Origin of the sequence: Celerinatantimonas marina, assembly GCF_046054165.1 — a bacterium.
Classification (GTDB): Bacteria; Pseudomonadota; Gammaproteobacteria; order Enterobacterales; family Celerinatantimonadaceae; genus Celerinatantimonas.
In genome coordinates, this window is record NZ_JBFNXK010000011.1 from 1 (window position 1) to 57,671 (window position 57,671).

Annotated in this window: 56 protein-coding genes, 7 tRNA genes and 1 pseudogene; 40 read left to right on the top strand and 24 right to left on the bottom strand. The window is 44.2% G+C overall.

All coding sequences use genetic code 11. From position 1 onward, the window contains the following. Nucleotides 1–19 precede the first annotated feature (19 nt). A pseudogene (locus ABUE20_RS12460) lies at nt 20–273 on the top strand (hypothetical protein); the annotation flags it as partial. A 206-nt stretch (nt 274–479) separates the two neighbouring features. Here ABUE20_RS12460 and ABUE20_RS12465 read toward each other — a convergent pair. The 7 genes from ABUE20_RS12465 to ABUE20_RS12495 all read right to left on the bottom strand — a co-directional run bounded on the left by ABUE20_RS12465 (nt 480) and on the right by ABUE20_RS12495 (nt 6,347). After that, complete coding sequence (locus ABUE20_RS12465; protein WP_408620269.1) at nt 480–953, bottom strand: GNAT family N-acetyltransferase; 474 nt, start codon at nt 951–953, stop codon at nt 480–482. 417 nt (nt 954–1,370) lie between these two features. After that, nucleotides 1,371–1,682, bottom strand: a complete 312-nt coding sequence (locus tag ABUE20_RS12470; protein WP_408620270.1) for a hypothetical protein — start codon at nt 1,680–1,682, stop codon at nt 1,371–1,373. A 204-nt stretch (nt 1,683–1,886) separates the two neighbouring features. Further along, on the bottom strand, nt 1,887–2,894 hold the full coding sequence (locus tag ABUE20_RS12475; protein ID WP_408620271.1) for a DUF3800 domain-containing protein: 1,008 nt from the start codon (nt 2,892–2,894) through the stop codon (nt 1,887–1,889). Between the two features lie 115 nt (nt 2,895–3,009). Then, complete coding sequence (locus ABUE20_RS12480) at nt 3,010–3,399, bottom strand: DUF6678 family protein (protein WP_408620272.1); 390 nt, start codon at nt 3,397–3,399, stop codon at nt 3,010–3,012. 83 nt (nt 3,400–3,482) lie between these two features. Next, on the bottom strand, nt 3,483–3,812 hold the full coding sequence (locus ABUE20_RS12485) for a hypothetical protein (protein WP_408620273.1): 330 nt from the start codon (nt 3,810–3,812) through the stop codon (nt 3,483–3,485). A gap of 25 nt (nt 3,813–3,837) precedes the next feature. Beyond that, nucleotides 3,838–4,593 carry a hypothetical protein gene (locus tag ABUE20_RS12490; RefSeq protein WP_408620274.1) on the bottom strand — a complete coding sequence of 252 codons (756 nt, stop codon included), beginning with the start codon at nt 4,591–4,593 and terminating at the stop codon, nt 3,838–3,840. A gap of 597 nt (nt 4,594–5,190) precedes the next feature. After that, nucleotides 5,191–6,347 (bottom strand): IS3 family transposase gene (locus ABUE20_RS12495; RefSeq protein WP_408620275.1). Its coding sequence is split into 2 segments (ribosomal slippage): nt 5,191–6,099 and nt 6,102–6,347, totalling 1,155 coding nucleotides; the frame shifts between segments, so codons are not numbered across the junction. A gap of 139 nt (nt 6,348–6,486) precedes the next feature. On the opposite strand from ABUE20_RS12495, the gene ABUE20_RS12500 reads away from it, so the two are divergent. The 3 genes from ABUE20_RS12500 to ABUE20_RS12510 all read left to right on the top strand — a co-directional run bounded on the left by ABUE20_RS12500 (nt 6,487) and on the right by ABUE20_RS12510 (nt 11,085). Then, the gene (locus ABUE20_RS12500) at nt 6,487–6,852 is read left to right on the top strand and encodes a gamma-glutamylcyclotransferase family protein (protein WP_408620276.1); all 366 of its coding nucleotides are present in this window, start codon (nt 6,487–6,489) and stop codon (nt 6,850–6,852) included. A 664-nt stretch (nt 6,853–7,516) separates the two neighbouring features. After that, entirely contained in the window at nt 7,517–10,231 is a 2,715-nt protein-coding gene (gene adhE / locus ABUE20_RS12505; protein WP_408620277.1) for a bifunctional acetaldehyde-CoA/alcohol dehydrogenase, read from the top strand. 104 nt (nt 10,232–10,335) lie between these two features. Then, on the top strand, nt 10,336–11,085 hold the full coding sequence (locus ABUE20_RS12510; RefSeq protein WP_408620278.1) for a DUF3108 domain-containing protein: 750 nt from the start codon (nt 10,336–10,338) through the stop codon (nt 11,083–11,085). On the opposite strand, the gene ABUE20_RS12515 is transcribed toward ABUE20_RS12510, so the two are convergent. Continuing rightward, on the bottom strand, nt 11,075–11,677 hold the full coding sequence (locus ABUE20_RS12515; RefSeq protein ID WP_408620279.1) for a MarC family protein: 603 nt from the start codon (nt 11,675–11,677) through the stop codon (nt 11,075–11,077). The two genes, ABUE20_RS12510 and ABUE20_RS12515, sit on opposite strands and share 11 nt — an antisense overlap. Nucleotides 11,678–11,904: 227 nt before the next feature. Between ABUE20_RS12515 and ABUE20_RS12520 the strand changes: the two genes are divergently transcribed. Genes ABUE20_RS12520 through ABUE20_RS12535 form a run of 4 tightly spaced genes read left to right on the top strand, consistent with a single transcriptional unit; the run spans nt 11,905 to nt 15,779 of the window. Continuing rightward, nucleotides 11,905–12,732 (top strand): SDR family oxidoreductase, encoded by an 828-nt coding sequence (locus ABUE20_RS12520; RefSeq protein ID WP_408620280.1) that lies wholly within the window; start codon nt 11,905–11,907, stop codon nt 12,730–12,732. 2 nt (nt 12,733–12,734) lie between these two features. Next, entirely contained in the window at nt 12,735–13,628 is an 894-nt protein-coding gene (locus tag ABUE20_RS12525; RefSeq protein WP_408620281.1) for a TraB/GumN family protein, read from the top strand. Between the two features lie 52 nt (nt 13,629–13,680). Beyond that, entirely contained in the window at nt 13,681–14,259 is a 579-nt protein-coding gene (smrA, locus tag ABUE20_RS12530; protein WP_408620397.1) for a DNA endonuclease SmrA, read from the top strand. A 32-nt stretch (nt 14,260–14,291) separates the two neighbouring features. Next, nucleotides 14,292–15,779, top strand: a complete 1,488-nt coding sequence (locus ABUE20_RS12535) for a carboxypeptidase M32 (RefSeq protein WP_408620282.1) — start codon at nt 14,292–14,294, stop codon at nt 15,777–15,779. A 33-nt stretch (nt 15,780–15,812) separates the two neighbouring features. Here ABUE20_RS12535 and ABUE20_RS12540 read toward each other — a convergent pair whose 3' ends face one another. The 6 genes from ABUE20_RS12540 to ABUE20_RS12565 all read right to left on the bottom strand — a co-directional run bounded on the left by ABUE20_RS12540 (nt 15,813) and on the right by ABUE20_RS12565 (nt 21,215). Continuing rightward, complete coding sequence (locus ABUE20_RS12540) at nt 15,813–16,259, bottom strand: hypothetical protein (RefSeq protein ID WP_408620283.1); 447 nt, start codon at nt 16,257–16,259, stop codon at nt 15,813–15,815. Beyond that, nucleotides 16,256–16,825, bottom strand: coding sequence for a histidine phosphatase family protein (locus ABUE20_RS12545; RefSeq protein ID WP_408620284.1), 570 nt, complete (start codon nt 16,823–16,825; stop codon nt 16,256–16,258). Before ABUE20_RS12545 ends, ABUE20_RS12540 begins: the two co-directional genes overlap by 4 nt. Beyond that, nucleotides 16,807–17,571 (bottom strand): adenosylcobinamide-GDP ribazoletransferase, encoded by a 765-nt coding sequence (gene cobS, locus ABUE20_RS12550; RefSeq protein ID WP_408620285.1) that lies wholly within the window; start codon nt 17,569–17,571, stop codon nt 16,807–16,809. The genes ABUE20_RS12545 and cobS overlap by 19 nt, the downstream gene beginning before the upstream one ends. Further along, a complete protein-coding gene (cobT, locus tag ABUE20_RS12555; protein ID WP_408620286.1) occupies nt 17,564–18,598 on the bottom strand; it encodes a nicotinate-nucleotide--dimethylbenzimidazole phosphoribosyltransferase in 1,035 nt (344 codons plus the stop codon). Before cobT ends, cobS begins: the two co-directional genes overlap by 8 nt. A 180-nt stretch (nt 18,599–18,778) precedes the next feature. Then, a complete protein-coding gene (gene cls / locus ABUE20_RS12560; protein WP_408620287.1) occupies nt 18,779–20,260 on the bottom strand; it encodes a cardiolipin synthase in 1,482 nt (493 codons plus the stop codon). Between the two features lie 97 nt (nt 20,261–20,357). Beyond that, nucleotides 20,358–21,215 (bottom strand): aldo/keto reductase, encoded by an 858-nt coding sequence (locus ABUE20_RS12565; RefSeq protein ID WP_408620288.1) that lies wholly within the window; start codon nt 21,213–21,215, stop codon nt 20,358–20,360. A gap of 215 nt (nt 21,216–21,430) precedes the next feature. On the opposite strand from ABUE20_RS12565, the gene ABUE20_RS12570 reads away from it, so the two are divergent. Then, complete coding sequence (locus tag ABUE20_RS12570) at nt 21,431–21,895, top strand: YchJ family protein (RefSeq protein ID WP_408620289.1); 465 nt, start codon at nt 21,431–21,433, stop codon at nt 21,893–21,895. A gap of 18 nt (nt 21,896–21,913) precedes the next feature. Beyond that, nucleotides 21,914–22,750 (top strand): formyltetrahydrofolate deformylase, encoded by an 837-nt coding sequence (gene purU, locus ABUE20_RS12575; protein ID WP_408620290.1) that lies wholly within the window; start codon nt 21,914–21,916, stop codon nt 22,748–22,750. Nucleotides 22,751–22,780: 30 nt separating this feature from the next. Here the strand turns inward: purU and ABUE20_RS12580 are convergent, their stop codons facing one another. After that, the gene (locus tag ABUE20_RS12580) at nt 22,781–23,320 is read right to left on the bottom strand and encodes a VC2046/SO_2500 family protein (protein WP_408620291.1); all 540 of its coding nucleotides are present in this window, start codon (nt 23,318–23,320) and stop codon (nt 22,781–22,783) included. A 172-nt stretch (nt 23,321–23,492) separates the two neighbouring features. Here ABUE20_RS12580 and ABUE20_RS12585 point away from each other — a divergent pair. Further along, nucleotides 23,493–23,576, top strand: a tRNA-Tyr gene (locus ABUE20_RS12585). A 58-nt stretch (nt 23,577–23,634) separates the two neighbouring features. On the opposite strand, the gene ABUE20_RS12590 is transcribed toward ABUE20_RS12585, so the two are convergent. After that, nucleotides 23,635–24,582 (bottom strand): LysR family transcriptional regulator, encoded by a 948-nt coding sequence (locus tag ABUE20_RS12590; RefSeq protein WP_408620292.1) that lies wholly within the window; start codon nt 24,580–24,582, stop codon nt 23,635–23,637. A gap of 114 nt (nt 24,583–24,696) precedes the next feature. Here ABUE20_RS12590 and ABUE20_RS12595 point away from each other — a divergent pair, with 114 nt between their 5' ends. The 3 genes from ABUE20_RS12595 to ABUE20_RS12605 all read left to right on the top strand — a co-directional run bounded on the left by ABUE20_RS12595 (nt 24,697) and on the right by ABUE20_RS12605 (nt 27,288). Next, on the top strand, nt 24,697–25,530 hold the full coding sequence (locus ABUE20_RS12595) for a pirin family protein (RefSeq protein WP_408620293.1): 834 nt from the start codon (nt 24,697–24,699) through the stop codon (nt 25,528–25,530). Between the two features lie 47 nt (nt 25,531–25,577). Further along, a complete protein-coding gene (locus ABUE20_RS12600) occupies nt 25,578–26,561 on the top strand; it encodes a glutathione S-transferase family protein (RefSeq protein ID WP_408620294.1) in 984 nt (327 codons plus the stop codon). Between the two features lie 130 nt (nt 26,562–26,691). Continuing rightward, the gene (locus ABUE20_RS12605; RefSeq protein WP_408620295.1) at nt 26,692–27,288 is read left to right on the top strand and encodes a HutD/Ves family protein; all 597 of its coding nucleotides are present in this window, start codon (nt 26,692–26,694) and stop codon (nt 27,286–27,288) included. Nucleotides 27,289–27,409: 121 nt separating this feature from the next. Here ABUE20_RS12605 and ABUE20_RS12610 read toward each other — a convergent pair whose 3' ends face one another. The 5 genes from ABUE20_RS12610 to ABUE20_RS12630 all read right to left on the bottom strand — a co-directional run bounded on the left by ABUE20_RS12610 (nt 27,410) and on the right by ABUE20_RS12630 (nt 31,658). Next, complete coding sequence (locus ABUE20_RS12610; RefSeq protein ID WP_408620296.1) at nt 27,410–27,886, bottom strand: GNAT family N-acetyltransferase; 477 nt, start codon at nt 27,884–27,886, stop codon at nt 27,410–27,412. Nucleotides 27,887–27,962: 76 nt separating this feature from the next. Then, a complete protein-coding gene (locus ABUE20_RS12615) occupies nt 27,963–28,439 on the bottom strand; it encodes a methyltransferase family protein (protein WP_408620297.1) in 477 nt (158 codons plus the stop codon). A 238-nt stretch (nt 28,440–28,677) separates the two neighbouring features. After that, a complete protein-coding gene (locus ABUE20_RS12620; RefSeq protein ID WP_408620299.1) occupies nt 28,678–30,408 on the bottom strand; it encodes a bifunctional diguanylate cyclase/phosphodiesterase in 1,731 nt (576 codons plus the stop codon). A 176-nt stretch (nt 30,409–30,584) separates the two neighbouring features. Beyond that, nucleotides 30,585–30,971 (bottom strand): OsmC family protein, encoded by a 387-nt coding sequence (locus ABUE20_RS12625; RefSeq protein WP_408620300.1) that lies wholly within the window; start codon nt 30,969–30,971, stop codon nt 30,585–30,587. A 135-nt stretch (nt 30,972–31,106) separates the two neighbouring features. After that, nucleotides 31,107–31,658, bottom strand: a complete 552-nt coding sequence (locus tag ABUE20_RS12630; protein WP_408620301.1) for an HD domain-containing protein — start codon at nt 31,656–31,658, stop codon at nt 31,107–31,109. Between the two features lie 436 nt (nt 31,659–32,094). On the opposite strand from ABUE20_RS12630, the gene ABUE20_RS12635 reads away from it, so the two are divergent. From ABUE20_RS12635 to ABUE20_RS12660, 6 genes are all read left to right on the top strand, one after another. Beyond that, nucleotides 32,095–32,171: transfer RNA gene (locus ABUE20_RS12635), tRNA-Met, on the top strand. A 26-nt stretch (nt 32,172–32,197) separates the two neighbouring features. Further along, nucleotides 32,198–32,282: transfer RNA gene (locus ABUE20_RS12640), tRNA-Leu, on the top strand. Nucleotides 32,283–32,294: 12 nt separating this feature from the next. Next, nucleotides 32,295–32,369 (top strand) — tRNA-Gln (locus tag ABUE20_RS12645). A gap of 31 nt (nt 32,370–32,400) precedes the next feature. Further along, nucleotides 32,401–32,475, top strand: a tRNA-Gln gene (locus tag ABUE20_RS12650). A gap of 6 nt (nt 32,476–32,481) precedes the next feature. Continuing rightward, nucleotides 32,482–32,558 (top strand) — tRNA-Met (locus ABUE20_RS12655). 100 nt (nt 32,559–32,658) lie between these two features. Then, nucleotides 32,659–32,733: transfer RNA gene (locus ABUE20_RS12660), tRNA-Gln, on the top strand. Nucleotides 32,734–32,861: 128 nt separating this feature from the next. Here ABUE20_RS12660 and ABUE20_RS12665 read toward each other — a convergent pair. Further along, a complete protein-coding gene (locus tag ABUE20_RS12665) occupies nt 32,862–34,025 on the bottom strand; it encodes an FAD-dependent monooxygenase (RefSeq protein ID WP_408620302.1) in 1,164 nt (387 codons plus the stop codon). Between the two features lie 189 nt (nt 34,026–34,214). Here ABUE20_RS12665 and miaB point away from each other — a divergent pair, with 189 nt between their 5' ends. The 20 genes from miaB to sstT all read left to right on the top strand — a co-directional run bounded on the left by miaB (nt 34,215) and on the right by sstT (nt 55,119). Continuing rightward, a complete protein-coding gene (gene miaB / locus ABUE20_RS12670; protein ID WP_408620303.1) occupies nt 34,215–35,645 on the top strand; it encodes a tRNA (N6-isopentenyl adenosine(37)-C2)-methylthiotransferase MiaB in 1,431 nt (476 codons plus the stop codon). A 121-nt stretch (nt 35,646–35,766) separates the two neighbouring features. Next, the gene (locus ABUE20_RS12675; RefSeq protein ID WP_408620304.1) at nt 35,767–36,789 is read left to right on the top strand and encodes a PhoH family protein; all 1,023 of its coding nucleotides are present in this window, start codon (nt 35,767–35,769) and stop codon (nt 36,787–36,789) included. Continuing rightward, nucleotides 36,789–37,259: an rRNA maturation RNase YbeY gene (gene ybeY, locus ABUE20_RS12680; protein WP_408620305.1), complete on the top strand. Its 471-nt coding sequence runs from the start codon at nt 36,789–36,791 to the stop codon at nt 37,257–37,259. The genes ABUE20_RS12675 and ybeY overlap by 1 nt, the downstream gene beginning before the upstream one ends. A 9-nt stretch (nt 37,260–37,268) precedes the next feature. Further along, nucleotides 37,269–38,147 (top strand): CNNM family magnesium/cobalt transport protein CorC, encoded by an 879-nt coding sequence (gene corC / locus ABUE20_RS12685; protein WP_408620306.1) that lies wholly within the window; start codon nt 37,269–37,271, stop codon nt 38,145–38,147. Then, nucleotides 38,137–39,747 (top strand): apolipoprotein N-acyltransferase, encoded by a 1,611-nt coding sequence (gene lnt / locus ABUE20_RS12690; RefSeq protein WP_408620307.1) that lies wholly within the window; start codon nt 38,137–38,139, stop codon nt 39,745–39,747. Before corC ends, lnt begins: the two co-directional genes overlap by 11 nt. A gap of 135 nt (nt 39,748–39,882) precedes the next feature. Beyond that, a complete protein-coding gene (gene leuS, locus ABUE20_RS12695) occupies nt 39,883–42,465 on the top strand; it encodes a leucine--tRNA ligase (protein ID WP_408620308.1) in 2,583 nt (860 codons plus the stop codon). 12 nt (nt 42,466–42,477) lie between these two features. Further along, entirely contained in the window at nt 42,478–43,005 is a 528-nt protein-coding gene (locus ABUE20_RS12700; RefSeq protein ID WP_408620309.1) for an LPS-assembly lipoprotein LptE, read from the top strand. Beyond that, nucleotides 43,005–44,012, top strand: a complete 1,008-nt coding sequence (gene holA, locus ABUE20_RS12705) for a DNA polymerase III subunit delta (protein ID WP_408620310.1) — start codon at nt 43,005–43,007, stop codon at nt 44,010–44,012. Before ABUE20_RS12700 ends, holA begins: the two co-directional genes overlap by 1 nt. Beyond that, on the top strand, nt 44,005–44,670 hold the full coding sequence (nadD, locus tag ABUE20_RS12710) for a nicotinate-nucleotide adenylyltransferase (RefSeq protein ID WP_408620311.1): 666 nt from the start codon (nt 44,005–44,007) through the stop codon (nt 44,668–44,670). The genes holA and nadD overlap by 8 nt, the downstream gene beginning before the upstream one ends. A 41-nt stretch (nt 44,671–44,711) precedes the next feature. Continuing rightward, nucleotides 44,712–45,053, top strand: a complete 342-nt coding sequence (rsfS, locus tag ABUE20_RS12715; RefSeq protein ID WP_408620312.1) for a ribosome silencing factor — start codon at nt 44,712–44,714, stop codon at nt 45,051–45,053. After that, nucleotides 45,050–45,520: a 23S rRNA (pseudouridine(1915)-N(3))-methyltransferase RlmH gene (rlmH, locus tag ABUE20_RS12720; RefSeq protein WP_408620313.1), complete on the top strand. Its 471-nt coding sequence runs from the start codon at nt 45,050–45,052 to the stop codon at nt 45,518–45,520. The genes rsfS and rlmH overlap by 4 nt, the downstream gene beginning before the upstream one ends. Before the next feature lie 9 nt (nt 45,521–45,529). Then, nucleotides 45,530–47,404, top strand: a complete 1,875-nt coding sequence (mrdA, locus tag ABUE20_RS12725) for a penicillin-binding protein 2 (RefSeq protein ID WP_408620314.1) — start codon at nt 45,530–45,532, stop codon at nt 47,402–47,404. Beyond that, nucleotides 47,397–48,509 (top strand): rod shape-determining protein RodA, encoded by a 1,113-nt coding sequence (rodA, locus tag ABUE20_RS12730; protein ID WP_408620315.1) that lies wholly within the window; start codon nt 47,397–47,399, stop codon nt 48,507–48,509. The genes mrdA and rodA overlap by 8 nt, the downstream gene beginning before the upstream one ends. A 7-nt stretch (nt 48,510–48,516) precedes the next feature. Continuing rightward, nucleotides 48,517–49,500, top strand: coding sequence for a lytic murein transglycosylase B (gene mltB, locus ABUE20_RS12735; RefSeq protein WP_408620316.1), 984 nt, complete (start codon nt 48,517–48,519; stop codon nt 49,498–49,500). Next, nucleotides 49,484–50,335 carry a septal ring lytic transglycosylase RlpA family protein gene (locus tag ABUE20_RS12740; RefSeq protein ID WP_408620317.1) on the top strand — a complete coding sequence of 284 codons (852 nt, stop codon included), beginning with the start codon at nt 49,484–49,486 and terminating at the stop codon, nt 50,333–50,335. The genes mltB and ABUE20_RS12740 overlap by 17 nt, the downstream gene beginning before the upstream one ends. 64 nt (nt 50,336–50,399) lie before the next feature. Continuing rightward, on the top strand, nt 50,400–51,575 hold the full coding sequence (locus tag ABUE20_RS12745) for a serine hydrolase (RefSeq protein ID WP_408620398.1): 1,176 nt from the start codon (nt 50,400–50,402) through the stop codon (nt 51,573–51,575). Between the two features lie 96 nt (nt 51,576–51,671). Beyond that, nucleotides 51,672–51,938: a DUF493 family protein YbeD gene (gene ybeD, locus ABUE20_RS12750; RefSeq protein WP_408620399.1), complete on the top strand. Its 267-nt coding sequence runs from the start codon at nt 51,672–51,674 to the stop codon at nt 51,936–51,938. A gap of 3 nt (nt 51,939–51,941) precedes the next feature. After that, nucleotides 51,942–52,577, top strand: coding sequence for a lipoyl(octanoyl) transferase LipB (lipB, locus tag ABUE20_RS12755; RefSeq protein WP_408620318.1), 636 nt, complete (start codon nt 51,942–51,944; stop codon nt 52,575–52,577). Nucleotides 52,578–52,595: 18 nt separating this feature from the next. Next, nucleotides 52,596–53,561, top strand: coding sequence for a lipoyl synthase (gene lipA / locus ABUE20_RS12760; protein WP_408620319.1), 966 nt, complete (start codon nt 52,596–52,598; stop codon nt 53,559–53,561). A 304-nt stretch (nt 53,562–53,865) separates the two neighbouring features. Then, nucleotides 53,866–55,119 (top strand): serine/threonine transporter SstT, encoded by a 1,254-nt coding sequence (gene sstT / locus ABUE20_RS12765; protein ID WP_408620320.1) that lies wholly within the window; start codon nt 53,866–53,868, stop codon nt 55,117–55,119. A gap of 159 nt (nt 55,120–55,278) precedes the next feature. On the opposite strand, the gene ABUE20_RS12770 is transcribed toward sstT, so the two are convergent. Both ABUE20_RS12770 and proB read right to left on the bottom strand, forming a co-directional pair. Then, nucleotides 55,279–56,532, bottom strand: coding sequence for a glutamate-5-semialdehyde dehydrogenase (locus ABUE20_RS12770; protein WP_408620400.1), 1,254 nt, complete (start codon nt 56,530–56,532; stop codon nt 55,279–55,281). Then, nucleotides 56,529–57,662, bottom strand: a complete 1,134-nt coding sequence (gene proB / locus ABUE20_RS12775; RefSeq protein WP_408620321.1) for a glutamate 5-kinase — start codon at nt 57,660–57,662, stop codon at nt 56,529–56,531. Before proB ends, ABUE20_RS12770 begins: the two co-directional genes overlap by 4 nt. Nucleotides 57,663–57,671: the final 9 nt, after the last annotated feature.

Genomic DNA, 57,671 nt, shown 5'->3' on the forward strand with positions numbered 1-57,671 from the left:
TTTTGTCATAGAACACCTCTTGCTATGGCACGTACTTTACCATCTTAATTGGTGTCCGGGATCATTAAACCACTATAATGGCGTTGATGCACATGGCAAGGCTGTTCTTAAAAAACTGTCAAAAGAAACAAGTTATTAACGGTACTTGCTAACTTACCGCCCTGCTTAATTGGGATGGAGGCCTGCTCTGGTGCCCACTACTGGGCTAGAGAGCTTATTAAACTTGGTCATGATCCGAGAATAATGGCCCCTAAATTCGTCATTCCGTATCGAAATAGACAGACTACCCGCCTTATAAATACTGTTATAACAGGATCCTTTAACCTTACTTTTTCAAGGTCATTCAAATAATCGGGGGCGACAGCAGTTTTACCGGCAAAATAAATCAAAATTCAGAGTGAAAGTTTCGTCCATTTTGCTGTATCTAATTTCATAAAAGACTCATGAATACTGGCTTTATACGGTGGGTGGCCTATTACTTATTCTAGTAACTTCTCAATTTGAGATTGATTTAACCGAAATACTGAGATTTCATCTAATACTTGAGCTCCTGCATTCAAATAAAACTTAATTGCAGAGTCATTTGTTTTAAGTGCCCACCACTCAAACCGGGCACAATCTCTTTCTCTAGCTATTTGAGCCAGATACACGAGTGCTCTCTTGCCAACTCCCCTTCCTTGGTACATAGGTTCAACATATAAATCATCCAGATGCAAACCTCGCTTTCCTGTTGTAGTTGAAAATGTAAAGTAATAAACAGCAAATCCGCATGGTTTCTCATCTAGATAAAAAATAACGGCTTTTGCTACAGCATCTTTACCTAGTAGGTTCGTCTCTATATCCGATAGAGTAACAGAAATTGGGAAAGGAAATTTTTCACTAATAGCCAAATCGCTAATATATTTCAAGATCAGTTTCGAATCAGTATCTTGGGCCGGTACAAATTTCAACATTCAATTTTCTCTCTGAAAGATAACATCTATGGACACCCCGATTTTTGCAAGCAAAATAAAGATATAACAAGAACTGTTTTGCTGCCATCTATTCGGATTTTTAGTAAAGCTTTTCTAGTTTTAAGAAACAATAGACAAGCCACCCATCTTATAAACCCTGTTATAACAGGATCCTTGAGCCTTCCTTTTTCAAGGTAATTCAAATAAGCGGAAACGCCACAGTTTTACCAACAAAATGAATCAAAATGCAAAGTGAATGTTTCGGCCATTTTGCTTCCCCTAATTTCATAAGATCCGCATGAATACTGGCTTTATACGGTGGGTGGCCTATGACTTTATTCTTGCACCTTAACCAAAGCGTTTAAAAAAATTTTAACCACAACTGCGAAGCTTGACTGCGTCAATTGCATTGGTTTGTTATAACTTTTTCACTAAACTTTGTTCGAAAGCTATTGAAACATAATGCGTCATGCACATTATTCCGTTCTCAAATGCTTTAGTATTTAATGCAACCGAATCAGGTAGCTTTGGAATCAAATCGTTGGGGTCAAATGGTTTATCCATAAAGATTACACATTCAGGTGATTTACAGTTTTCCTCTCCTACCATAAGAATTGAAACGCCCTGATCTGATAACACCTCAAGAATGACCCGCATATCCCTGCACAACCAATCTTGCCACTTATCTTCGGAGAGCCATCTAAATATACAACTTGAGTTTTTGATCATAGAAGCTCACCTAGAGTTATAACGCCGCGCTCTGCGGAAATTTGTGAGCGCCAGCGAGTAAATTTTCCGTAGCAGCGCCTTGTTATATGCATGCTTGACCATGCATGAAGTAATTATTCTTCAGATATTCATCTTCACTGACACAACGATAGAAAAAACCACGACTTACTGCATCTGACTTATCAATTAATTTCTCTAACAAATTCAAGTTGCTAACTGCTGTTGGCTTAAATTATTTTTAATGATCTTTATTTGATCCTTGCCCGTATCTGAAAGAAAAGTAGAGTACTTTCCAAGTAATCCAGCCAAGACATCTGAAACCTGAACTTCTAACATTTCTTCAGAATTAACAAATGAGTAATTCTTGATAATTACTCCTTGATCTAGGAGGTCATATTTATTGAAAATAGCTTCAATCTCTTTTTCCTCATCAAAAAAATGTCTGGAGTTTTTGAATAGATATGTATTTCTTAAGTAATAGATAAAGAAATCGGAAATTAAAATGTAGTCTTTTTCATTCATAATGAAGAACAGTTCGGTTGAACCTTCAGCGCCTTCCATGAACTTATTCAGAAGATACTTTCTATCCTCACTTAAAGCTTCAGAGTTTTCCTTAACAAAACTAACTAAAAAGTTTGCAAACGCCCCAACCCTATCGCTTTTTATGTTTGGATACTCAAACTCTCTAAGCTTTTCTAAGAATAAAGACTCATTACTCACTATTACTTTGTATAGGTCACTTTTAACGAGCATGTGAGCCTGAATGAAAAACTGTCGCTCAACATGGTTAAGGTTTTCTATCACTGAATCTACGATATCAACAATTGACCAATATAAAACATTTAAACTGAAGTAGTGTATATAAAAATCATTATCAAGAAGCCATTGTAAAAGGGTGTTCAGCTTTTCGGATTTTAGAATGCTCTCAAACGAGCCCTTACCAATGTGTTTAAGCTTGATTTCCTTAGCTGATTTTTGTAAGCATATACTTTTCTTTAGTAACTCAAAATCCGCGCTGTGACACTCCCCTCTGTGAACAATTCCAGCCAATACGAAATTACATGATTTTTCAACATTCAACCCTTTAGAGGTCAAATGCAGCTTTCTAATATTGTTAGATTCATCATAATAAAAGGTAAACTCGTCATCGACACACTCTAGCTTCTCATACTCAATGAAAGGCTTTCTCATTTCATTCACGTCAAAGTGCATGAGGTCTCCATAATTCGTAACGCATATAACGCTTTTGTTGTGGGGCGGTGAACGTAGTGAGGAACAAGCGAAGTGTAACCGTTCCAGCCCCGTAGGGGCGAATACCAACTCTTTGTTATACGAATACAGGCTGAACATTTTGGTTCAAATATCCCCATACTCTAAAGCAGTTATTCTCCAAGGAATATGGAATATTATGTTTCTTAAATATATTTAATATTACGTCAGAGATATCTGTTTCTTTATCTAAAACTAGCTGACTTCGCCGCTCTCTTTTTTTAGGATCAAAGTCGATCCATTCGATAGCTACAGTTTCTCTAAGTAGTTGATCCCACCATACAGGGCTAAACCCATATAGTTGATCCGAAGTAATCATCTTATACCGAACATTCACACCTAGCTCATGTATCTCTTCGAACTCACCACATAGCTCACGCCATTTAGTTTTATTCATAACAGATACTAATTGGCGCTCATCGATGATTTTAAGCAATTTTTCGTTCATCAATTACTCGTATAACGCTTAGCTCACCGGAAAAATGGGAGCGCAGCGAGTATTTTTTCCGGTGCAGCTATTTGTTAGCTACATTAAACTCTGTAGCCTGTGTACTGTACTTGACCAATACTTTGTACATTGAAAAATAAATACATGCGCTCTTTGTATTCAGACATTTCTACTTTCAGAAATCCTTTCTGAGCTTTTATCAAACAATCTTCGATGTAGTCTCTAGTTTTATGAATATCTGGGGCTCTAACATCTTTGCGTATGTCATATCTATAAACATCGTCATTGGTGGTGATTTCCAAATCGACAATGTCAATTAGAGCATCTGCGTGTTCACTTTTTACTTGTTTTACTTGAACACTAAAGCCCACGATTGCGCTTCCACTTACTTTTAGTTGTTTCTTTCTTGGCATACTGCCTCCTTGTGTAGCTAACGTTTCAATCAGCCGACGTGTCAGCGGTCGGCTGCATTGACTTGTTAGGCTTTTCTTCGCTCTTATGTAAAGGCTGTTCACTAGACTCGTTGCGCCGACTGATAACCACTTCACGCTCCAGCCTTCTAAGTTTCTTGAAGAAGTCTCTGAGAAATACTGCCATTATGGGCACTATGGTCATTACAACCATCATTGGTAGTAACTTTGAAGATAGTCCTAAAATATTTTCTGAAAGAAAGTCGTCTTTATCCTTAATATATACAAATAAAGTAGTGACCACGGCCATCATCGCTGTCACAAGCCCAAGCATCATACTGGTATCTGAGCTATTCCCCCTATTTACACGGATATACTCAACCACCCGTTGGGCTTCGGGGCCTAATTTCTTAACTTCTTTTAAAGTAGAAAGTAATTCGCAAAACTCTACTTTCTGTTGTGATGAAAGAAAGGAGTTATCCATTACCTCCTTCATCAGCTCATTTGCCAATCCTGCCTTACTGTAAAGATCAGATTCATCTACTGAATATTTAATTGCCGTAGCGGAAAACAGTGCTTCAAGCATATGATCTGAAGGCATTACTTTTTCTGAAATCGCAGGGCGAATTGCATAAATTATTTCATTGTTAGCAGTCGCAACTTTCTGAAGATATTCTCGTCGCTCCCTTTTAGAAAATAAATAGCGTGTTATAAAGGTAACGAGCAAGCCGCTTAAAACTCCCCCACCAATACCTACAACCCATGGATTTGATAAGAACTCCATCACTTCTCCTTATGAAGCCTAACATTTGTATATCGCGCATGCTCAAAAACTACCTGCGCGTTTTTATCCCAAAATCTGACAACATCATATTTATCAATAGAGTATAGTCGTTTTGCCCAATATACCTAGGTTGCAAAATGCGCGCGCGCAATATCTACCCTAAACTTGCGCAATAACTCCCTTGCACTATTTACAACTATTTGATTTATATTATTTTTTATAATTTAGTCAGATAAAAAGTGCACAACATGAGCGACAAAACACGCATCGTTCTTGTATCGAGTGAATAATACTGTATATCCATCATCGACTTAGTGTTCCGGATGCTAACGTCAGTTTTATTCGTTGCGTGTCATCTGGCTCAGCGATATTTGTTACTGGGTCAGCCTATCAGGGATAAGCCCTATCAAATTGGTAACTACATCCACGCTACCGCACTGATTGCTGAAATCAGTTTAAATCTAAAATGATAGTTATTTCAGTTAAGTAATCGCTTCACCATAGCGAGAGCGGGGAATTTTGACAATGGCTTTTGCTGATATCTTTGTCATATTTGGCAAATTAACCATTGTCTTAAGACTATTGGATGAATCGCCACTAGTTCACTAGACGACTTTTAGCCTCATTAAAATACTGACGCTCATACTCTAACGGCGATAGCCCATTATTGGAACTATGTTGTCGTTTCGGGTTATAAAACATCTCAATATAATTAAATACATCCATCTTCGCATCGTCCCTTGTTGCATAGATTTTTCGCTTAATTCGTTCACGTTTCAGCAGTTGAAAGAAGCTCTCGGCTACTGCGTTATCATGGCAATTACCTCGACGGCTCATGCTACCTTCCAAGCCATGAGCACTTAGAAACTCATTCCAATCATGGCTCGTGTATTGGCTTCCCTGATCTGAGTGAACTAGGACATTTCCATCAGGTTTACGCCGCCAAACCGCCATCAATAAGGCGTCTAACGCAAGCTCTTTGGTTATACGACTGCCCATTGACCAACCAATAATTCGCCGTGAGAACAAGTCCATTACAGCGCCAAGATAGAGCCAACCTTCATGTGTTTTGATGTACGTAATATCCGTTACCCAAGCCTTGTTGGGCGCTAATGGATCGAATTGTCGCTCTAAACGATTTGGCGTAACAATGTGTTGCTCACCGCTAGGAGCTCTTGGTTTGCGATAGCCAACTTGCGCTCGCAGTCCTGCTCGCTGCATCAGACGATGTACACGATTGATACCGCATTGCTCGCCAAGATTACGCAGATCTCGATGGAGTTTACGGTATCCATAGACACCACCAGACTCAAACCAACATTGTTTGAGTTGGCCTGTAAGTCGTTCATTGTCACGTTGTCGCTTCGACTTTGCGCAGCTCCTCCACGCGTAATACCCGCTCGGATGAACATCAAACAACTGGCACAGTTGCCGCACAGAGTGGCTGTGGTGATGCTCTTGAATAAAGGCGTACCTTACTCGGGGTGGCTTGCGAAGTACGCCGCGGCTTTTTTTAACAGGTCACGTTCTTCAGTGACGCGCTTAAGCTCTTTTTGTAGTCGTCGAATTTCGGCGGACTCAGCAGATTGCTGAAGGTGTTCCTTGGAATCAGGACCATAGCGCTTAATCCAGGCGTATAGACTGTGTGTGGTAGTACCTAAACGCTGAGCTACGTCAGCAACAGAATGGCCGGCAACAGTGACTTGTTTAACGGCTTCGATTTTAAATTGTTCAGGGTAACGTTTATGGCTCATGGACACCTCTTTTTTTAGCTAGTTCATCTAACTAAAAGGTGTCTAGGAAATCAGTGGCGATTCACTATGCTTCAAGTTGGTTAGCTAATACAATGTCACTGATACAACTCCGATCCACATTAACCGGGATGATATAAACATGGAAATGCTATTCTCATACGGGACTCTTCAATTAGAAAATGTACAAAAAGAAACGTTTGGCCGACTTCTAACCGGTACAAAAGATGTTTTATTAGGATATGTGTTATCTGAAATCCGGATCAAAGATCAAGACGTGATCCAAAAAAGTGGCACCGATATCCATCCCATTCTTAAATACACAGGGATCAATTCAGATCAGGTCGAAGGCACGATTTTTCAAATCACAGAGGACGAACTACATCAGGCCGATACATACGAAGTCGATGAATACACTCGTATCAAAGGCAATTTTAAATCAGGTATATCGGCTTGGATTTATGCGGATGCGAGCCAATTTACAGACTCGGGCACTAAATCAAACTAACAACGTTTGATACCTGACGTTTAATATCTAATTCGTTTATTTTTCGCATTTTAATTTATTTTAATTAACGTGCTTTGAACACATGCGCCCATTAAAACTGCAGATAGGCAGCAATAAAGCCACATATAATTAAAACCCCGTCAATCAGGACCCAACCGCCAGCACGCAATAACTCCCCATCACCATATGCCATATTGCAGCACGAAACACTCGTTAACTGGTTCATCTCAGTCAATGTGATTGGGAGAAAGATGCAAGTTATCATCACATCCGAGATGATTTCGGATTAACCGCTATAATGTAAGCCATAGTAGCCTTGCCAAGGCGTTGCATTCGTCAATAAATATTGATGATTTTTTAAAATATTTATATTGAGTATCCGTAAAGTTGTGTTTTGGTTACCAATACATGTAATTTTGCTACAAAAATTGACAGGTTTTTATGAGACATATCGAAAAATCAAGATTTTTTCACATTAAAAACAGGAAATTAAGCGGTCAAAGATTTTCATTTGTAAGTAAACAACAACTGATCTAGATCAATTTTAGATATTCGGACTATTAATATACTTAGCCCCCGAAGGCTGCTTAGCAAGTTGTTGACGTTATTTTGCTTACAAATCTAGGTAACTTTCTAAACAGCTTTCTACTTTAAGGAGACATACATGACTGTCACAAATGTCGCTGAATTAGATGCATTAGTTGCTCGAGTTAAAAAAGCTCAGGCTATCTTTGCAACTTACAGCCAAGAACAAGTTGACAAAATCTTCCGTGCAGCTGCTTTAGCTGCTGCTGATGCTCGTATTCCTCTAGCGCAAATGGCCGCTGCAGAATCAGGCATGGGTATCATTGAAGATAAAGTGATTAAAAACCACTTTGCATCTGAATATATCTATAACAAATATAAAGATTACAAAACTTGCGGCATCCTCGAAGAAGACGACGAATTCGGCACCATGACTATTGCTGAACCAATCGGCTTGATTTGTGGGATTATTCCTACGACTAACCCAACATCTACTGCGATTTTCAAATCTTTGATCAGTTTGAAAACTCGTAACGGGATTATCTTCTCGCCACACCCACGCGCTAAAAAATCAACTAACTATGCAGCTAAATTAGTTTTAGATGCAGCGGTTGCTGCGGGCGCTCCAGAAGGGATTGTAGGTTGGATTGACGAACCATCAATCGAACTGTCTAACGCTCTGATGCATCATGATGATATTAATCTGATTCTTGCAACTGGTGGTCCTGGCATGGTGAAAGCAGCCTACTCTTCAGGTAAACCAGCGATTGGTGTAGGTGCAGGGAACACTCCTGTAGTTATCGACGAAACTGCCGATATTAAACGTGCTGTATCATCTATCCTGATGTCAAAAACTTTCGATAACGGTGTGGTTTGTGCCTCTGAACAAGCTATCGTTGTTGTCGATTCAGTTTACGACGCAGTTAAAGAACGTTTTTCTAACTACGGCGGCTACATTCTGTCTAAAGAAGATGCCGACAAAGTTCGTAAAGTTCTGCTGATTAACGGCGCTCTGAACGCTAAAATCGTAGGTCAACCTGCGGTTAAAATCGCTGAAATGGCTGGCGTAACCGTTCCTGCATGGACTAAAGTTTTAATCGGTGAAGGTTTACGTGTAACAGCTGATGATGAATTCGCTCACGAAAAATTATCACCAACTTTAGGGATGTTTAAAGCGACCAGCTTTGAAGATGCAGTTGAACAAGCTGTTGAAATGGTTAACTTAGGTGGTATTGGTCATACTTCAGCACTTTACACCGATCAGGATCTGAACAAAGACCGGATCTCTTACTTCGGTGATAAAATGAAAACTGCCCGTATTCTTATTAACACACCAACTTCACAAGGCGGTATCGGAGACCTGTATAACTTCGCATTGGCTCCTTCACTGACTTTAGGTTGTGGTTCTTGGGGTGGTAACTCAATCTCAGAAAACGTTGGTCCTAAACATTTGATCAACAAAAAAACTGTAGCAAAACGAGCTGAAAATATGTTGTGGCATAAACTTCCCCAATCTATCTACTTCCGTCGTGGCTGCTTACCAGAAGCGTTAACTGACTTGGAAGGTAAAAAACGGGCTTGCATCGTTACTGACCGCTTCTTATTCAACAACGGTTATGTTGATGAACTGATTGAAATCCTCAAAAAACAAAGTATGGAAGTTGAGGTATTCTATGAAGTTGAAGCAGACCCAACTTTAAGTATCGTGAAAAAAGGTGCAGACCTGTTGAACCAATTCAAACCAGACGCAATTATTGCTCTGGGTGGTGGTTCGCCAATGGATGCAGCGAAAATCATGTGGGTCATGTACGAACATCCAGAAGTTCATTTCGAAGATTTGGCGCTGCGCTTTATGGATATCCGTAAACGTATCTACAAATTCCCTAAAATGGGCGAAAAAGCAACTATGGTTGCGATTACAACCACATCCGGTACGGGTTCAGAAGTTACTCCATTCGCCGTTGTTACTGATGACGAAACTGGTAAAAAATACCCATTGGCTGACTATGCATTGACTCCAAACATGGCCATCATCGATGCAAACTTAGTCATGAATATGCCGAAATCATTAACTGCATTTGGTGGTTATGATGCGATTACCCATGCTATTGAAGCTTATGTTTCAGTCATGGCTAACGAATATTCTGACGGACAGGCGCTGCAAGCTCTGACTCTGTTAAAAGCATATCTGCCAAGTGCTTATAAAAACGGTGCGAAAGATCCAATTGCTCGTGAACGCGTCCACAACGGTGCAACTATCGCCGGGATTGCATTCGCTCAAGCATTCTTGGGTGCATGTCACTCAATGGCTCACAAACTGGGTGCTGAATTCCACATTGCTCACGGTTTAGCGAATGCCTTATTGCTGACTAACGTGATTCGTTATAACGCAACAAATATTCCAACTAAACAAGCTGCATTCTCTCAGTATGACCGTCCTAAAGCTCGGGCACGTTACGCTGAAATCGCTGAACACTTAGGTTTCCGCGAAGGCCGTACTCAGGACAAACTGGATGCATTGTTAGACTGGTTAGAAAAACTGAAAGTTGAATTGGATATCCCAACTTCAATCAAAGCTGCTGGTGTTGCTGAAGCTGATTTCATGGCGAAAGTTGACCACTTGGCTGTTGAAGCGTTCGATGACCAATGTACAGGTGCTAACCCACGTTATCCATTGATTAGTGAACTGAAACAGATTCTGATCGATTCATACTACGGCAACTATTATGTTGAAAAATATGAACGTGAAGAACCAGAAGGTGCACGTGCTGAAGCAGAAGCTGAAGAAAAAGCAGCGGATGACAAAAAAAGTTCAGCCAAAACAGCAAGCAAAAAAACAGCTGCTGCTAAATAATCAATCCTAACGGATCCATGATTAAGCCTCACTTCGGTGAGGCTTTTTTGTTTTCATCATTTAAATTTGGCATACTGCGCCTGAACTAACTGAGGAGCGATCATATGACACGGTTCAGAAAACTGGCGATACTATCGTGCTGCGCATTTATTTCTAACGTAACCTTAGCCGCTCAATCTTCATGGCAACCGATCCAACCTTTTGAGGCACACTACGATGCCTATTTTAAAGGGATTTCAGTAGGGAGCGGACTACGAATACTCAAGCGCACCGCAGCCAATACTTATCAAGCAAGCAGCCAAGCTAAAGTGTTGGGAGGCGCGGGGATGAGTTACGATGAAACCAGTCAGTTCCGTTATGATGGTGAACATATTATAAGTGAAGGCTTTAAGCGTACTAAGAAAGTCCTACTCGGTAGCCAAAAGATCGTTGGACACCCAGATCGCAATGGCGGACTTTTTGTAAGTGGTGACGATAAACGACAGCATGTCGAATCTGGCGCCTGGGGAAACACGCTCGATTCATCTGCATTTATGGTCCAATTCCAAACCGATGTAAAAAATGGCAAAACAACATTCCATTACCATTATGTGGAAGGGGATGAGATTAAGGACTATCAATTCAAAATTGACGGCCAAGAAACCATTACAGTCCCGGCAGGCACTTATCAAACCATCCGCCTCAAACGGATTAATAAAGGCAGCCGAGAAACATTTATGTGGCTAGCCCCCAAATTAGATTATCAGTTGGTAAAAATGCAGGTACTCCGCGATGGTAAACGTTGGAGCAGCATGGCACTGACCCAATTAAAACTGGATCAGCCCTCTACAGCAACCTCATCGACTAATGAATAAAAGCACTCACACCGGTCATGATCATCTGAGCCGCAATTGCGGATAACACCAGACCACTAATTTTGGTCATGACCGATATTCCCTGTTTGGTAATGAGTCGTTCCATCGTGGCACTCAAATACAAAATGACCCCCAGTAGCAACATGGCCAATATGATACCGGCTAAATCGGCCACCCGAGTGGTCATGTCTTTCGCATCAGCAGCCATCACAACCAGCGCACCTAACACTGCTGGCCCCACCACAACCGGTGTGGTCAATGGCACGACAATCACATCACTAGGTGTCACATCGGCACTGACTTTAGAGTTTCCATCCGCACCTGAAGCCAACTGAATGGCAGTTAACAGCAATATAATCCCGGTTCCAATTCGAAATGAGTGAATGTTAATTCCGAATAGCGAGAAAATGAAATCACCGCCGATATAAACAATCAAACACATTAAAATACTGGCAATAATCACTTTGATCGCTAATTTCCGACGGATTTCATCCTCCCAGCGCCGAGTAATCGCTATATAAGTCGATAACACGAAAAAAGGCGCACACATGAAGAAGAACTTCACGCAAATATTTAAAATATATATGACCATTCGGAGCACTCACCATTGAAATTGGCGTGCATTATAAGCTTGCTTTTTCCCTACCCCAATCAGAAATTTCTAATAGACTCGGATTACTTCTCTTCATCATTCATAACCTGAATTTATCTTAGAAAATAGACTTTCATCAACGATAGACAACACGGCATAGAGCCAATGAATCGGGGATGGTATAGTGATTCATCTTAAATCCTAATCCTTTATTATTTATGTCTAGCATGACTCATATATTAATTACCGGTTGTTCGAGTGGTATTGGTCTGCGATGTGCCCAATTACTGCTGCAACGAGGCTATCACGTCGTAGCAGCCTGCCGCCAACCCCATGATGTCGAGCGACTTCAACAGCAGGGAATCATGAGTGTACAGATGGACCTCAGCTCACAACATTCCATCGAATCAGGATTTCAGGCTGCAATGACTTATCTGGATGGACACATTGATGCTCTTTTCAACAATGCTGCTTATGGCCAAACGGGAGCCATTGAAGATCTTCCCACCGAAGCACTGCGGGCCCAATTTGAAACCAATCTTTTTGGCTGGCACCATTTAATCCGTTTGGTACTTCCCCACATGCTAGCCCAAAATCATGGCCGGATTATTCAGGACAGCTCGGTATTGGGATTAGTGGCACTTTGCTATCGCGGTGCCTATTGTGCTTCTAAATTCGCTTTAGAAGGCTATACCGATACCCTCCGTCTGGAACTGGCCTCTACACCTATTCGCATCTCGTTAATTGAACCCGGACCGATTAACAGTCAATTTCGGCATAATGCCAAAGTCATATTTGAACAGACCATTCAATGGCAACAATCCCGACACAAAGATAACTATCAGGCGACGTTACAACGACTGGGAAGCGAACAACCGCTCAATCGCCACACATTACAACCTGAAGCGGTTTACCGGTGTTTACTCCATGCATTGGAAAGTTCCCATCCGAAGCACCGATACTATGTCACACGCCCAACGAAATACGTTGCCCTACTTCGCCGGATTTTACCCAGCATCTGGCTTGATCGCATATTACTCAAAGGAGGAGCCTGAATTTGTTCCGTTTAGCTGATTTAACACGCCGGATACCTTGCTGGCTAACTGTATTCACTTTGTGCTTCCCGCTCAGTGCTCTGGCCCAACCTTCATTGTGGCTCGCTCAAAAAGATCAACAGCAGCTCTATTTATTCGGTTCTATCCATATCGGAAGTCCCCGTTTATATCCACTCCCCTCGTCGGTATTAGATGCTTTTAAACAAAGCGAACAGCTCTGGGTTGAGGTCGACACCCGCCATCTATCATCCGAAGATATGCAGCAGATCCGTCGTGATGTGACACTCCCGGAAGGTGAAACAATTGATGCCCATATAAGTGTTCAAACACTTAAAAAGCTCAAAAAACGTAGCCAACAACTCGGCTTATCTTATTCGGTACTAGAGCATTATCAACCGTGGTATATCAGCGTACTCATTACCCAAAAAGTCTATCAGCAACAAGGTTATAACAGCCAACTGGGCGTCGATCAGTATTTTCTGAAACAGGCGACTTTAAAAGATAAACCCATCCGCCAACTGGAAACGGCCCCCCAACAGTTTCAATCGTTGTCCTCGTTAAAGAGCGACTCAAATACGATGCTTAAACAAGTACTCATAGCGGGTCATACACTCACTCAATCACTATCTCAAACTGTCGATGCCTGGAGAAGTGGGGATCAAGTTAAACTTCGTCAATTATTAAGTGAGCAGGAATCAGAGTCTGACAAGCAGGTAGAACAAAAATTTAAACAAAATTTATTAATTAAAAGGAACCAAAACTGGTTACAAATACTCACATCCATTAAAAGCCACCAACCTCAATTTATCGTCGTCGGTGCGCTTCATCTTTCTGGACCGGAAGGGTTATTAAATTTATTAAAAGGATCGGGGTATCATATATCCCAGATCAAATAATTAAAAAAATGTAAAATCAAAAATCAGGTAATAACACTGTCTTCGGAGGTTTATTATGAATGATGACTTTAGTCTGTTTCGACAACAGCTCGATGATGTTGTTCCAATACAACAAGACGCTCATCCCCAAATAACTCAGCCCCATTCGCTAACGGAATCACAATTAGCACGCCGAGAAGCCGCTTGCAGAGAACCGGAGGAACAGAACCCGCTATCTTTATCCGAACCGAAATTAATATTACCAGATGACTTAATCGCTTATAAACGAGATGGAATTCAAGAAGGTGTATTTAAAAAATTACGCTTAGGAAAATATCCTATCGGAGATCGTTTAGACTTACACAAAATCCGGCTTGAACAAGCACGACGTGATATTCAGCGTTTTATTCTTTTTAGCCAGGATCGGGGCCATCAGTGTGTGCTGATTATTCATGGGAAAGGAGCCCGCTCTACCCCGCCAGCGCGAATGAAAAGTTATGTCAACCATTGGTTGCCTCAGTTGGATCAAGTGATGGCCATTCATTCCGCCTTACCGATGCATGGCGGCTATGGGGCCGTTTATGTGCTATTACGTAAAAGTTACGAAAAAAAATTAGAAAACCGGGAACGCCATGCTCGGCACCTTGGTTAAGAATCGTCTGCCATTGATAACAGGAGCATACTATGGCCTCTGAATGTCCTTTTTACCAAAAATTATGTGCTCATTTTCAAGGCATTTTTCACCTTCAGCATTTACAGGCGATGGCCGGCTGGGATCAGGCAACCATGATGCCAGCTCAAGGCAACGACGCCCGCAGTAATGCCCTATCTGAACTTGCCGTCATCATCCATCAACGCTATAACCAAACGGCACTGGGCGATTGGTTTACCCATGCCGAAAATGAAACACTGGATACCCATCAGCATCAGTCACTTCGAGAAATGCGCCGCCGCTGGCAACAAGCCACTATGCTCCCCGTCGATGTTGTCAGAGCCAAAAGTCTGGCCGGAAATCGTTGTGAACATGCCTGGCGAACACAACGGCAGGAAAACGACTGGCAGGGATTTGCCAAAAACTTTAAAGAAGTGGTCGCGATTTCCCGAGAAGAAGCCAAAATACGCTCGGCGGCGACTGGCATGTCCCCTTATGACACCTTAATTGATCAGTACGAACCGGAGATGAATCAACAACGTTTGGATCAAATTTTCGGCTCTCTGGAACAATGGCTCCCCAATCTGATCCAGGAAGTTCAGGAGGTCCAGCATAGTTGGCAGCGGTTACCAGCCGGAAATTACACATCAGCTGAGCAAAAGCAACTCGGCTTAGAAATGATGAAGTTACTGGAGTTTGACTTTGAGCATGGCCGACTGGATATCAGCGCCCATCCCTTTTGCGGAGGGGTGCCTGATGATGTCCGCATCACGACTCGCTATGAAACCGGCGACTTTACCCAGAGTTTGATGGGGATTGTTCATGAAACAGGCCATGCTCGCTATGAGCAGAATTTACCCGGCCCATGGCGAGGGCTTCCTATTGGCGAAGCCCGATCCATGGGGATCCACGAATCTCAAAGTTTATTCTTTGAAATGCAGCTCGGACATAGCGATGCATTTTTGCGGCTATTACAGCCTCGAATCAAACGCTTTTTAAACGTTGATCTCTCAGCAGAACAACTGCGGCAGCATTATCTTTATGTCAAACCCGGTCTAATCCGAATCGAAGCCGATGAAGTCACCTATCCGGCCCATATTTTGCTGCGATATCAGATAGAGCGAGACCTCATTAGCGGCCAGATTGAAGTCGACGATATTCCGGAACTCTGGGATCAACTGATGCAGAAATATTTAGGGTTATCTACTGCGGGAAATTATCGAGAAGGCTGTTTACAGGATATTCATTGGACCGATGGGAGTTTTGGATATTTTCCAAGTTATACGCTGGGAGCCATGTATGCAGCCCAATTTTATAGTGCGATGATGCAACAATCCCCAGCCATTGAAACTGCTCTGGAACAGGGCAATCTGGCGCCAATGTTTCAGTGGTTAAAAACCAGAGTCTGGCAATTAGGTTGCTTGCACACCACCGATAGACTCGTCAGCGATGCTACCGGAGAAATTCTGAATCCAGACTACTTTTATACCCATCTGAAAAAACGTTATTTAGGCCAGTAATCACAGATGAGACGATCGTCATGATCGTCTCATTTATGGATGTTCAAACTGTTGACTTGCTAACACCTGAGCCCACCAACGCGTCGTTTCAACGTAACAAGCCCGGTAACCATCTCCGGCCCCACTCCCGCCGGCCGCAGCCATGGTTTCTTGCCAGCGACAAAAACGTTCCCGAAACTGATGAAAACTCCGTTTAGCGACTTCAAAACTCTTCAGTGCATGGATATTCGGAGTGGACATTCCATCTAATTGACTGGCTTGCTGAGCCGTTTGCTGTTCAGCCAACTCAGCTTTATGCCCCACATCAGAGAGTACTTTTTGCAAGCAGTTGGCTAACTCAGAGCGCGCAGAAACCTGCGACCAACACTGATCAATCGCATTCGGCTGTGATGCTAGATGAGCCTGCTTTTGAGTGCTACATCCAGCCAACAACATTCCCAATCCAGCTCCCAAACAAATGTTTTTGATCCATTGATTCATATCGATTCCTGAATAATCCGCTGATTAATCATTTCAACACAGGGATATTGTGTGCCACTCACCACCGAGAGAGAAACATAATCTAACTTAATCCGTAAACTCTGTATAACAGTTAATCCTAAAAATTCAGCCAAAATAACCCGAATAACCCCGGCATGAGTCACCCAAATTGCGGTTTGATGGGTATATTGCCACGCTCGCAATGCTTGTAAAACCCGAGCTCTGAATTCACTGTAACATTCGCCATCCGAACCCACCCGATAATTCGATAAATCCTGATTCCAGGCATCAATCTCGTCCTTGGGGAGCTGACTCCACGCCTGACCTTCCCATTGACCAAAATTGATTTCCTGAATACGGGGATCCAACTGATACGAACCGGGCAGTTGTTTCGCTAGTTTGACACACCGACTCAAAGGGCTGGAATACACGGGAAATGCAGACATCTGCTCTAAATAATAGGGCTGAATCGCTGGAATCGCTACCGTCGAGACATCCAACTGACCATAGCAGATCCCATCCATATCTTTAGGATGCGCATGTCTGACTAGCCAAAGCTGTGCCATTGCGCCCCCAACACCAGATAAATACTCACCTCAGCCAATTGTTGTGCCGCGCCCAGACAATCTCCGGTAAACCCACCGATCTGTCGCTGTAAATAGCGGCTAAACAAATATGTAATCCCGACCGGAACGCCAATCATACAACTGACAAAAGCCACATCGAAAGAAGGTAACAACAGGTACGATAGAAGCCCCGTCACCGTCGCGATCCCAACATCCAGCCCGTTGATGCCTCGACTCACGCCACCGGCTTTGCCACTACCATCCACTCTGGCATAGGTCATTAATGCCATCATCCATACCGGCATCACCCGACTAAACGGATAACTAATCAGTAAAGCCGTCCAGGAAAGCTGGCTCAGCAGAGCCAGTTTCAACAAGATAAGCAAAATACTGCCCAAAACACCATAGGTGCCCAACCGGGAATCTTTCATGATGGTCAGGATCTGATCTTTATGGTATCCGCCCCCAAAGCCATCACAGCAATCCGCAAATCCATCTTCATGAAAACCGCCGGTCAGCCAGACTCCGGCAGCCATCACTAAGATAACCACCACCAAAGTGGGCCATAAAAACGAGCCGACGTACCAGAGCAGTGCCAGTAAGCCTGCCAACACCCAACCCACTAGCGGGAAATAACGACTGGCATGTTGCTGAGCATCAGCGCCGAATGTAACCCATTGAGGAACGGGGATCCGTGAAAAAAAAGCAAACGCGTTAGCGATCGCGTTTAATTCATGCTTAATCATGCGAGCTCACACCGGCATCAGCAAATGAAGCCATTTCATTGAAAAAGACCAATGCTGAACAAATAAGCGGATAGGCAACGGCAGCGCCAGTCCCCTCACCCAACCGGAAACCTATATCTAAGAGAGGTTGAGCACCGATAGCCTGTAACAATTTTCGATGCCCTTGCTCGGCTGAACCATGCGTGAAAATCATATAATCACGAACAGCGGGGACCAATCGCATTGCAACTAATGCCGCAGAGGTTGCAATAAATCCATCAATCAACACCACCATGTTCAGTTCAGCTGCAGCCAACATCGCGCCGGTCATTGCGGCAATCTCCAGCCCACCTACAGCTTCCAGCACCGATCTAGGATCCTGACTATCCAACTGATGTAACGCTAGAGCATCTGCAATCACCCGCGCCTTGTGCGAAACGCCTTGCGCATCCAATCCGGTTCCTCGTCCCACACATTCCTCGGCGGATAGTTCCAGCAATGCCGCCATAATGGCTGCGGCACTCGAGGTATTTCCAATCCCCATTTCGCCGAAGCCAATCACATTGGTTCCCTGTTCTTGTTGAACCTTAACTTGTGCGGCACCGATGTCCATCGCCTGCTGACATTGCTCTTGAGTCATTGCCCGTTGCTGAGAAAAATCAGCTGTTCCCGAAGTAACCGAACAATCCACTAATTGAGGATGAGCCTCAAAATGGCCATCGACACCGACATTGACAATACTAAGTGCAATATCATGCTGACGACAAAAAACGTTAATCCCAGCGCCGCCCTGTAAAAAATTATTGACCATTTCAACGGTGACCTGTTTGGGGAATAAACTAACGCCCTGAGCGACAATCCCATGATCCGCAGCAAAAACCAACATCGCCGGGCGTTGCAGACTCGGCGTTAACGATTGCTGAATTAAGGCGATCTGACAAGCAATGGCTTCCAATTTTCCTAATGAGCCGGGGGGCTTGGTTTTTTGATCAATAATCTGATGAATTTGAGATTCCAATTGACGAGATAATGGCGTAATAGCGTACATATTAAATTTAAGAGCAAATAAAAAGATAAACCATTATCCAAAACCACTCTCTATTTGCCAACTGAGATTACTAATAATCGACAACCGTTTGATTTCGATAGTATCTTGGTCAGAAAGAACGATATTTATACCTCTATAATCATGGAACCTGATAAAAAGATATTGATAACGTTCCAAGGCTTAAAGTAGAGGGCTCAACAGATAAAAAATATTTTCTAAAATTCGCTCTTTAAACGGGCGATGTCGCCAACGATTTAATACGATCTCTTCTGCTTGTTGACGATACTGTTCATGCAGCGCCGTCAATTTTTGAGTAAAACGCTGGTCGTCCACCAGCAGCGTGACTTCGAAATTCAGCCAAAAACTACGTCGATCCAGATTCACCGTGCCAATCAATACCAATTTTTTATCAATCAACACGCTTTTAGTATGAAGCAATCCTCCTGAAAACTGTCGGATCACAACACCTGCCTGAATCAGATCATCCATAAAAGCCCGACTGGCATATTTCACCATCACTGAGTCATTTTGCTCAGGAACGATAATCTCAACCTGAACGCCCCGCTCCGCAACAGCTTTCAGGGCGGCCGCCAAACTTTCATCCGGAACAAAGTAAGGTGTTGTTAAGCAGATATCATGGCGGGCACTATAAATTGCCTGTAGCAAGACCTGCGGGATCATATCGTCACTAAATTTAGGCCCGGATGGAATAAGCTGTGCCCAGCTTTGACGTTCATGGATCTCTGCCTCTTGGGGAACAGACATAATATGGGTTGGATCCAGTAGTCGCTCAGACGTTTCCATTTCCCAATCCCAAACTAAAGTCATCCACATCGAACGCACTGTCGGGCCTTTTAGCCGGACCATCACATCCACCCACTGACCCACTCCAGCATCCTGTTTAAAATAATGTGGATCAACCATATTCATCGATCCGGTATACCCAACACGTTGATCAATGACCACTAGCTTGCGGTGCATCCGCAGGTCTAAACGCTGAAACAGCATTCGAAACGTACCTACGGGCAAAACTTCCACTAAACGAACACCTGCAATCTTTAAACGGCGAGCCCAATCACTACGTAAAAATTCATGGCTCCCAACTGAATCCAGCAAAATACGGCATTCCACCCCGCGAGCACGGGCATCAAGCAGGGCTTGATTAATTTTGTCTACCAGACCGCCATTAAACCAGATATAAAATTCAAACAAACATTCATGCTGAGCGGCGGCAATATCATCCACAATGCGACCTAAGATCTGTTCCGGGGTCGTCAATAACTGTAAGTCATTGCCCTGCTGATAGGGCATGCCGGTTCGAAAACGCACCAGATTGGCAATAGGAGCCGCTAAAGAAGTGGCTTCAGGATTACTTTGAGTCGTTTTAGCATTCAACCACGATTTATAAGGCCGATACATCAATCGGCTCTGCTCAGCCCGACGATTTCCCAGTTTTAGTTCACCAAACAAACCATAAAGCACTAATCCAGCTAGCGGAATGCCCATAATCAATGCCAGCCAGGCCAAAGAAAAACCGATATCCCGACGCCGCATAATCACACGTAACGCCACTGCAAACAGCAATAACGTATAAAAAATAGCCACAATCCGGGAAATCGTGGTCGTTAAGGTAAGATGATCCCAAACACTAGCTTCGCCCATGCTCCCCCGAACCAATACAACTGCTCAACAGTCAAACTTCATTAGACAATATGGTTATCATACTGAAGCCCGTTACAAAGCGGAACAACTTCTACACTCAAATAAAATCAAGCGGTAGTTTATGATCCGGCTCAGGAAAGATTAGATCCAAGCGCTGCAAATCCTGTTCTGTTAACTCAATTTGGGCCGCTCGAGCATTGCTTTCAACATGAGCGATCGTCGAGGCCTTAGGAATAGCCATCACATGATGCTGACGAATACACCAAGCGAGCATAATTTGAAATGGATCAGCCTCATGTTCATCGGCGATCTGCCGTAAATCATGGCACCCGAGTAACTCCCGACACAACCGTCCAGCCTGAGCCAATGGTGCATGAGCCATCATCGTTACCTGATGACGAGCTAAAAAGGGTTGTAAATCAAACTCCGTTCCCCGGGAAGCAAGATGATAAAGAACCTGATTGACCTGACAATGTTCTCCACCTTCACATTTGAGTAGTTCATCCATATCACAGGTATCAAAATTCGACACCCCCCAACGACGGATCTGCCCATTCCGGCGTAACTGTTCCATCCCTTCAATCGTCTGTTGCAAGGGGATTCCCCCTCGCCAATGAAGTAAATAAAGATCTAAGTAATTGGTTTTCAATCGTTCTAAAGATCGCTCACAAGCGTCGGCCAAAGGGGCTCCCGCCGCATTGTTCGGTAACACCTTGGAGACCAAAAACACCTGCTCTCGACAATCTCTAATCGCTTCCCCGACCAGCACTTCACTGCGACCATCCCCATACATTTCAGCCGTATCGATGAGCGACAGACCCAGTTCAATGCCTCGATGTAAAGTGTCAATTTCCTGATTGAAGCGCCCAGGCTCATCACCAAGTAACCATGTTCCCTGTCCCAATACAGGCAACTCAGTTCCATCTTTTAACGATACTGTTTTTATAATCGACACTATACCCTCCTCAGCACAGCTGCTTGTGGTAGATCCGGCGATTATCACCTTTAAAATAGTAGCAAAACAGTCAAATTTTAGTCATATTCTTACGATTAATCTCGGAGGGATCCCACACCGTTGCCTTAAAATAACTAATCACTGTCAGAGTCGTTATTGAATTTGTAGTAAAAATCGCTACATTAAGGCCCTGATTTGAGAGTATTGTTAAATTTATGCCAGAGTGTTATTGCCATAGTCACCGCCCATATCATGAATGTTGTGAAATTTATCATTCAGGAACACCTGCACCGACGCCGTTAGCATTGATGCGTTCAAGGTATAGTGCTTTTGTTCTGGGATTAGGCGAATACCTCTGGAAAACGCATCATCCCGATTTTCGGGGTCTACTCACCATCGAAGAATTGAACCGACAGGATACACAGTGGAAAAAACTGGCGATCGTCTTTCACGGAATTGCTCCGGCTGGCGACACTGGTCTGGTTGAATTTAAGGCTTGGTATCAGCGTTCTGATGGACAACTTGCGCTGATGCATGAACGCTCTAACTTCGTAAAAGAACAAGGGCTATGGCTTTATACCGATGGCCTCATGAACCCACCGACGATAGGGCGCAATGCGTTATGCCCATGCGGTAGTGGCAAAAAATTTAAGCAATGTTGTCTAAAAAGACCCATATAAAATAATTAAGAGACTTTCATGCAACACAAAATTCTATTAACTGATTGCCCTGATGAAAAAGGCTTAATTGCCAATATCACGTCATTATGTTCGGAACATCAACTCAATATTATTAAAAATAATGAGTTCGTCGATCATGCCCATAATCGCTTTTTTATGCGTACAGAATTTTCCGGGGATTTCAATGCAGAGGCATTTGAAAGTCAGTTACAGGCGCTACTTCCTGCCGGCGGCTCATACCGTCTAAGTTCTCAAGAGCGCAAACGAATTGTCATTTTAGTCACCAAAGAAGCACACTGTCTGGGTGATATATTGATGAAATCTTTTTATGGTGACCTGCATGTCGAAATTGCAGCCGTTATTGGGAATTACGACACATTAAAAGATTTAACTGAAAAATTTAATTTGCCTTTCCATCACATCAGCCATGAAGGTTTAAACCGTTCCGAACATGAAAAACTGATTGCGGCACAAATTCGGGAATACGCTCCGGATTATGTCGTATTAGCCAAATATATGCGGATTCTGACACCAGAGCTGGTTGCTGAATATCCTTATCGAATTATTAATATTCATCATTCATTTTTACCGGCCTTTATTGGCGCGCGGCCTTATCAACAAGCTTTTGATCGCGGGGTTAAGATGATTGGGGCGACAGCTCATTTTGTAACCAATAACTTAGATGAAGGCCCAATTATCGAACAAGATGTGATCCATACGGATCACACCTATGATGCAGACCGGATGGCCAGCGCCGGACGGGATGTTGAAAAATATGTCCTCAGCCGAGCATTGCGCTTCGTGATGGATGAAAAAGTCTTCGTCACCGGCAATCGGACCATTGTCTTCCGTTAATTTATTTTAATTATCAAGCAACGGTGCTCACTACCCCCCTCGGGAATGTAGCGTCACCGGTTGCTGATAGTCAAAATCATTCAAGACGCCAACCATAGCTGCAGGTTGAACCGTATTCTCATCCGGTTCCGAAGCCGTCAGATGCCCTCGACGTTCTTCATACTTCAACCGCTCTAATAACGACATATTGTTTAATATTTCAATGTTAAGTGTTTGCTGACAAGGGCACAATGCGACGTTTTCCAACATCTGTTCTAACTGCACGCCTCGCAAATATCCATGCTGAACGGATGTATTCCAACGCTGCAATTGCACTTGTTCCAAAACGGGATCGGCGCTATAGAGAGGCTGAGGCTTTGGCAGCTGAAAATAATGCCGCCAATCCACGGTCTCTTTTTCTGGAGACTCCGGGCGAAAGTCAAACTGAGGCTGATCACAAACATCCGGGCTGAGCAGGCTCAACAACAAGTTAAATTTAGCCTGTTGCCCCTTCTCAACACAATGATTCAGCGTCTGGGCTAGCTGCAGCTCATCACAACAAACGGCCTGCCGAATTGACTCACTCAGCATGAAATTCTCCTCTGTAATTAACAGAGCTATCGGCTGGCCTTAAAAAAACTTCAACACAATCGGCAACCCATCTGATTTGTCTATAATTTATTCAATCTCTGGCCGAATCAGTATTTTTTGCCGATTTAGAGTTTACAAGGCCGGAAGTGATGGGTAATATTCGCCAACATCTGGAGGGGTTCCCGAGCGGCCAAAGGGAGCAGACTGTAAATCTGCCGCGAAAGCTTCGATGGTTCGAATCCGTCCCCCTCCACCATTTTTCTCAAAAAACCACCGTCAGGGTGTTTTTTTTGTGTTAAACGTCAGATTCAAATTCAATTACACATTTTCGGCGCTGGTTTATTTTGTAAATAATCCACTAACGCCTGATCCCAATAGGGACAATCAGCAAATCGTTGCACCAGAAAGTCAATGAAAGTTCGCAACCGTTGCGGCTGATAATGCGCATTTGGATACACCAGCCAAGCGCTTAATTTTTCTAATTCGTAATCACCTAGCACAATCTCCAGCTGCCCATTGATAATCGACTGCCAACCAATAAATGTCGGAATGACAGCGATTCCCTGCCCAGCAATCGCTAAATTTCGCAGTATTTCACCATTGTCAGCGCTCAGATACGGATGATAACGGATTAAAACCGGTTCACCGTGCTGATAAAACGACCAGCTCATATTCGGACGCAAACTATAGTGCAAGATCCGGTGTTCTTTGAGTTGTGACAACCGTTTCGGACATCCAAATTTCTCCAGATAAGTCGGTGCAGCACATGCAACAAAACGAATATCCGTCAAGCGTCGAGCTCGTAAACTCGAATCATCCAGATGTGCAATCCGCAACGCTAAATCAATCCCCTGCTCAACCAGTTGATGCCGGCTATCCGATAAACTAATCTGCAATCGGATCTCTGGATACATCTGTAAGAACTCATCAACCGCCGGGCTTAAATGCATGGTACCGAACGTGAGTGGTGCAGCCAGATGAATCGGCCCGGCAATCTGACTCCGAGAGCGACGCGTATTTTGATTGAGCTCATCAATTTCATCAATAATCCCAATGCTCCGCTGATAGTACTGCTGACCAGCATCCGTCAAAGTAAGCCGACGAGTCGTCCGATGCAGCAATGCCGTTCCCAGCTGTTCTTCCAATTGCGAAAGCCGGCGGCTTACCATTGATTTGGCCATATTCAGTTGCTGAGCGGCTCGGGTGATCCCTCCAGCTTCAACAATTCGGACAAACACTCGCATCTGCTCTAACTGCCCCATAACGCCTCACTTAATTGTTGCTAATAAAGCAACAGATAATTCACGAATACTCAGTTTATTACAAAAAATAGAACGATAAACTATATCAATATCGTCAGTAAAAGGATCAAGCCAATGCAACGACAAATTCAACGTCTGGTGACTGGGGTTGCGACCAGCGACGGTGCCGGCGTCAAACTCACCCGAATGATTGGAACATCCCAATTAGGCCATATCGATCCATTTTTAATGCTGGATTGTTTCGAATCGGATCAACCAGATGATTACATCGCCGGCTTTCCAAGTCACCCCCATCGAGGCTTTGAAACCGTCACCTATATTCTGAACGGACGGCTGCGCCACAAAGACAATCATGGTCATGAAGGCGTGATTGAGGAAGGTGGGATCCAATGGATGACCGCCGGACGAGGCATCATCCACTCAGAAATGCCAGAACAGCAGCAAGGGTTACTAAAGGGATTTCAATTATGGGTCAATTTACCAGCTAAAGATAAAATGGTCGCTCCTCGCTATCAGGAATATTCTGCCGCTCAAATTCCCCAAGAAACCGATCCTCAAGGGAACTGTATTCGCGTAATTGCCGGACAAACCCCGCATCAAACTATCGGGCCAATCCAAACGGCAGACACTCAGGTGAGTTACTTTGATATCAGTTTGGTCGCCGGAGCTCAGATGCAATGGCCCATCGCAGCGGATCAATCCGGATTTATTTATACGATCAATGGCAGCGTTCGCTTATCGCCAGAGACCTCCCCCATTCAAGCTTATCAATTGGCGGTTCTGGGTGAAGGTGATTCCATAACGCTTCATGCAACTCAACCCAGCCGCATCTTGTTGATTACGGGACGCTCGATACGAGAACCTATTGCCTGGGGAGGCCCCTTCGTCATGAATACCCGGGAGCAAGTATTACAGGCCTTTGACGACTTTCAAAACCATCGTTTTTAAGCACGAGCCACACCACTATCAAAATAAACAGATCAAAGGGGAAAAGCATGGGACGTCTTATTCATGGCCAATGGCAGGACCAGTGGTATAACACCGTAGAAAATCAGGGCCGGTTTCAGCGCAGTGAATCTCAATTTCGCCACTGGATCACCCCTGATGGCCGCGCAGGGAGCACCGGAAACTCCGGTTTTAAAGCCGAGGCCGGGCGCTACCACCTTTACGTTTCACTTGCCTGTCCCTGGGCCAACCGAGCCTTAATTTTCCGGACTTTAAAAGGTCTTGAATCCTTGATCGATGTCTCGGTCGTCCACTGGCATATGGGTGAACATGGCTGGACGTTTCAAGCGGCCCCAGGGGCCACTCAGGACCCACTTTATCAACTCGATTATCTATATCAACTGTATCTGAAAGCAGATCCCGACTACAGTGGCCGGGTGACAGTCCCGGTTTTATGGGATAAACAGCAGCAAACGATCGTCTCGAATGAATCAGCCGATATTATCCGAATGCTTAACAGCGCATTCGATCATTTGGGTGCAAAACCCGGCGATTATTACCCGCCTGAATTACGGGAGTCTATCGATCAACTCAATACCCGTATTTATCATGACGTGAATAACGGCGTGTATAAAGCTGGATTTGCAACCACCCAATCCGCTTATGAAGAAGCTGTAATACCACTATTTACCACCCTCGATGAGTTGGAAAATCGATTGGCAACGCACCGTTACCTGTTGGGGAATACTTTAACCGAAGCTGATTGGCGCCTTTTTACCACCTTGATCCGTTTTGATCCGGTTTACTACAGTCACTTTAAATGCAATCTACGTCTGATTAGAGATTATCCGAATCTATATCAATATATGAAAGAGCTCTATCAGTTCGATGGCATTGCTGACACCATCGATTTTGATCACATCAAGGGGCATTATTATCAAAGTCATACCCTGATCAATCCGACCCAAATTGTCCCGCTGGGTCCGATTCAAGACCTATGTTCCGCTCATAACAGAGAGCAGATCGGTCCATAACATCATGCCTATCGAGTACAAACTGAACCGGCGAGTCATACGTCGAAGGCAGGAGACGCCATGAACGATAGATTCAACTTTCATACGTTTAGTGATACGGTTCTTACTTTGACACCAAACTCTCATAATCATGAGCGATTATCACGTTATTCATCAGCAAGATTTTCAGAAAGTGCCCTGGAAAAATGGTCAGGGCTTTACCTATGAAATAGATAAACTATCCGAGCCCTCTGATCCGGAAGCTTTTCTTTGGCGACTATCGATTGCGGAAGTGAAACAATCAGGAGATTTCTCATTCTTTAATGGCTACCAGCGCAATATATCCATCTTAAGTGGCGGGGGAATGTATCTGAACGTCGATGGGATCCAAAGTCCTGAGCTATCGGCATTTCAATCGTTTCAGTTTGCAGGTGAGGCTCAAACTTATTGCACCTTAACCGGCCCAGAACTCCGTGATTTCAATGTCATCTACCGAGATCCATTTCAGGTCTCTGTAGACTGGATGACCCCTTCACCACAACCACTCACCATTGCACCCCATACCACCTGTTTTATCATCAGTGGCAGGCAAACTTCACATGTCCGCACACGCCAGCATATTTATCATTTGTCAGAATGGGAACTGCTAAAGATAACCCCATCGTCGGTCCCTGAGAAACTACAGTTCATCGAATGTAACCATGCGAGTGTTGTGGGGATCATTATGATTCGCCGGAGGGTATCCTAGGGCCCCATCAATGTATAGCGACGTGTTCTGTAACACCAGAAACAACTTCAGGGCACGTTTGAATCCCTCTCTGTGGACATTATGAAAATTCCGGTGCAGACCCCATACATTCCAAGCCTCATTAGAGCGATTTAAACATAATATAACTATCAACCAATCCTAGACGACCATGACGGTATCCCTTAGGAATAGTCCCCACAATGCGAAATCCTAATGTCTGCCACAATTGAATTGCCACCTCATTTGTCGACACAACCGAGCGAAATAGCATGGCGATATACCCTAATTCCCGAGCCATCTCCATCGAATGTTCACACATCAAAGTTGCAATGCGCGCTCCCTCAGCAGACTGGCAAATATAACTGCAATTACAAATATGATCACCGGGACCCATTGCATCCGGTTGAATCATATAAGAACCGAGAATTTGTCCGGATTCCTCAACGACCAATGTTTTCTGAGGCTGTTCACACCACAACTGATAAGCCTGTTCAAATGTTAATGAAGGTGGATAAGGATACGTTTCCTGTGCCTGAATAATGGCCTGAAATGTCGGCCAGAAAATTTCAAAATCAGCTCTTGTCATCTCCCGAATCATTTTCGGTCTCCTTGGGCTTTTGCCCTATCATTCAATACATGTCATCACCAAAGAGGACGACTTATCAGCCTCCGTTTTAAAGCCAACGTCTGACCCGATTGCGATAATTCAGATAGGCTCGTCCTTGCTCATAACTCATTTTTTCCTCTTCATAGGGAATAAACATCCAATTCATGACGCAAAAGAAGAATAAGGGAGACAACAATGTCAACGGCTGACCTAATCCAGCCGAAATACCCAATAAGATGAGCGTGAGTCCTAAATACATAGGATTGCGGGTTAATCGATAGCAACCATCAGTCACTAAGGCACTGGAACGGCGAAAACTTTTAGTCGTGCTTTGTTTCTTAAACTGAAAAAAGGCCATCCCCACAAATGACAAACCTAATGTAATTAAAAATAAACTAACCACTAAATTAGCGGGGAAAAACCAGAGTGAATGAGTGGGGAACCCCACATATAAAATCGCGGTAAAAACTAAACTCAAACCCACATAGACAGGCGGAATCAATACGATTGTTCGACCATAACTCTGTATTCTAGAAGTGGCCATCGACAGCTCCTATTTGAGCAAAAATGATAACCTGATGTTATTCCAGTATAGCGGAGTCTCTATCGAGCAATGACGCTGAGCCCATTCAAAAGCTAAAATTTAATACGTAGATCAAGTTACTCGCAGCAACGGATTCTAAAAAAGAATCACAGATCAAATTATAACTATCATATAGATAAATAACTGGATATAAATCACCCAGTTATTGGTAAAGACAGTCCTAATTCAACATCGTTCTCTAAATCAGTTGCGACAATTTCAGTTCATAATAAAAATAATGATCCTGAGCAGCCTTAGCCTGCTTTTTAGCATAGCTGGCTATTTCACTTAATTTTTCTAATGAAGGCCCGAGATAACTATTCCAGCAAGTCACCCCACAAGCCAATTGCGTTAATGGAAAAAATTTCTCCTCACCATTTCGATCCTGGCTGACAATTCCCCCATGTAAGATATCCTGATGTCGATATAAAGCTCGGCTACGCTCGGAAAAAGTCTTCTGTATTTGCTTGACGGCTTTATACCAATCCTGGGTGTTACAAAAAATAACGATGAAATCATCTCCCCCTAAATGACCAATAAACCGAGCATAAGGCCGCAAATATTGTGTGAGTAGTTGTGCCACCAATCGGATCATCTGATCGCCTCGTTCATACCCACAACAATCATTGAATGGCTTAAAATTATTCAGATCAAAATAAGCCACCTCGAAGCCTTCTTGACCATTCATCAAAGTCTGTAATGTTCGATGTAATGGCACATTGCCCGGCAGCATGGTCAATGGATTCGCATATCGGGCTAACTGAAGTTTGTAGTCTGATAGTCGTCGCATCAACTCCAGAGCATAACCTAATCCCTGATAAATACCTTGCCGGATGATCACAAACGCACTGTCCAGCCCCGTTGCATCAGAGTGACTCAACCGTCGACCAATTTCCGATAACGGCAGATAACTTTCCACCACAATCGGCGCGTCATCCATCAAATCAGCAACGGTCGTTCGCTGGTGTAATGAATGTCCAAACGGACCGGAATGCAATTCTAATAGTTCTTCCCGACGAACAATGCCTAACACAGTCCCTTGCTCATTAGTCACCGCGACATAAGTCATATGCTTGTCATGACGCATCTGCTGTAATAATTCATGAGATGATAATGACGGTAAAACGGAAGGCACTGAATGCAATAATGAGGCAGCGGTATAAGGCTCTTCATTGGAGGGATAGGCCAAATCAAGCATATGGGTTAAAGATTGCGGATAGATAGCAGGTTTTTGGATTAAAAAGCCTTGATACAAATGGATATTGAGTCCGGCAAACTGCTCCAGTTGCTCCTGATCCTCAATTTTTTCAGCGATCAAAACCGCATTTAAATGATCGGCAACGCCCACCACTAATTCGATAAGAGTCATCGTATGCGGATGCTTTAGCAAGGTATCTGCAAAAAAACCATCCAACTTGACATAATCAGGTTCAACCTCAAGCAGTGTTTGTAACCCGGCATAACCACTACCAAAATCATCGATGGCAATTTCTATCTGCAATCGCCGTAATTTAGCCAGTAACTGTTGCTTTTCTTCATTCAGGGAGAACGGCGTATTTTCAGTTAATTCAATCACCAATGGTCGATCCCGCTGCCATTCCTTTAAACGGGCATAACTCCCCGGGATATCCTGAAACAGTGCCTGAGGTGACAGATTGATAAATAACTTCCCAGTGAGTTCTATCTGGTTGGCTCGCTGCACCGCAAGCTCTGCACATAGCCATTCCAATTCACAACCCACACCTTGTTTGTCTGCATTTTCGAACAAAGGAACGGCTAAATGGTATGGACTATTGCTCGGGCCCCTGCTTAACGCTTCGTAGCCTAATACCTGTTGTTTGAAATGATCCCATATCGGTTGAAATAAGATCGTTATTTTTTGCTTACGAATAATATGAGCGATCGATACCATTTCGCCGGTATAAGACATTCCCATAACCTCCCTGAATAAATGCAGAATGCTGCTATCATTAGCAAAATTCAGTGACGAAATGATGACATTCTGAGGGAGGGATCCAAATAACAGCTAATACCTTGTTAATTATTATAAATAGCCAACGTTTAACGATAAATTATTACACCTAAATCGAATCCAACAACCGTAAATTAATCTGATTGAAGCGACCGAAATGAAATCGTAGACAAAAGAGTTCGACGCACCGGACACGTTTTTACCATTGCTAAAATAGCCTGTCTTTCAGACTCAGATAAATCGCCGACTAATGAGACGTCATATTCAAAACACACCTCGCCTTCATGACTCCGATCAAGGTTTACAATCGTTGCTACCGAGCTCAATGATAATGCATGCTGCTCAGTGTACATTCGCACGGACATATTAATGCAACAAGCCAACGCGGCTTCCAGCAAATCATGCGGCCTGAACCCCTCACCTTTTCCACCTTTATCGCTGTGAATATCACTGTAAGCAACGACGCGATCATTGGTAAATTGAGTCTGATACGGCTGACTTAAGCACTTGGTCCTAATCATGAAATACTCCGGGAAATATTAGAATCAAGTCTCACCAATATACGCTGATAAATTCAGCTCTCAATTTCTGTATTATTCCGAACCATCGCTTAAAGGTAGTCCCCCTCTCATTAAAGAGAGGGGGATAAAATCCCACTATGCATTCATATAAAGACGATATTCCGCTATTTTTTGAGCTAATCTGCCGGCTAATGGTGCATGAGCACTTGCTAATTGATCATGAATCAACTGTGCTTCATCCCGATAATTGGCTATTTTCATTTTATTCCAATGCGCCGGAGGTGCCTGCAAATTAGTAATCCTATCCGCTAATTTGACCAACCAAATTTCTTTAGGCTGTTGCCTAATTCGGCTTAGACTATCCAGCATCTGTTCTTTCTTAGAAGGCAACTGCTGATCTTTGGTTAAACTTAAAACACCTAATGCCACCGCTTCACCAAATTCTAGTTTGACTTGCTCATAAGTCACATCCGTATCTTCAATCACATCATGCAATAGTGCACACTGAATCGATAAATCTGGACGTTGTACTGGAATAACAGATATAGCCGCGATCACTTCCATGGCCACATTACCGATATGATTAAGGTACGGAATATCACTTCCGGGTAACGTCTGATACCGATGTGCAGCTGAAGCAAAATTCCAAGTCTTCAGATATAAATCCTGAGTAAATAAGCTATCCATCTATGATCACCGAACAATAAACAAAATATTTCAGAGTCTGTTTACGACCATTAAACAGCACAGGCATTGACTGCTTCAGTATGCAGACAGATTTTTAAAAATAAAGCTCAAACTTTCATCAGCGATCACATTCCCAAAGACATTTTTATTGATATATATCATTTTAAGATCGCAGCCAGATTGGTAAACATGCCCTACATTAACGCTATACCTTTAAGAAACATCCCATCATTTTGGGCCCGCTATCAATAAGTTGCATTAAAATGCCGAAGAACTGACGAATTTACAGCCAGTTGAGGCTGATTCGCGGTCATTTGGTATATAATTCAGGCAAACGATCTGTTTTTCAATTTTTTTACAGAAAATGGGTTGACGCTAGGTAGGCATATCAGCATAATACGCGCCGCAGCAACGGAACAGTTGCTCACAAAACGATGGCTATGTAGCTCAGCTGGTTAGAGCACAGCACTCATAATGCTGGGGTCGCAGGTTCAAGTCCCGCCATAGCCACCAACAAGTCTGTAAAGACTACTGAAAATGCGGAAGTGGCGGAATTGGTAGACGCGCTAGATTTAGGTTCTAGTATCGTAAGGTGTGAGAGTTCAAGTCTCTCCTTCCGCACCATTTTCAGTCTGCAGGGATATAGCCAAGCGGTAAGGCAACGGGTTTTGATCCCGTCATGCGCTGGTTCGAATCCAGCTATCCCTGCCATTTTATTTAAACGAAGCTTTGACGATATCTTAGGGATATAGCCAAGCGGTAAGGCAACGGGTTTTGATCCCGTCATGCGCTGGTTCGAATCCAGCTATCCCTGCCATTATATGGCTATGTAGCTCAGTTGGTTAGAGCACAGCACTCATAATGCTGGGGTCGCAGGTTCAAGTCCCGCCATAGCCACCAATGATGTACAGGCTTGATTTAAATAAGATTTTTAGAAATTCTTGTTGACGACTTTAAAGATTCAGGCATATAATTTTGGCCGCTCAACAGCAACAGTTTTAGGGGTATAGCCAAGTGGTAAGGCAACGGATTCTGATTCCGTCATTCGTTGGTTCAAGTCCAGCTACCCCTGCCAATATCGAGAAAGCCCGCCTTATGCGGGCTTTTTCATTTCTGATATTTTTTGCGCTCACGGCAAATGCTCTAGAATAAGCAGCCACTGCCAAATTTAACATCACATTGGGCAGTGACCCATCATTCTCGCTATTTCAATCCTACGGCATACCGTAATGCTTGCCGTTTTAAAACACCACTATGCTCAGCCAGCGACAATCCCCATCGCCGCAGTTTGCCAACCATCGGATGTGAATGCGAAAAACTCTTATAAAGGACATCCATTGCCGACTGCATTAACAAATTATCAGCCTGACGAACCCGTTGATAGCGTCGTAACATCCGTGATACCGATTCATAATCGTCCAATGAGACTTTTTCTAACAGTTCCAATAATAACGAAACATCCTTGAATCCAATATTGACTCCCTGCCCAGCTAAAGGATGAATGGTATGTGCCGCATCTCCTGCGAGTATGACTCGACCAGCGCCATAGTGATGAGCATGCTGACGAGTTAATGGAAAGCTAGCCCAATTAAGCAATTCAAAATCTCCAGGTAAAGCAGGAAACCCAGCGATAATTTGCTGTTTCAACTGAGCGGCTGATAATCTCTGTAACTGTAAAATTCGCTGGGGCGTATCATACCAAATCAGCGTCGCATAAGGCGCCATTAACGGTAAAAACGCACGCGGACCTTCCGGATGAAACTCCTGCCAAGTCACCTCTTGCAAAGGTGCATCCAGCTTAATATTAATACTTAAACACCGCTGCCGATAATTCCAACCGGTTATTCCGATCCCAGACTGCTCCCGCACCTGAGAATGCGCACCATCGGCACCAATCATCAACCGCCCTTGTAACGGTTGTTCCTGACAATGAATCACCACGCCATCAGAGCACGATTGTAATTGCCAATCTTGCCACGGAAATAGATCGATCGCTAACCCCTCAAAGCACTGCCATAAAGCGAGTTGTACTACTCGATTCTCAATCATATATCCCAAATGATCCTGGCCGATCGTCGACGCCTGAAAATCAACCCGTTGCACCATTCCAACTTCCCAAGTTTGTAATCCGGAATAAGGCGTTAAACGCATGGCTTCAATCGCAGGCCATGCTCCGAGTTTACGGAGTAATTGTTCACTGGCTAAATTAAACGCCGACAACCGCAGATCAGGGACTGAATTGACATCAAATGCGGTTGGTTGAGAAGGTTCGAGCAGTGCAATCGACATTCCCTGCGATGCCAAACCACAAGCTAATGCGGCTCCGATCATTCCGCCACCGGCAATGATCACATCATATTGTTTCATAAGTTATTCATCATTATGGCTACTGCGATAAAGTGTACCCTGTTGCTGCTTTTCACCAAAACGATCTTGGGCAGATTTCAGCTTATATTTGGAATGAAATGTGAAAATTTTGTCAAGCTGCTAGTCAGTGGCCCTTGAAAAAAGTAAAATACGCCTCCATTTTCGAGCTATTAATCAACGAGTGAAAACATGGCCAAAAAACTGCATATCAAAACTTGGGGCTGCCAGATGAATGAATATGATTCATCCAAAATGGCAGAACTTCTGGATGCAACTCACGGCTATGAGCTCACAGAAGATCCTGCGCAAGCGGATGTGCTGTTGCTCAACACCTGTTCCATCCGCGAAAAAGCCCAGGAAAAAGTATTTCACCAGCTAGGCCGCTGGAAACATTTAAAAGACAAAAAAGCCGATCTAGTCATTGGCGTTGGTGGCTGCGTGGCTTCTCAAGAAGGTGACGCCATTCGTCAACGGGCTCCTTTTGTCGACATCGTTTTTGGGCCGCAAACCCTGCATCGGTTACCTGAAATGATTAAACAGGTACAGGAAAAACATGGTGCAGTGGTTGATATCAGCTTTCCTGAAATCGAAAAATTTGACCGGCTCCCTGAACCACGCGCTGAAGGACCAACGGCTTTTGTCTCCGTGATGGAAGGGTGTAATAAATACTGCTCGTTTTGTGTAGTACCCTATACGCGTGGCGAAGAAATTAGTCGCCCACTGGATGATGTTCTCTACGAAATCGCCGCACTCGCGGAGCAAGGCGTTCGAGAAGTCAATCTGCTGGGTCAAAATGTCAACGCCTACCGCGGTGAACGTTATGATGGCAGCATCTGTAGTTTCGCGGAGCTATTACGCGATGTGGCCAGTATTGACGGTATTGACAGAATTCGTTATACAACCAGTCATCCGCTTGAATTTACTGATGACATTGTGGCAGTGTATGCAGATACTCCAGAACTGGTTAGTTTCTTACATCTACCGGTCCAAAGTGGTTCTGATCGAATTTTGACATTGATGAAACGGCCGCATACTGCGATTGAATACAAATCCATCATTCGCAAACTGCGGAAAGTACGTCCGGATATCAATATCAGTTCTGATTTTATCGTCGGTTTTCCCGGTGAAACCGATGAAGATTTTGCAGCAACCATGAAGCTGATAGAACAAGTTAACTTTGATATGAGCTTTAGCTTTATTTACAGCCCGCGCCCGGGAACTCCGGCGGCGGATTTACCGGATGATGTAACCGAAGACGCTAAAAAACAACGGCTGTATATTTTGCAGGATCGCATTAATCAGAATGCCATGCAATTTAGTCGTCGGATGCTGAATACCGAACAACGCATTTTAGTCGAAGGACCATCGAAGAAAAATCCGATGGAACTTCGGGGACGGACGGAAAATAACCGAGTGGTCAATTTTGAAGGATCACCGGAACTGATTGGTCAGTTCGTGGATGTTAAAATTACCGACGTTTTCCCGAACTCATTACGAGGGGATCTGATTCGAACCGAGGCCGAAATGGCGTTAAGGGTTCACACATCCCCTTCAGAAATCATGACGAAGAATATGGCCGAAAAACCCGATGATCTGGGTGTCTCGACCTTTACGCCATAAATATTCAGGGAGTAATCTCCCTCTGAGGACTGAAGATGGTTGCTCATCTGTCAATGTTTAGCGACCATCATTCAGATCCCTATATGCGAAGGAGCAATAGCCAATACGGCTTTGAGATATATTGAGCACACCATTACAAACAATTGAATTTCAACTCGAGCCGGCAGATAGCAAACGTTTAGCCAGCTTATTTGGTCCTTTTGATGATAACCTACGGCAGTTAGAACGACGACTGGGCTTAGAAATTACCTATCGAAATCAACATATTACCCTCGTAGGTCAGCCTGCTCAGGCTAAAGCGGGTGAATCCATTTTAAAACATCTTTATGTTGAAACGAAGCCATTAAAAGGCCAAGGGATTCCAGCTTTGGATCCACAACAAATCCATTTAGCGATTAAAGAAAGTGGGGTCTTGGAGCAAGAACAAGAACCTCGTCATCACGCTCAGCAAACTACCATCAAAACCAAGCGTGGTGTGATTAAACCCCGAACCCCGAACCAATCTGATTACATCGGCCATATTCTTAATCACGATGTAACCTTCGGTATTGGCCCGGCAGGAACTGGGAAAACCTATCTGGCGGTGGCCTGTGCCGTGGACGCGCTGGAACGTCAGGAAGTTAGACGAATTTTGCTCACTCGGCCAGCGGTTGAAGCCGGTGAAAAGCTCGGTTTTCTCCCTGGGGATCTCAGTCAGAAGGTCGACCCATATCTACGGCCACTCTATGATGCATTATTTGAAATGTTAGGTTTTGAGCGTGTAGAGAAACTTATCGATAGAAATGTGATCGAAGTCGCTCCTTTAGCTTATATGCGTGGCCGAACACTAAACGATGCCTTTATTATTCTTGATGAAAGCCAGAATACCACAGTAGAACAGATGAAAATGTTCCTGACCCGGATCGGCTTCAATTCCAAGGCAGTCATTACCGGTGATATTACTCAGATCGACCTGCCCCGGCATCAGAATTCCGGGCTACGCCATGCGATTCAGGTGCTACAAGATGTTGAAACGTTAAGTTTTAATTTCTTTCAGGCGGCTGATGTGGTGCGGCATCCGGTAGTTGCTCGAATTGTCGAAGCTTATGAAGCCTATGATGAACAACAGCGCCGAAAACAAAACGACCAAGAGGCGGACAAATAATGAATGCGATTGTTGATCGACAGATTGCCTGCGATGAGCAGGGATATTTACCGTCACAGGATGAACTCGTCACCTGGGCCAGTGCAGCACTGGAGCTCTGTGAGAGTGAAGGCGAACTTACAGTTCGTCTGGTCGAGCCGGAAGAAAGTCAGGCGCTGAATCATCAGTATCGAGAAAAAAATCGGCCAACCAATGTGCTGTCATTTCCATTCCAGTCTCCTCCAGGAATCGATCTGGGTTTACTTGGTGATTTAGTGATTTGTAAATCCGTGGTTGAAAAAGAAGCTCTCGAACAAAACAAACCCTTATCGCATCATTGGGCGCATATGGTTGTACATGGTTGCCTGCATCTGCTAGGTTATGATCATATCGAAGATGATGAAGCTGAAGAGATGGAAGCTTTAGAAGTCAAAATCCTTTCAACGCTAAATATTGCAGACCCTTATCAGGTTCTGCCTACTACGGAATAAACAATCCCCATGAGCGACGAGAATCCTCACTCTGGAAGCGGTTCTGCCAAATCCTGGCTGGATAAAGTTGGCCAGTGGTTTCAGGGAGAACCGCAAAATAAACAAGAACTAGTTGACGTCATCCAAGACGCCAACGAACGGGAATTAATTGACAGTAACACCAAAGAAATGATCGAAGGTGTTCTGGAAGTTGCCGACTTGAAAGTTCGGGATATTATGATCCCTCGCTCTCAAATGATCACCATTGATATTACCGAGACTGTTGATCAATTTCTGCCTACGATTATTCATGCGGGACATTCAAGGTTCCCGGTAATCAATGAAGATAAAGACCATATCGAAGGTATTTTACTCGCAAAAGACCTGTTACTTTATGGATTTGATAACCACCATGAACCGTTGGAGTTACCGCAAATCATCCGACCGGCAGTGGTGGTTCCTGAAAGTAAACGTATCGATAAGTTACTGAAAGAATTTCGTTCAGAACGTTATCACATGGCGATTGTTGTCGATGAATTCGGGGGCGTTTCAGGACTGGTGACCATTGAAGATATTCTGGAGCTGATCGTTGGCGATATCGAAGATGAATTTGTTAAAGGCCAAGAATTACGCCAAAATATCCGCCGGATCAATAATTCCACCTTTGCGGTCAGTGCCCTCACCGATATCGATGATTTTAACGATGCCTTTCGCTGTGAACTCAGTGATGATGAAGTGGACACTATCGGAGGACTGGTTACCCATGCCTTTGGGCACCTGCCCGCTCGAGGTGAAAAAATCACCATTGCCAACTTTCATTTTAAAGTCAGTAGTGCCGATCGACGTCGAGTCATTCAGCTACAGGTAACCATTCCCGAATCACTGGATAACTCAAATATTGACGGCTAATCATCGACTGGAATACAGCCCGCTAGTGCTGATTCAGAAGCCCTTTATTGCCTGCTTAATTGCATTACTAGCAGGCCTATTGGCCCCATTTGCATTTGCGCCATATCACCTATGGCCTCTAAGTATCCTCTCGATGGCTGGCTTGTTTTTCTTAATTCAACGCGTTCGGACACCCTTTCGAATTGGATTCTGTTATGCCATAGGTTTTTATGGATATGGGCTAAGTTGGATCCATGTCAGTATTTATCAATTTGGCGGCATTCCGCTATGGGGGAGCTTTTTCCTCGTTGGATTGCTCGTTATTTATCTGGCCTTATTCCCAGCTTTTTCTTGCTGGTTAGCGGCCAAATGGCCTTCTCATCATTCACTGACTTTTGCACTCTTAGGATTCCCGGGATGTTGGCTGCTGGGGGAATGGCTACGAGCCAGACTCTTTACCGGATTTCCTTGGCTAATGCCGGGCTATAGTCAAATTTATAGTCCATTATCCGGTTATGCCAGCAGTTTCGGCGTTTATGGGGTAACCCTAGTCTTACTGTGTTGTGCTGGTTTATTGGTTTGCTGGCTCAGCCGGCCACGCCACCTGATCAGTTTAATCGTATTAGCACTGATTGTTTCAGGCGGCACACTTCTCAAGTGGGTCACTTTTACACATGCGCATTCTCCAGTTCGCATTGCACTGGTTCAGGGAAATGAAGCGATTGAAACCAAATGGGCCCCAGAAAACCGAATGCCAACCTTAAAACGCTACTGGCAACTCACCGAACAACAAAATAATACCGATATCATCGTCTGGCCTGAATCGGCACTGCCGCTTCTTGAATCTCAGGCCAGTGCTTATTTAACCGCGCTGGATCAAACCCTAACCCAAAAGCAACAGGCACTGGTCACCGGCATTATTCATCGCAGTGCAACCGGCCAATACTACAATGCACTAATTGTACTCGGACAAAAGACCAAACCGGGCAGCCATTCAGCACCTTACCAATTCAATAATCAGGATCGTTATTACAAACGGCATTTACTCCCAATCGGTGAATTCGTACCGTTTGAAAAATGGCTCCGCCCTCTGGCAAAACTTTTTAATTTACCTATGTCCTCTTTCTCCAGAGGGACAAATCAACAGTCTGATATTCTCGTGAATGGACATCACTGGCTGAGTGCTATCTGCTATGAAATTGCTTTTGGCAACGAAATCCAATCGCTGATCAGCCAACAAACCGATGCAATTTTAACTATTAGTAACGATACCTGGTTTGGCCGATCGATCGGTCCAGCACAACATCTGGAAATCGCACAAATGCGAGCCCTTGAATTTCAGCGCCCCGTCGTGCGAGGGACCAACACGGGCTATACAGCGCTTATCAATAGTCACGGCCAAATAACTAAACAACTCCCCATCTATAAAACCGCAGTACTTCATGGTGAAATGACGCCCCGAACAGGGCAAACACCTTATCAACGCTGGGGACTATGGCCCGTTTACCTATTTGAGTTCATTGCCGCGATGCTTATGATCCAGCAAATAAGATCCCGAATAAAATTAAATAAAGTTCAGATCCAATCATCGAATAAAGTGGAATCAAATGCAGATAACTGATGAACCTTAGCCAAACTCACTGAGAAATTGACCAGAATTAACTCTAACTATTGTTGTATTCGATGGGAGTGAGTATCCTATATGACTTCAACAAGATTCGTATAGAACAATCTAATTTTCCGGAAATTATCACCCATGCAAGAGCAATACAATCCGCACGACATTGAGCCCAGCATTCAGCAAAAATGGGAAACCCAAAAAACTTTTAAGGTCACCGAGCAACCTGGTAAAGAGAAATTCTACTGTCTATCAATGTTTCCTTATCCCAGCGGACGACTGCACATGGGCCATGTCCGAAATTACACGATCGGTGATGTAATTTCACGCTACCAACGCATGCAGGGTAAAAATGTGTTACAGCCAATGGGTTGGGATGCTTTTGGCCTACCCGCTGAAAATGCAGCGATTAAAAACAATACCGCGCCTGCGAAATGGACCTATGAAAACATCGCCTACATGAAAAAACAGCTCAAACAGCTGGGCTTTGGTTATGACTGGGATCGCGAAATCGCAACCTGTCGCCCGGAATACTATCGCTGGGAACAATGGTTTTTCACTAAATTATTTGAAAAGGGTCTGGTCTACAAAAAAATGTCGACCGTGAACTGGGATCCTGTCGATCAAACCGTATTAGCTAACGAACAGGTTATTGATGGCCGAGGCTGGCGTTCTGGAGCACCTGTGGAACAAAAAGAGATCCCACAGTGGTTTATTAAAATTACGGATTATGCTCAAGAATTGCTCGATGATTTAGACCAGATGGATGAATGGCCTGAGCAAGTTAAAACCATGCAACGCAATTGGATCGGTCGCTCTGAAGGGGTCGAACTGACATTTGATGTCGCAGGCCAGAATCAGTCATTCAATGTATATACTACGCGTCCGGACACTATTTTCGGGGTAACCTATGTCGGTGTCGCCGCACAACATCCACTGGCTTTAAAAGCAGCCGAAAACAATCCAGAACTAGCGAAATTCATCGACGCTTGTAAAAATACCAAAGTGGCAGAAGCCGATATGGCCACCATGGAAAAACTAGGTGTAGACACCGGTTTGAAAGCGATTCACCCATTAACCGGTCAAGAAGTACCGATTTGGGCGGCTAACTTTGTGTTAATGGATTATGGTTCAGGTGCCGTAATGGCCGTTCCGGCTCATGACCAACGCGATTACGAGTTTGCCAGTAAATATGGGCTCGATATCAAACCGGTTATTTTAACTGAGGCCGGTGAAGCCCCGGATGTCAGCGAACAAGCTTATACCGAAAAAGGGAAACTGTTTAACTCCAGCGAATTTGATGGCTTGGCTTTTCAGGAAGCATTTAATGCCATTTCCGGCCATTTAGAGTCACTCGGAAAAGGCCAGAAAAAAGTAAACTTCCGTTTGCGTGACTGGGGTGTTTCCCGTCAGCGCTACTGGGGAACCCCGATCCCGATGTTAAATCTGGAAAACGGAGATGTCGTCCCGGTTCCTGAAGAACAACTCCCGGTTCGCTTACCTGAAGATGTCGAAATGACCGGCGTTATTTCACCGATTAAAGCCGATCCGACTTGGTCTGAAACCACGTATAACGGTCAGAAAGCATGGCATGAAACCGACACTTTCGATACGTTTATGGAATCAAGTTGGTACTTTGCAAAATTCTGTTCAACCAGTAACGACGTGATGCTGGATCCGGAAACCGCTAATTACTGGCTTCCAGTCGATCAATATATTGGTGGGATTGAACACGCCATTTTGCATTTGCTTTATGCTCGCTTCTTCCACAAATTATTGCGGGATGCCGGTCTGGTCAACTCAGATGAACCCTTCAAACGGTTACTCACCCAAGGAATGGTGCTGGCTGATGCTTTCTTCTATGAAGATGATCAAGGCGGTAAAAACTGGGTATCTCCATTAGATGCCGATGTCACACGTGATGATAAAGGCCGGATCACCAGTGCCAAACAGATCAGCACTGGCCGTGAATTGCAATATTCCGGCATGAGTAAAATGTCAAAATCGAAAAATAATGGTATTGACCCTCAGGTGATGGTTGAAAAATATGGGGCTGATACCGTTCGATTATTTATGATGTTTGCCGCCCCGGCAGAACAGACTCTGGAATGGCAGGACTCTGCGGTTGAAGGTGCGCTACGTTTCTTGCGCCGAGTTTGGCGCCAGTGTTATGACCTGTTACAGGCTGGCCATGCCGACAGTTATGATGCGGCAAAATTAACCGCTGAACAGCAGGAATTACGTCGAGAATTACATAAAACGATTACCAAAGTCAGTGATGATATTGGTCGTCGGCAAACATTTAATACCGCCATTGCCGCCATCATGGAATTAATGAACCGAATTTCCAAACAGGACTACACGGATTCGGTCACTCGTGCCATTGGTTATGAAGCCATGACTGCGGTTATTTTAATGCTTTCGCCGATTACTCCCCATATCTGCAGCGTTCTTTGGCAGGAACTGGGACATGACCAAGATTTAGAAACCACCCCTTGGCCGGTTGCCGATGATGAAGCGATGGTTGAATCCACTAAACTGATCATCGTGCAAGTGAATGGCAAACTTCGCGCAAAACTAACGACAGCAGCAAATGCGACGCAGGAAGATGTACAGGCGCAAGCACTAGCTGACGAAAATGTGAGTCGCTTTACCGATGGTAAAACAATTCGCAAAGTTATTTTTGTACCCGGGAAACTGCTCAATATCGTAGCGAACTAGTTGAGATACCTCATGGATAAACTAATTCAGTGCCCTTTAAGGGCACTATTTAAACGCTATCGACAGGCACTCGTGCTCGTTGTAGCTGTATCACTACTCTCGGCATGTGGCTTTCACTTACGTGGAAACTATTTGATTAACAGTAAATTAAGTGCGCTTTATCTGGTATCCAGTGATCCTTATAGTGATCTAACACTTGATTTGGAAAACCAGTTACGTCAAAACAATATCAAATTGCTGGATGCTCCTTCGGATCAGGCCCCAGTTGTGGAATTAAAATCACCCTCAATCACCAGTCGTATCGTTTCGGTCTATTCTGACGGAAGTGATGCCGAATACGAACTGAGTTACCAGGTTGAAGGAACCGTCACGACCAAAGCAAATATTAAATTTCCTTTAGAAGTACAATTACATCGGGACTTTACTTCTGACAACCATCAAGCTTTGGCTAAACTACGAGAACGGGATCTCATTGAAAAAGAGATGCACCAGATGGCAGCCGATCAAATCGTTCGCCAGTTAGCTACTATTGATTATTAATGCGCATCAATCCCCAACAGCTTACGGAGCGACTTACTCAAGTTGCTCCTGTTTATTTAATCAGCGGCGATGAACCGCTGATTGTTTCTGAAAGTGCCGCTTTAATTCGTGATCGGGTCCTGCAAAGTGGCAATGTAGAGCGCTTTCGATTCCATTACGATCAGGAATTAAACTGGGAAACAATTGTCAGCCAAGCGCAAGAACTTTCGCTATTTTCCCCACTAAAATTGATAGAGATTGAGTTTTCTGCACTTCCAGATAAACAAGCCGCTAACCGTCTGACAGAACTCCTTCAACAACTCAATTCAGATACTTGCTTGTTGCTGATGATGCCCCCGCTCAAAAAAAACCAACAAAAACAGGCTTGGTTTCAACAAATCGATCAACGGGGAATCATCATCTCTGTACTGCTGCCTCAGGGGCAGCAATTAACTCAATGGGTCAAACAACGCTTACGCCGTTATCAATTACAACCTGAAACAGAGTTGGCTCAGCGACTTATCTATTACTATGAAGGCAATTTATTAGCGTTAAGCCAAACAATAAGACAGCTCAGTCTGACTTATCCAAATGGCACAGCGGATCTGGCAGATGTTGAATCGTCACTGACTGAATCGGGGCAATTTAGCCAATACCAATTAGTTGATGCCTTGTGGAATCAGCAACCGGCCCGAGCCCAACAAATTGTCCGACAACTTCGTCAGGAAGGTGAAGAGCTGACTTTATTCAATTGGCTTATGGATAAAGATCTAACCATTATCAGTGCTCTGCAACAGGCCACATCCCCAGATCCGATCTGGCATCAGTTCAAGGTCTGGCCTAAACGTCAAAATCTGTTACAAAAAGCTGCAAAGCAACTATCCGTTCAACAAATCCAGCAGGCCCGCTATCAACTGGCCCAGTTGGATCTAGCGATTAAAACTCAATTCAATCGCCAGAACGAGCTCGAATTTGAGCAACTATTATTGATCTTAAGTCCTCAACAGTGGAGTTATCAGCATGGCTGAACCGCGCCTTTATCTGGGCGGCTCATTCGATCCCGTACACTTGGGACACTTACAAAGTATTGAGCAATTACGCCAGCAAATTGGTTTATCGAATGCCGTTTTAATCCCGGCTAAACGTTCCCCTCTGAAAAACCAAACGCATGTTAGTGATCAACACCGTTTGATGATGCTGCAATTAGCACTAACCGATTACCCGCAGCTTCATTTGGATACTCGAGAGGTTTACCGAAGTACGGCCTCTTACACCATTCTGACCCTTCAACAATTACGTGTCGAAAATCCAGATTCCAGCCTGATTTTTGCGATGGGGATGGATTCGTTTCTGGAACTAAACCGTTGGCAACATTGGCGACAGCTAACTGACTATGCTCATCTAGTCGTCTTTTCCCGTCCCAATTATCAACCCCAGCTAAATCCCGAAATTCAGCAATGGCTAGCCCCTCATTTTTGCCAGCAGATATCCAAACTTCACACCGAACTCTGTGGACAAGTTTATTTTACAGAACTCAAGCCTTATAACATATCTTCCTCAGAAATCCGCCAACGGCTGGCTCAAGGTCACATTGATCCTGAAGTAAAAGCGAATTTACCGGTTCAGGTCTACAATTACCTACAACAGAATTCACTCTATGGGTTAACGCCGCTAGAAAAGCCATGATATACTGGCAAACCGATATCTAAATACTGGAGTTAAACTAGGTGCATACCGAAGCACTCGTGAAATTTGTCATCAATAGTCTTGAAGATATGAAAGGGCGAGACATCATCACTATTGATGTTCACCAACAATCGACAATTACCGATCAGATGATTATCTGTAGTGGTAATTCCAAACGCCATGTACAGTCGATTGCAGAAAATCTTGTTTTAGATGCTAAACATGCGCAGCTTCCAGTCCTGGGAAGTGAAGGCAAAGATGCTGGTGAATGGGTTCTGGTTGATCTTGGAAATGTTATCGTTCATGTCATGCAAGATGAAGCCCGGGATTTCTATCAGCTTGAAAAATTGTGGAAACCTGTCTCAGAGATGCAAGCTGGATGAAAATTCAGTTAATTGCTGTGGGCACTAAAATGCCAGACTGGGTTGAACACGGCTATCAAGAATACGCACGCCGTTTTCCTAAAGACGTCAGCTTAGAACTGATTGAAATTCCTGCGGGAAAACGCGGTAAGCATGCTGATATTCGCCGGATCTTAGAAAAAGAAGGTGAACAAACATTAGCAGCCATAGGTCGTGGTAACCGTGTTGTTACACTGGAAGTCAATGGAAAACCCTGGGACACCCCACAGTTGGCCAAACAACTAGAGAGTTGGAAAATGGATGGCCGTGATGTCAGTCTGTTAGTCGGAGGACCGGAAGGATTAGCACCTCAGTGTCTTGAAATTGCAGAACAACGTTGGTCGTTGTCCAATTTGACACTGCCCCATCCGTTGGTCCGAATCGTTCTGGCAGAAACATTATATCGGGCATGGAGCCTCACCGCCAATCATCCATACCACCGGGAGTAACCCCCGCGTATGCTAAAAAAGCGAATCGCCTTACGTGATCACAGTGCCGAATCATCATTATTTTTTCGGCGTGCACTCTTAAGCTTATTAGTTGTTCTGGTCTTAATGGCGGTTCTTTTTGGTAATCTTTACTACTTACAAGTTAAGCAATACCAAAAGTATTCTACTCGATCCAATGATAACCGGATCAACGTTTTGCCCATTGCACCTCCCCGAGGCCTTATTTATGATCGGAATGGGAATTTACTCGCTGAAAATAAACCTTCATTCGATCTTCAGCTTATCCCGGAAGACGTCAAAAATATTAAACAGACAGTTGCTGAGCTCACACAACTGCTCAATATTGATCAGCAAGATTTAGACAATTTCTACGACGATCTCAAACATACCCGCCGTTTTAAACCGGTTGTTCTGATGAGTGAGTTAAGCGATCAACAGGTGGCGAAATTCAGCGTCAATCAATTTCGTTACCCCGGGGTGAGCATTGAATCTCACCTCACCCGTTACTATCCCTACGGTGAAGCACTCACGCATGTGCTAGGTTATGTTTCACGGATCAATGAACAAGATCTGAAACATTTAAATGCCGAAGGCGAATTAAGCAACTATTCAGGCACTCGAAATATCGGGAAACTGGGGATAGAACGCTACTACGAGCAAATTCTACACGGCACAGCGGGCTACCAAGAAGTTGAGGTCAATAACCGCGGGCGGATCATTCGGACACTCCAAGTCCAACCGCCGCAACCAGGCAAAGATCTCTATCTAAATATTGATATTAACTTGCAACTGCAGGCTCAAGCGATGCTGAGCGGTAAACGGGGGGCTATTGTGCTATTAAGTACCGCCGATAGTGGTGTCTTAGCCATGGCCAGTAGTCCCAGCTATAACCCCAATGCTTTTGTCAACGGGATCAGCGCCAAAAACTACAATGCACTTCTGAACTCAGCCGATCGTCCTCTCATTAACCGAGCCTCTCAGGGAACTTATCCCCCCGCTTCAACGGTCAAACCATTATTAGCCGTCATGGGGTTGGAAAAAGGGAAAATCACAACGAAAGATCGAATCTTTGATCCCGGATGGTTTCAAATTCCCAATACCAAACGAAAATTCCGCGACTGGAAACGATGGGGACACGGCTGGGTTGATGTGCATAAAGCCATTAAAGAAAGTGTGGATACCTACTTTTATTGGCTCGCCTTTAATACCGGTATCGATACGATTCATGACTATATGAGCAAATTTGGCTTTGGGCAGTACACGGGTATCGATATCCACGAAGAAAGTAAAGGGAATATGCCCAGCCGGGAATGGAAACATGTTCGCTACCACCAACCTTGGTGGCAAGGTGATACTATTTCGATTGGTATCGGTCAGGGATATTGGACCGCAACGCCACTGCAACTTGCTGAATCTATTAACATCCTAGCCAGTAACGGTAAAATAATCACGCCTAGGATCCTCAACAGTATTGCCGCCAATGGTCGTAGATTACGGGTTCCACCAGATGTCAGAAAACCCATTCAACTTACGGATATCAATCACTGGAAAGTTGCACAAGATGGCATGTATGCGGTAGTCAATGAACAACACGGTACAGCACATCGGGCTTTTCTAGGAGCCAATTACACCGCCGCGGGCAAGTCAGGTACGGCCCAAGTCGTCAGCCGGGCCGATGGTGAATCGTTAGATGAAAAAGAGCTCAGTGAGCGCCACAGAGATAACGCCATGTTCGTCGCCTATGCCCCATTTAAAAATCCTAAAATTGTCGCCGCCGTCGCTGTAGAAAATATTGGTGGAGGGAGTGCCCATGCCGCACCACTGGTTCGACAATTATTTGATAGCTATTTCGCGCATGAACCGGAGTTAGTATCTAATGAGTAATGCGACAACCAAACAACGAGAATCGCTGTGGTGGAAACTGCATATTGACTGGCCACTATTACTCGGTCTGTTACTCATACTGGGATTGGGCGCTTTTATTCTCTACAGTGCCAGTGGTGAAAATGAAAGTATGGTCATTCGACAGGCGATTCGTGTCGGACTAGCTGTATTTATCATGATCATCATCGCCCAAATTTCTCCCGATACATTTCGTCGTTGGGCTCCTCCTCTGTTTATTGCTGGTTTTTTAATGTTAATGGCGGTGCTAGTCATTGGTCATATTGGGAAAGGGGCACAACGTTGGCTGGATTTAGGTATTTTTAAATTTCAGCCTTCAGAAATTATGAAACTGGCCGTCCCGCTTATGGTATCCCGTTATGTCAGTCAGCACCCACTTCCGGTTGGATTTAAAAATCTGATGATCGGTTTTGGGATTGCCCTCGCGCCCACATTGCTCATTGCAAAACAACCCGATCTGGGAACATCTCTGTTAGTCGCGGTTTCTGGTATTTTTGCCCTCTTCTTAGCCGGAATGAGCTGGCGTTTAGTAGGGGCAGCTCTTGTGGCAGTCGCCTCTTTTGTCCCCGTGTTGTGGTTTTTCCTGATGCATGATTATCAGCGTCAGCGAGTACTCACATTACTCAATCCAGAAAGTGACCCATTGGGTTCGGGTTATCACATCATCCAGTCGAAAATCGCTATTGGTTCCGGCGGTCTTTTCGGTAAAGGCTGGATGCATGGCACCCAAAGTCAGCTGGATTTTATTCCCGAACGGCATACAGATTTTATCTTTGCCGTATTTTCAGAAGAGTTCGGACTTATTGGGATCACCATTCTTCTTGCTCTATATTTGTTTGTTATAGCCCGTGGACTGTATATTGCTGTCCAAGCTCAAACGGCTTTTGAGCGATTGTTAGCTGGCAGTATTACCCTTACCTTTTTTGTTTACGTTTTTGTAAACATTGGGATGGTCAGCGGAATATTACCTGTCGTCGGAGTACCACTTCCTTTAATTAGCTATGGAGGAACATCTATCGTGACTCTTCTAGCAGGTTTTGGCATTCTAATGTCGATTCAAACTCACAGACGTTTTTATGCTCAATAGGACATGTATGCGATATCTGACCGGGACCTTACTTCTCATGAGCTGTGCAGCATCACTTGCCCTGCCAGCTACCGCTGCTGGCCTTTCTGACCCGCAGCAGCTGCAACTAAAAAAATTAAGCCAAGCCACACAAACTGACTATTCTCAATTACAACAAGCAATTAAGCTGGCACAAAAAGATGATGCCGTTATCACGGCGATCACTAAACCTTGGGAAGCCAAGCCCTGGTATCAGTATCAAGGATTATTCATTCAACCCAAACGCATCCAACAGGGTGTTGAATTCTGGAAACAACATCATCAAGCCTTAATGCAAGCCGAAAAAACGTATCAGGTCCCAGCCCAAATCATCGTTGCAATTATCGGGGTAGAAACATTCTATGGTCGTTTTAAAGGCAATTATCCGGTTCTCGATTCACTGTATACATTAGGTTTCCATTACCCACCCCGTGGGGCTTTCTTTCAAAAAGAGTTCGCCGCATTCGTTCGCTTGAGTCACCAGCAAAACTGGCAACTTAGAGATATCAAAGGCTCCTATGCCGGAGCTATGGGATTCGGACAATTTATTCCATCGAGTTATCTACACTACGCTGTCGATTTTAATCATGATGGCCATATCAATATGCTAACTGATCCTGAAGATGCTATTGGCAGTGTCGCCAATTATTTCCATCAACATGGATGGATCTTCGGTCAACCAGTTGCCACAGCGCAAACTGCATCTAACCCTGCGGTTCTAAAAATGGCGAATCGGGAACTAAAAACTCGTTACTCATGGCAACAACTTGCTACGGCTGGTGCGATGACCACTGACACTATTGCTCCCCAAACTTCTGTTAACCTGTTATCGCTTCAAACAGAAAAACAGCAATCAAAAACTTGGGTGACTTTTGATAACTTTTATGTCATTACCCGCTATAACCACAGTCCGCTTTATGCAATGGCCGTTTATCAACTCAGTCAGCAGATCAAAAATGCCTATCAGCCGTAATCTTATTTATCTAATTGTTGTAAGCCTATTGCTCAGTGCTTGCAGCACTCCGTCACGTTATGCCTTGCCTCATGACCAGACACCGACCAATCCACCTAAATTAGGTTGGATTGAAGATGCACATCCACGTGTAGAACCCTTAAGTAAAGGAGGGAATAAAGACTATAGTGTCGATGGCAAACACTACAGAGTCTGGCGCGACATCAAATCATATCAACAAACCGGTACCGCATCTTGGTATGGTCTGAAGTTTCATGGACATCGAACATCTAATGGTGAAATTTATGATATGTACAGCATGAGTGCAGCCCATAAAAATCTCCCCCTTCCCAGCTATGTCCGGGTCACTAATCTTACTAATCACCGTTCTGTGATTGTACGTGTCAATGATCGAGGTCCGTTCCATAGCCAACGGATTATTGACCTGTCCTATGCGGCGGCTTACAAACTCGATATGCTTGCATCAGGAACAGCCCCGGTACAAGTGACGCTTATTGATCCAACCCAGCCTGCACCGGCCCAAACTAATGACCCAACCAATAAAGCGCAGCCTTCAGCAGACAAACCTATTCCGGCTGAATCTCAAATGTTTGTACAGTTGCTTGCAGTAAAAACAATGGCAATTGCGCAGCAACAACAAAAAGTATTGGAACAACAGGGATATCCCGCTGTCATAGTAAAGTCGGGGGACTGGCTTAAATTACGAATTGGTCCCTATGCAAACCGAATACAAGCGCTACAGACAAAAGAGAAGATACAAAAACAGTATGAACACGCGTTTATCGTAACATTGGATCATTCTCAGGATTCATCCGCATCTTCAGCAAAGTTTTGATATGATAATGAGCGATATTAATTAACCCGTGATAACAGTCATCCTTTAACCAATAAGTGTCATGATGAGAAATAGTTTGATTAAACGATTAAAATGGGCCGCATTATGTAGCGCCTTCACTCTATCCGCCTCAGCGATAGCAGCCCCTCATGTTGTTCCTGATGCCCCTGCCGTTGCCGCTAAAGCTTATATTCTGGTCGATTATGATTCAGGGAAAGTTCTGGCTGAAGAAAATGCAGACGAACGCCGAGCCCCGGCGAGTCTGACTAAAATAATGACTAGCTACATTATTGGCCAGGAAATCAAAAGCGGTAACATTAAACGTGATGATCAGGTCACCATTAGCAAAAATGCCTGGGCCAAAAATTTCCCCGAATCTTCAAAAATGTTCATTGAGGTCGGCAAACAGGTCAGCGTCGGCGATCTAAACCGTGGGATCATTATTGATTCCGGAAATGATGCCTGTGTTGCAATGGCGGAATATATCGCAGGAAGTAGTGATGCTTTCGCGCAGTTGATGAATAGCTGGGCTAAACAACTGGGTATGGAGCACAGTCATTTTGTGAATCCTCACGGACTGGATAACCCGGATCATTATAGTACGGCGCGAGATATGTCGATTTTGGCCGGACATCTGATCCGCGATCTACCGGACGAATATAAAATCTATGCCGAAAAATCATTTACCTTCAACAAAATAACCCAATACAACCGCAACACGTTGTTATGGGATAAAAGCATGAATGTTGATGGGATGAAAACAGGCCACACCAGTAATGCTGGCTATAGTCTGGTAGCTTCCGCAACTGATAATGGCATGCGTCTGATCTCAGTCGTCATGGGAACGCGTAGCATGCAAGCCCGTGAAGCTGAAAGTAAAAAGCTGTTAACCTGGGGGTTCCGCTTCTTTGAAACGGTCAAACCTTATAAAGCTGGTGATAGCTTTGTAAAAGCGCGGATCTGGAAAGGGGATCTGGATGAAGTCAGTCTGGGGGTCAATAAAGATGTGGCCGTTACATTGCCCCGAGGACAGGCGAAAAACTTAAAAGCCAGCTATCAATTGAATAAAACGCTGGAAGCCCCATTGAAAAAAGGCGATGTAGTCGGCACTTTACAATTTAAATTAAACGATAAAGAAGTAGCCAGTTACCCATTAGTTGCGCTGGAAGATGTGCAAAAAGGTGGCCTATTTAAACAAATGGTTGATTACATAAAACAATTATTTGCTGGCTGGTTCTAAACTCGGCAAAACAAGACAAACTGCCTTTTTCAAGGTAAAATAACATTTTTAACACGCCGGCAACTGCCGGCGTTTCAACATATCAATGACACTAAGATCATGAACAGTAAATTCGACGAATATCTTGAATTCCCTTGTGCTTTTACTTTCAAAGTGATGGGCGTTGCAACAGAAACTCTTGAGCAGGAAGTTCTAGAAGTAGTCCAGCGACTGGCTCCCGGTAATTATTCACCTTCTAGTCGCCTCAGTACCAAAGGAAACTATCGTTCAGTTTCATTAAGTATTCAGGTCACGAGTAAAGAGCATATTGAAACTCTGTATCAGGAGCTTGGCGCAATTGAAGACGTTCGTCACGTTTTATAACTCATGAAAAAAAATCTTTGTCCATTACAGGTCATTCACTGGGGTCTTGCTGATTACCAGTTCATGTACCAAAAGATGCACCAATTTACCGATCAACGTGATGAAACCACCGTGGATCAGATTTGGTTTGTCGAACATTCCCCTATCTACACGCAAGGTCAGGCGGGTAAAGCTGAAAACGTTCTGGATGCCGGTACGATACCCGTTTTTCAGGCTGATCGCGGAGGACAGGTCACCTATCATGGACCCGGACAAATGGTCGCCTATCTGCTGCTGGATCTAAGACGCCGTCATCTGGGAGTCCGAGAGCTGGTAACTCTCATGGAACAATCCGTAGTCGATACCTTGGCCCATTATCAGATTGAAAGCTACCCGAAAGCAGATGCTCCGGGGGTCTATGTCAACCAGAAAAAAATCGCATCGTTAGGTCTGAGAGTTCGTCATGGATGTACTTTTCATGGTTTGGCTTTAAATATTAAGATGGATCTCACGCCTTTTCAGCATATTAATCCCTGCGGCTATGCCGGGTTAGAAATGACCCAAACTAGTGAATTAGGTGGCCCTACTTCGGTTACGGAAGCCATTGAGACTTTTTTACCAATTTTTGCCGATCGACTCGGTGCTCCACTGAGTGAATAATTATTAGGAAAGCGCATTATGAGTACAACCAAAAAACGTTTAGAACCGGGAGTCAAACTGCGTGACGCCGATAAAATGGCTTATATTCCCGTAAAAGTTCTGGAATCAGAAGATGAGCCGTTGCGGAAACCTGATTGGATGCGTATCAAACTGCCGTCCAGTACCAGTCGAATCGATGAAATCAAATCGGCGATGCGCAAAAATAATCTACACTCAGTCTGTGAAGAAGCCTCTTGTCCCAATCTAGCCGAATGTTTTCATCACGGAACGGCAACATTTATGATCCTAGGGGATATTTGTACCCGCCGTTGTCCTTTCTGCGATGTAGGGCATGGTAAACCCTTGGTACCAGATGCCGGGGAACCCGAAAAACTAGCTCAGACCATTGCAGATATGAAATTACGTTACGTTGTCATCACATCCGTTGACCGGGATGACCTTCGGGATGGGGGTGCCAGTCACTTTGCTGAATGTACGCGTAAAATTCGTGAACTTTCACCCTCAATCCAGATTGAAACACTGGTCCCTGATTTTCGTGGACGGATGGAAAAAGCGTTAGAAGCCATCGATCAAAACCCACCGGATGTATTCAACCACAACCTTGAAACATCGCCTCATCTTTATAAAATGGCTCGCCCGGGTGCAGATTATCAATGGTCTTTGAAACTGCTAGAAGAGTTTAAAAAACGGCATCCAGATATTCCAACCAAATCAGGATTAATGATGGGGTTGGGTGAAACCAATGAAGAAATTCTACAAGTCATGCGCGATCTTCGGGCTCATGGTGTGACCATGCTGACACTTGGACAATATTTGCAACCGAGTCGTCATCATCTTCCAGTTAAACGCTATGTGACACCTCAGGAATTTGAGCAACTCAAAGAACAGGCTCTAGAAATGGGCTTTACCCATGCAGCCTGTGGTCCTTTAGTTCGGTCTTCATATCATGCCGATCTACAAGCTCAGGGCGTTGAAGTTAAATAGGCGATGTGATCACTATGACTGAGCGTCGCTAATGTAAATACGAGATGCCCAATATTGGTCTAAAACAATTTTTAGCCCAATATTGGGCATTTTCACTTGAAATTATCCGATGATCATTTATGGTGCTTCTGCTTAAAACTGTTGACTCATTCAGCATTGTCTAGTCATTGATTCAGGCAGTCCGAATGCGTTTTATAGCACTTCAACATGCCCTATAAAACAAAATTCAGATGAGACAAAAACAATTAACAATTAGTTAACAGCACTTCATATAAATTCAAATTAATTTAAGAGCAATAAGGTAATGAACCAAACACAACACAACAATAATGGATTTGCGTCAACACTTAGGGAAAGTCTGGTTTTGCAGATCATTATCGGAATCATCCTCGGTGCATTATGTGGATATTTCTGGCCAACCTATGCCAATAATTTTCAGTTACTCGGCGATCTATTCGTCGGTGGACTAAAAGCCGTAGCTCCTATTCTGGTTTTTATCTTGGTTATGGCATCCATTGCGAACCATCATAAACAATCGCAAACCCATCTGAAGCCCATTATTTTTCTCTATATTTTCGGAACATTTGCCGCAGCGATCACCGCTGTGATCATGAGCTTTCTGTTCCCAACCCAATTGGCATTAACAACCGACCAAGCCTCATTGACACCTCCTCAAGGTATTGGCGAAGTGTTACATACCTTATTGTTTAAAATCGTTGAAAACCCGGTAAGTGCCCTCCTCCAAGGAAACTATATCGCTATTTTAGCTTGGGCTATTGGCTTAGGCATCGTCATTCGTAAAGGCCAGTCGACTACCCGTGATACCTTAAGCGATTTTGCTGATGGTGTTTCAGCTATCGTGAAATTTGTCATTCGGTTAGCACCATTCGGGATTTTTGGAATTGTAGCCCATATCGTCGGTCAAAAAGGTTTCACGCCGTTGGTGACTTATAGCCACTTGCTCTTCGTGTTACTGGCCTCAATGTTTATCATCGCCTTTATCGTGAACCCAGTTATTGTATTCTTTAAACTGCGCCAGAATCCTTATCCTTTGGTTTTCCGTTGTCTACGCGAAAGTGGTGTGCCCGCCTTCTTTACCCGAAGCTCCGCAGCTAATATTCCGGTCAATATGGAATTATGTCGGAAACTGGGATTAGATAAAGATACTTATTCAGTATCTATTCCCCTAGGAGCTACCATCAACATGGCAGGGGCCGCCATCACGATCACCGTATTATCATTGGCGACAGTTCATACGCTGGGTATCCACGTCGATTTTGCAACTGCATTATTGCTAAGTATTGTGGCAACTATTTCAGCTTGTGGGGCTTCCGGTGTTGCGGGAGGGTCACTACTGCTAATTCCTCTGGCCTGTAGCTTGTTTGGTATTTCAAATGATATCGCCATGAAAGTGGTATCTATCGGCTTCCTCATCGGTGTGATTCAAGATGCAGCAGAAACTGCATTAAACAGCTCAACCGATGCTCTATTTACAGCAGCATCTTGCCTCAAAGCACAAGGCAGTACTATTGGTGAAGCCGTCAGAGAAGAAGCCTAATCACTTCATTCGTATCGGGTCTCTTATCCGTTGATAATATTCTATAGATAAGAGATTTTATTCACCGATTCAATCAAACTGAATCCATAAAAAAAGAGAAAAGCTAATCGCTTTTCTCTTTTTTAACCCTGATGAATCAATTATCTCTTAACAAGAGACTTACGAGCGAATCAGATAATCCGCTACACCAATCCACTTATAACTTGTTAATGCATCCAATCCCATGGGGCCCCGGGCATGTAACTTCTGAGTCGAGACCGCAACTTCGGCACCTAAACCAAACTGTCCCCCATCGGTAAATCGAGTGGAGGCATTGACATACACCGCCGCTGAATCAACCTCATTCATAAAACGTTCAGCTTGAGATAATTGCTCTGTTAAAATAGCATCCGAATGGCTAGCCCGATGTGCATACATATGCGCTAATGCTTCATCGATATTGGAAACTACTTTAATCCCCAATGTCAGACTCAACCATTCTGTATCGTAATCACCATCCTGCGCTAAACGAATCGAATCGGAAAGCGTCAAATAAGTAGCCGCTTTACCGTCAACAACCAAACGCACCCGATCATCCTGCATCCGTGCCGCTACTTTAGGTAAAAATTCAGCCGCTATCGATTCATCCACCAACAACGTGTCCAGAGCATTACAGGCTGAGGGGCGCTGCACCTTCGCATTTTCAATCACACGTAATGCCTTATCCTGCTGCGCCGATGCTTCAACATAAATATGGCTAATTCCAAAGCCACCAATAATCACTGGAATCGAACTATTCTCACGACACATACGATGCAAACCTTCACCACCTCGGGGGATGATCATATCGACATAAGTATCCATCCGCAGTAACTCAGCCACCCGAGCCCGATCCGGATCGCTGATATATTGAACCGAAGCCAGAGGGAACTGCACTTTTTCCAGCGCCTGCTGAATCACCTGAATGAGGGCTAAATTACTCCGTAATGTTTCTTTACCACCGCGTAAAATAGCCGCATTGCCGGTTTTAATACATAAGCTAGCAATATCAATGGTCACATTAGGCCGAGCTTCATAAATGACCCCAACCACGCCCAGAGGAACGCTACGGCGACAGAGCCGCATGCCATTATCCAGGATCCGGCTATCAAATTCTCGCCCCACGGGATCAGCCAAGGCAATCACATGGCGAACATCTTGGGCCATTCCCATCAGGCGACTCTTATTCAACATTAAACGATCCAACATCGCATCGCTCAACCCTTGTTCCCGGGCATCAGAGAGATCCTGTTGATTCGCTTCTAAAATTGCTTCCAACTGAAGTTCTAATTCGTCCGCAATAGCGGCCAGAGCCTGATTTTTTTGAGATGTACTACATTTCATTAACTGCGCAGCTGCAGCTTTAGCCTGTTGCCCGATCTCATTTAGATTCATTTCCATATATCTCCTTCAGCCGTTAATTGCGTAACGACTAAATCATCTCGATGAACAGCTACCGGTCCATAGGCCACACCTAAAATCTCTTCAATCAAATCAGAATGTTTGCCTTTAATTTTCTGCATATCACTCGCTTGGTATCGGCAAAGGCCTCGACCAATACACTCACCTTGAGGATTAATTATTTTTACAATATCACCCCGTAAAAAATCACCGCGAACAGCAACAATCCCTTTGGGTAATAAACTGGCCCCATCATTCAGCACTGCTCTACAGGCACCATCGTCCAAGACCAATTCACCGTGAGGAGGAGGCCCGGCTAAAATCCATTGTTTTCGATGTTCTAGCGGAGTAATAAGGCCTGGGAAACGCGTGCCGACCAATTCACCCTGAGCAACCCGAGAAATGACCTGTTCAGCCCGCCCAGCTGCAATCGTCACGGTGATCCCCGCACGACGTGCAATATCGGCCGCCTGTAATTTAGTCATCATGCCACCGGTTCCTAAACCACCGGCACTTCCACCTGCTAACCGCCGCAGCGTATCATCAATAATACGGACTTCAGGGATTAGCTCCGCATTTGGATTGCTCCGGGGATCGGCCGTAAACAGACCGGGTTGATCCGTCAGTAGTAACAGTTGATCGGCATCCGCTAACATGGCAATCAAGGCCGATAAATTATCATTATCACCCACTTTGATTTCACTGGTGGCAACCGCATCGTTTTCATTAATCACCGGCACGATGCCGTGATCTAAAATCGCTCGCAATGCATCCCGGGCATTTAAATAACGTTCTCGATCATCTAAATCGGCGCGCGTCAACAGCAATTGCCCAACGTGCAACCCATACAGATCGAATAAATTTTCCCAGACCCGGATTAACTGACATTGACCGACTGCGGCGAGCATCTGTTTATTACTCATGGTTAAATCTTTCGGCCCCATGACCAGATATTCACGACCAGCAGCAATCGCACCAGAAGAGACAATCACAATCCGATGTCCTTCTTTTCTTAACTTGGCACACTGACGCACCAACTCGATCATATGCGCACGATCCAGCCGGGTGGTGCCTCCTGTCAGAACACTTGTTCCTAACTTAACAACGATAGTCTGTTTTGACATTTTAGGTGA

What these genes read in the sequence shown, in the direction of transcription:
- miaB (WP_408620303.1), top strand. Translation starts at nt 34,215, where the DNA reads ATGGCCAAAAAACTGCATATCAAAACTTGGGGCTGCCAGATGAATGAA.
- ABUE20_RS12500 (WP_408620276.1), top strand. Translation starts at nt 6,487, where the DNA reads ATGGAAATGCTATTCTCATACGGGACTCTTCAATTAGAAAATGTACAA.
- cobS (WP_408620285.1), bottom strand. Translation starts at nt 17,571, where the DNA reads ATGATTAAGCATGAATTAAACGCGATCGCTAACGCGTTTGCTTTTTTT.
- ABUE20_RS12595 (WP_408620293.1), top strand. Translation starts at nt 24,697, where the DNA reads ATGCAACGACAAATTCAACGTCTGGTGACTGGGGTTGCGACCAGCGAC.
- ABUE20_RS12745 (WP_408620398.1), top strand. Translation starts at nt 50,400, where the DNA reads ATGAGAAATAGTTTGATTAAACGATTAAAATGGGCCGCATTATGTAGC.
- lipA (WP_408620319.1), top strand. Translation starts at nt 52,596, where the DNA reads ATGAGTACAACCAAAAAACGTTTAGAACCGGGAGTCAAACTGCGTGAC.
- ABUE20_RS12520 (WP_408620280.1), top strand. Translation starts at nt 11,905, where the DNA reads ATGACTCATATATTAATTACCGGTTGTTCGAGTGGTATTGGTCTGCGA.
- cls (WP_408620287.1), bottom strand. Translation starts at nt 20,260, where the DNA reads ATGGGCGAAGCTAGTGTTTGGGATCATCTTACCTTAACGACCACGATT.
- corC (WP_408620306.1), top strand. Translation starts at nt 37,269, where the DNA reads ATGAGCGACGAGAATCCTCACTCTGGAAGCGGTTCTGCCAAATCCTGG.
- ABUE20_RS12625 (WP_408620300.1), bottom strand. Translation starts at nt 30,971, where the DNA reads ATGATTAGGACCAAGTGCTTAAGTCAGCCGTATCAGACTCAATTTACC.
- ABUE20_RS12515 (WP_408620279.1), bottom strand. Translation starts at nt 11,677, where the DNA reads ATGGTCATATATATTTTAAATATTTGCGTGAAGTTCTTCTTCATGTGT.
- ABUE20_RS12470 (WP_408620270.1), bottom strand. Translation starts at nt 1,682, where the DNA reads ATGATCAAAAACTCAAGTTGTATATTTAGATGGCTCTCCGAAGATAAG.
- ABUE20_RS12535 (WP_408620282.1), top strand. Translation starts at nt 14,292, where the DNA reads ATGGCCTCTGAATGTCCTTTTTACCAAAAATTATGTGCTCATTTTCAA.
- rlmH (WP_408620313.1), top strand. Translation starts at nt 45,050, where the DNA reads ATGAAAATTCAGTTAATTGCTGTGGGCACTAAAATGCCAGACTGGGTT.
- purU (WP_408620290.1), top strand. Translation starts at nt 21,914, where the DNA reads ATGCAACACAAAATTCTATTAACTGATTGCCCTGATGAAAAAGGCTTA.
- ABUE20_RS12620 (WP_408620299.1), bottom strand. Translation starts at nt 30,408, where the DNA reads ATGTCTTATACCGGCGAAATGGTATCGATCGCTCATATTATTCGTAAG.
- ABUE20_RS12480 (WP_408620272.1), bottom strand. Translation starts at nt 3,399, where the DNA reads ATGAACGAAAAATTGCTTAAAATCATCGATGAGCGCCAATTAGTATCT.
- nadD (WP_408620311.1), top strand. Translation starts at nt 44,005, where the DNA reads ATGGCTGAACCGCGCCTTTATCTGGGCGGCTCATTCGATCCCGTACAC.
- ABUE20_RS12610 (WP_408620296.1), bottom strand. Translation starts at nt 27,886, where the DNA reads ATGATTCGGGAGATGACAAGAGCTGATTTTGAAATTTTCTGGCCGACA.
- ABUE20_RS12590 (WP_408620292.1), bottom strand. Translation starts at nt 24,582, where the DNA reads ATGGGGCAGTTAGAGCAGATGCGAGTGTTTGTCCGAATTGTTGAAGCT.
- ABUE20_RS12510 (WP_408620278.1), top strand. Translation starts at nt 10,336, where the DNA reads ATGACACGGTTCAGAAAACTGGCGATACTATCGTGCTGCGCATTTATT.
- ABUE20_RS12630 (WP_408620301.1), bottom strand. Translation starts at nt 31,658, where the DNA reads ATGGATAGCTTATTTACTCAGGATTTATATCTGAAGACTTGGAATTTT.
- ABUE20_RS12545 (WP_408620284.1), bottom strand. Translation starts at nt 16,825, where the DNA reads ATGGCACAGCTTTGGCTAGTCAGACATGCGCATCCTAAAGATATGGAT.
- ABUE20_RS12570 (WP_408620289.1), top strand. Translation starts at nt 21,431, where the DNA reads ATGCCAGAGTGTTATTGCCATAGTCACCGCCCATATCATGAATGTTGT.
- ABUE20_RS12600 (WP_408620294.1), top strand. Translation starts at nt 25,578, where the DNA reads ATGGGACGTCTTATTCATGGCCAATGGCAGGACCAGTGGTATAACACC.
- ABUE20_RS12665 (WP_408620302.1), bottom strand. Translation starts at nt 34,025, where the DNA reads ATGAAACAATATGATGTGATCATTGCCGGTGGCGGAATGATCGGAGCC.
- ABUE20_RS12540 (WP_408620283.1), bottom strand. Translation starts at nt 16,259, where the DNA reads ATGAATCAATGGATCAAAAACATTTGTTTGGGAGCTGGATTGGGAATG.
- rodA (WP_408620315.1), top strand. Translation starts at nt 47,397, where the DNA reads ATGAGTAATGCGACAACCAAACAACGAGAATCGCTGTGGTGGAAACTG.
- ABUE20_RS12475 (WP_408620271.1), bottom strand. Translation starts at nt 2,894, where the DNA reads ATGCACTTTGACGTGAATGAAATGAGAAAGCCTTTCATTGAGTATGAG.
- ABUE20_RS12700 (WP_408620309.1), top strand. Translation starts at nt 42,478, where the DNA reads ATGGATAAACTAATTCAGTGCCCTTTAAGGGCACTATTTAAACGCTAT.
- leuS (WP_408620308.1), top strand. Translation starts at nt 39,883, where the DNA reads ATGCAAGAGCAATACAATCCGCACGACATTGAGCCCAGCATTCAGCAA.
- mltB (WP_408620316.1), top strand. Translation starts at nt 48,517, where the DNA reads ATGCGATATCTGACCGGGACCTTACTTCTCATGAGCTGTGCAGCATCA.
- holA (WP_408620310.1), top strand. Translation starts at nt 43,005, where the DNA reads ATGCGCATCAATCCCCAACAGCTTACGGAGCGACTTACTCAAGTTGCT.
- lipB (WP_408620318.1), top strand. Translation starts at nt 51,942, where the DNA reads ATGAAAAAAAATCTTTGTCCATTACAGGTCATTCACTGGGGTCTTGCT.
- sstT (WP_408620320.1), top strand. Translation starts at nt 53,866, where the DNA reads ATGAACCAAACACAACACAACAATAATGGATTTGCGTCAACACTTAGG.
- mrdA (WP_408620314.1), top strand. Translation starts at nt 45,530, where the DNA reads ATGCTAAAAAAGCGAATCGCCTTACGTGATCACAGTGCCGAATCATCA.
- cobT (WP_408620286.1), bottom strand. Translation starts at nt 18,598, where the DNA reads ATGTACGCTATTACGCCATTATCTCGTCAATTGGAATCTCAAATTCAT.
- proB (WP_408620321.1), bottom strand. Translation starts at nt 57,662, where the DNA reads ATGTCAAAACAGACTATCGTTGTTAAGTTAGGAACAAGTGTTCTGACA.
- ABUE20_RS12740 (WP_408620317.1), top strand. Translation starts at nt 49,484, where the DNA reads ATGCCTATCAGCCGTAATCTTATTTATCTAATTGTTGTAAGCCTATTG.
- ABUE20_RS12485 (WP_408620273.1), bottom strand. Translation starts at nt 3,812, where the DNA reads ATGCCAAGAAAGAAACAACTAAAAGTAAGTGGAAGCGCAATCGTGGGC.
- ABUE20_RS12605 (WP_408620295.1), top strand. Translation starts at nt 26,692, where the DNA reads ATGAGCGATTATCACGTTATTCATCAGCAAGATTTTCAGAAAGTGCCC.
- adhE (WP_408620277.1), top strand. Translation starts at nt 7,517, where the DNA reads ATGACTGTCACAAATGTCGCTGAATTAGATGCATTAGTTGCTCGAGTT.
- ABUE20_RS12465 (WP_408620269.1), bottom strand. Translation starts at nt 953, where the DNA reads ATGTTGAAATTTGTACCGGCCCAAGATACTGATTCGAAACTGATCTTG.
- ABUE20_RS12770 (WP_408620400.1), bottom strand. Translation starts at nt 56,532, where the DNA reads ATGAATCTAAATGAGATCGGGCAACAGGCTAAAGCTGCAGCTGCGCAG.
- ybeY (WP_408620305.1), top strand. Translation starts at nt 36,789, where the DNA reads ATGAATGCGATTGTTGATCGACAGATTGCCTGCGATGAGCAGGGATAT.
- ABUE20_RS12615 (WP_408620297.1), bottom strand. Translation starts at nt 28,439, where the DNA reads ATGGCCACTTCTAGAATACAGAGTTATGGTCGAACAATCGTATTGATT.
- ABUE20_RS12580 (WP_408620291.1), bottom strand. Translation starts at nt 23,320, where the DNA reads ATGCTGAGTGAGTCAATTCGGCAGGCCGTTTGTTGTGATGAGCTGCAG.
- ABUE20_RS12490 (WP_408620274.1), bottom strand. Translation starts at nt 4,593, where the DNA reads ATGGAGTTCTTATCAAATCCATGGGTTGTAGGTATTGGTGGGGGAGTT.